Origin of the sequence: Bacillus sp. SD075 (assembly GCF_017355165.1) — a bacterium.
Lineage (GTDB): Bacteria > Bacillota > Bacilli > Bacillales > DSM-1321 > Peribacillus.
This window is the reverse complement of the sequence record NZ_JADILK010000005.1, coordinates 1-57,671: the sequence shown is the minus strand read 5'-3', so window position 1 is coordinate 57,671 and position 57,671 is coordinate 1. Positions and strand designations below refer to the sequence as shown.

Sequence of the window (57,671 nt, the reverse complement as noted above, 5' to 3'; positions counted from 1 at the left end):
TGGGCCACTGTTTCGGATGTTGCTCCAAAGGGTGCGGAAGGAAAGCTTGCAGGGCTACAAAACTTCGTGGGGAACCTCGCTGGCTGGATTGCTCCAGTCACAACAGGGATTTTAATAGCGAAGTTCAATAATTTCAATATAGCCCTGATCATACCTGTAGTCATTTGCCTTATTGCTGCTGTGGGGTATACCTTCGTTCTTAAAAATGAAAGGATTTCCATTAACACGGACATTGACGGGAGAACTAAAGTTTCAGGACTCTAATCTTTTTGTGTATATAATGAAGCGCTTTGCAAATTCAACGAAAAAGGGAGACATATTCATGCTGAAAACTAGTGGATTAGTCAATTTATCTGAACTGAAAATGTATGTGAACGGTGAATGGACTGCAGCACTTAACGGAGAAACTTTACCAGTAACAAATCCATCAACAGGGAAAGTGGTGGCAAGGATTCCAAATGGAGGACGCCAAGAAACGCATGCGGCCATTGCAGCTGCAGAGGAAGCGTTTAAAACCTGGTCAAAACTGACGGCACAGGAACGCAGTAAATATCTAAAGATATTGCATGATCTTATGCATGAATATAAAGATGAATTAGCAGAAATCATGAGTATGGAAATGGGCAAGCCCTTAACGGAAGCCCGGGGTGAAGTGGATTTTGCTGCAAGCTACCTGGAATGGTTTGCTGAAGAAGGACGCCGGATTTATGGGGAAACGATCCCTGCTTCTACTGCAAATAAAAGGCTATCGGTGATTCGCCAGCCGATTGGAGTGGTCGCTTCCATTACCCCTTGGAATTTCCCGTTGGCCATGATGACGCGGAAAGTAGGACCTGCCATGGCCGCTGGATGTACAGTCATTGTCAAGCCTGCAAAACAATCTCCTATTAGTGCGTTAGCGTTTGGTAAATTGGTGGAAATGGCGGGAGTGCCTGCTGGAGTGGTCAGTATCGTAACAGGGAGTGCAGGACCTATCTCGGATGAAATTTTTGAAAATCCAGTAGTAAGGAAAATTTCTTTTACAGGATCTACTGAAGTAGGCAAATTGCTGGTTACCAAGTCAGCCCCGCAGCTTAAGAGACTTTCCCTTGAGCTTGGAGGACACGCGCCGTTCATCGTCTTTGAGGATGCTGATTTGGAAGCCGCAGCAGCTGGTGCCGTTGCAAGCAAGTTCAGGAACACCGGACAAACGTGCGTATGCGCAAACCGAATTTACGCCCACCGTTCTGTCATCAATAAATTCTCTGCACTTTTTGTTGAAAAGGTACAAGCTCTAAAAGTCGGAAATAGCATCGATCCAACCGTTGAAGTCGGGCCTCTTGTAAGCAGTGATGGCCTTGAAAAGGTAGAGGAACATGTACAAGATGCCTTGGATAAAGGTGCCAGCCTTCTTTGTGGCGGACAAAGAGTTGAAGGGGAATTGGCTGATGGATTATTCTATGAACCGACCGTTCTGGGTGGAGTGAACAAGGATATGCTCATCACATACCAGGAAACATTTGGACCGGTCGCACCAATCATCCCGTTTGATACAGAAGAAGAGGTGATCGAGCTTGCCAACAATACAGAGTACGGGCTGGCCGCTTATTTTTACACACAGAATATAAGCAGGGGAGTCAGGGTATCCGAAGCTCTGGAGTTCGGCATCATCGGATACAACGACGCCATTCCCACCGTTGCCCAAGCCCCATTTGGCGGCATGAAAGAAAGCGGCATGGGGAGGGAAGGCGGCCATCAAGGCCTTGATGAATATTTAGAAGAAAAATATATATCGATGGGTTTTTAAAATAGGGCAAGAAAAGGCTTAAGGTGAAGTCGAATCCTTAAGCCTTTCCTTATTTACCTCATAAAAAGTCTTAATTCAACACCGCTCATCATTGATTAACAAACCTCAGTTACAGAACCTATGGCCAGGTTGCTTTACATCCTAAGACAAATAAAAAAATATTCATATTGATCTCCTACGGGTTCCGTGTGCGCAGTTCCATCTCCAATGTTTCCCACTCATTCAGTGCAATGATTTTTCAATACTTATGGTGGACTTACTGCAATCAAAACAAAAATAAAAGAAAGGTTGCGAACTTATTGAATGTATTGTTGTTTTTGCACATTTTTGGAGCAGTTATTTTTCTTGGGAATATTGTCACGGCAACATTTTGGAAAGTTAGAGCTGACATAAAAAGGGATCCTGATTTTATTCATAACACTGTAAAAAACGTTATGTTGGCTGATTTATTTCGTCTTTACACTGCCGGGATTAATACTAATCATTGTTTCCGGCATTCTAATGACTATTCAATCAGGCTATTCGATGGATACTTTCAATTGGCTTACTTTGTCATTATTCCTGTTTGTATTAACCGGTATTCTCTGGTTAGCGATACTTATACCCGTACAGCGAAGTATGATCCTTCACAGTGCCCGATCAATAGACGGCATCATTTCGAATGAGTATCGGAAAGTATCTCGTAATTAGGAAATTTTTGGAATAGTAGCTACTTTATTACCTGTTGTCATTTTGTATCTTATTGTTACAAAAGCATTTTAATTAACAGGAGGGGATGAATCAAATGGCTCCGTTTATTGTTCTAATTGTTACATTTCTGATGTTTAGTCTAATTGGTTTTTTTGAATTACCTTTGAATGATTGGCAGACATCATTGCGGCTCGCTATTGCTCTTATGTTTTTATTTACAGCAATGGCCCATTGGGGAAAGAGACGTCCAGATCTTATTAAAATGCTACCTCCTTCGTTGCCGAATCCCAATCTCATCGTAACTATTACAGGTATATTAGAGATTATTGGTGCTATAGGTATACTGATACCGATGACTTCTAGAATCGCTTGAATTGTTATGTTTCCAGCTAATATTCGTGCTACAAAGTTAAGTGTCAAGATTGGTGAAAGACTAACAACGTCCCTATTACCAAGAACAATCCTGCAATTTATATTTTTTACTGCCGTAATTTTAGCCGGATAATGAATTAGAAGTTTATTTTTTTAAATACATGTTCAATAACATATAGTATCTGATGACTAAGTTCTTAATGCTCTTCAACGATCTGGCCCGATTGCTGAACAAAATCCTAAGAAAATTAGTTCACATAAGAGATATTATGAGTAGTAAAAAAGGATGTAGCCCCTTACCGGAAGTTCTAGCATTAAAAAAGGTAATTCAGCTGAATTACCTTTTTTACGTTATAGAAAATCTTTAAAGAAATAATCTACATTAAAACGATGGTAGATTTTCAAAATACCTTTTCCATCTGTGTTTTCCACTCCCGGAGCTTATATTAGTACCTCTGTGGGGATTGTAGTTGGTGGCTTCCCTGAGTTTCTTTGTTCACTTTCCGAAAAGTCGAGCAAAGAAGCCCTTTTTTTGTTTATCCGGGTTTTCGTTGTCAGCTGCTATTAATTGTTTAGCTTCCTTTGCTGCCCTATTGGATTCATCCAGTTCTTTATCGCGTTCTATACTTCCTCTAATGCTAGATACTTCACCTTTTATTTATTGGATACCTGGGATAACAAACTCTTTATTAAAAGTTTCCTGATTATCAAGCTGTTCTTTCATTTGTTTATTTTCTTCCCTAAGTGCCGCCATTTCTTCACGAAGGGCTTTTAATTCTTCGGCGATCAATTCCCCGGATTTCTTTTCAGGTTCCGGCTTGAATGATTCTCCACCAGTAGCAAAGTAATGTTCTATTTGCTTTATACTCCAGTTTTGTTCGTTGAAGAGCTTGTATCTCTGTGAAGCGTTCTATTCCTTCACGCTTATAAATGTTATATCCGTTACCTTTGTCGCTCTTTTCGTGCGGACTTGCTAAGGATTTAGAAGAACGTGGAATAGCTAATGATATAGCTAAAATGACTGGCGTTTCACGTTCCACTATTTACGTTAAAGTGAAAGTGATGACTAACAAATAGCTAATCTTTTTTTCATGTAATTTAATAACTTAAATGATTAAGGAGGAGGGAAAGTATGACACAAAAATACATAGACCTTCAAAACAGAGGTTTGTTCCTACGCAGGAGAGCCATAAAGGGTCAACTAGAACTTCTTAAATAGGGCGGTACAATGAATATCACTTTACATAAAATATATTAAATTAGACATGATTATTTTTGTTAACAATGGATAGAGATTATTGTTACTATTGCTCAAAAGGTAATGAAGGCTAAACAGGTCCTTAAATAAAGATAAATTTTATAATTTAAACGGTAAAAATTGAATGGGTGGGATAAAGGTGAAAAGCATTTTACCATATTAGGATATTCACCCTACAGGAAAGGAAGAAAATCAGAGATGAATTACTCAGAATGGCTTACAAAAACTTATCCATCCCTCATGTTGTAAACTAGCTGTTTCTAAAAATGACCGTACATAACCATAATTTAATGATAAGAATATTTTCATTCTCTAATCCAACAGTTTCCTTAATACAACAGTTTTCCAATCATATTTCATGGTTTCAATTATGGACGTAAAGAAATGTAGGGGTTTAATTGAAAGACGTCTTAGAGAAGACATGAAAAGCGATTATCGCAGGAAATGTTAAGGGACCATTCCCGTTTTTTAATTAGAGAGTACTTAAATCAATCACAATCATTGAGACCTGAATAAGGTCTTTTTTTATTACAATTACTTTACTTTAAGGGTTATCCTAGTCTTTTGATAACCTCGTTGCCCCCCAAAAAATCTCGTCATACGGTTTGCTAGGGGAATTATAGAAGTGCAACTGTTATATAGTAGCACCTTACTTTACAAAGTTAATCTTGGACATCAATTAGGGGCTCTAATTCGAGATGATAGTTTACATTGATTTTCATATTACTCCATTTTTCAAACCATTTTTCTTCACTCATCGGTTTAGTGAAGGGCGTGAATGTTTTAGTTCCAATCTGTAATGGATCAACGTTCCACTCCTGATTCTTTTGTAAAAATGCCTTTGTTTTGGTTTCCAAATAGGATTCAATCTCGGTTTTCAAAACCGTTATTTCAGCTAGATCATTTAGATTCTTTGTACCACGATACTCATCTATCGTACCTGTAAGTTCTACATTGACGGTCAATGTTGATAAATCTTTATTTAATGCCATATTCATATTTGATCGTACTTGACCTAAAACAGTAGATAAGTTTGTCATTGGCAAATATTTTAAATAGTCGTCATGTCCTATAAGCTGGTAGATTTGATCTTCCATATGACTAACTGTTGAAATTAGCTTGTCATCTTGAAATATCGCTGTCCCCTCATAAGTGAAACTACCTTTCTCTGCCTTAAAAACTGGCAATATCGGGTCAGAGTAAACGGCATATAGTTTCTTCATAAATTGATGCAAGTTTACAATCGACATCTCGCCTTGATGTTTTTCCTCGTAGTGTTTTAACATACGATAAAGGAAATAATCTGGATTTTCCTGATTGTCTTGCAGTTCATTTTTTATATACTCTTCAAAGTTTCCTCTTACTATTACGAGATAGAGACGCTGAGATATGTTATTATTGGCGACATGACAAATTATCCGCTACAAATGTTGAATTCCACCAATAACAAAAATTAAAGGTTTAATCAAAGGGTTATTAAGCGAAATCAAATGAGGATATACTTTCTATAAAAGAAAATTGCAAAGCATCGGTACAACAAATAGTGAGCATTATAATTTGATGAAAAAAGGAACTTTATTGAGTTGTCAAGTTTGTAGGCGATCGGGAGGTATATCACATTTTCATAGTGTATGAAGCATTTTGACAGTGAACTTTTTATGAAATCAAGGTTAACGCTTGGACATCGTTGTCCAGCATCCATTTCCTACAGTTGTATAGTGTCCGATTTAAAATTTCGCATAAAGCATATAAATGACAGCCTACGCCAACCCTTTTGCCAAAAAAAGACCGCTGAAAATTCAGAAGAATTCCTTGCGGTCTTTTTATATCTTACTTTTTAGTTATCATTTCTTTACTCGAGATTTGCGTGTCGGCCATACATTTTATTGGTATCCAATCCCTTTTTATCCATGAACCTCAAAATGACACCATCGTAAAAAAGTAAGAGAGTTTGCTCAAATAGAGAGCCCATTGGTTGGATTGTTTGATAATCACCTTCTGACTGATCTTTAGGTGAACCAGGCAATTTTATTGCGATATCCGACAATTTTCCAATGGTGGATTCAGGGGAAATTGTTGCAGTCGCAATGGTTCCACCGATACTTTTTGCTTTCTCAGCCATGGAAACCAAACTTTTTGTTTCTCCTGAACCGGTTCCGATGATTAAAATGTCGTCTTTTTCGAAGGTAGGGGTGACCGTTTCACCAATTACATACGCATCTATCCCCATGTGCATCATTCGCATGGCAAAGGATTTACCCATAAGCCCGGATCTTCCTGCACCCGCTACAAAAACTTTCTTTGATCCAAGAATCCCATTAACCAGTTTTTCAGCTTCTTCGTCAGCTATTAAGTCTACTGAACGATTTAGCTCTTTTATGATTTCAGCTAAATATTGAGAAGTCTGCATGATGGATATTAGCCTTGTTTCACCAATTTTTGTATTTGGGCAGCTGTCCCTTTAATATCAGCTTGTCCAGTGATACCTCCACCAACAATGACAAGGTCAGGTTGTGCTTTAATGACTTCCGGAAGTGTATCTAATTTTATGCCGCCTGCTACAGCAGTTTTTGCATTTTTTACAACACGTTTAATGGTTTGAAGGTCCTCAAAAGAATTTTTTCCAACAGCTTGAAGATCGTAGCCAGTGTGCACACAGATGTAGTCAACGCCAAATGCATCCACTTCTTTAGCACGAGTTTCAAGATCTTTCACAGCGATCATATCAACAAGGATTTTTTTGCCTTGTTTTTTAGCTTCTTCAACAGCCCCTTTGATGGACATATCTTCAGCTGCACCAAGAATCGTGATGATATCAGCGCCAGCTTCAGATGCCTTCATCACTTCATAACCGGCTGCATCCATAATTTTCAGGTCAGCTAATACTTTTAAAGAAGGGAAAGCTTCTTTCATTTCTTTAACAGCCCTAAGCCCTTCATTAATAACCACAGGTGTACCGATTTCTACGATATCAACATATTCCTCCACTTGTTTAACCAATTCAATACCTTCTTGAATGTTTACTAAATCCAGTGCCAATTGTAATTCCATTTATCCTTCACTCCTAATTGGGTTTTAGTTTGTTGCACAGTAAGTATGTCCCTCTGGCACTCAATCATTGCACAGCAAGAAATTCATATCGACTGTACAATGTATCGTATACTAATTATAATATTTTTGTAAGTACGCACTTTAATTTTACATAGTGTTAAAAAGTATACTATGCGATTTAGGATTTATATTTGGAGGTGATTTGAATGACAAGGCTACAGAATAAAACATTCAATTGTGAGAAGGAATTGACCCTTTCTGTTATTGGGGGGAAATGGAAGATGCTTGTTTTATGGCACCTAGGCAAGCAGGGGACCAAGCGTTTTGGTGAACTGAAGGCTCTTATACCGGGCATCACTCAAAGAATGCTCGTTAACCAGCTTCGAGAGCTGGAAGAAGATCTTATTGTTCATCGCGAAGTCTATCCAATTGTACCTCCCAAAGTGGAATACTCTCTGACAGAACAAGGGGAAAGCCTGATGCCGATTCTTGATTCGATGTATAATTGGGGTAAAAATTATATGGAGAATGTCGTTGGAGGCCAAGTAAAAAGAAAAGAGGATATCAAGTAGAAAAACTATCCTCCCTTTCTTATTCAAAGATGTTTTCTCCTTTTTCTTTACCTTGATATGGTCACTCACGTATCAAATTAAGGTAGAGAAAAGCACAACATTTAATAATCAGTTATTAAAAGCCAAGGTTAGCGATTTTTGTATAGTCGCTGACCTTGGCTTTTTCACATGCACCCGGCATTGGTGCAAATCTCTAGCCATGGTGGTGTACGGTTTACTTAAGGAGTGTCTACTCAGAGAGGGAAACCTTTTCTTTTCTAGGAATAATATACAAAGACCCAGTAATTGGTATGCTTTATTACACTATGTAATTTTACTGATACTATTTAATTATAAAGTGTGTACTTACAGGGGTACCACCAGCAAAACGCGAATTTACAACGTTAAGGAAATACCATATTAAAAAGCCCAATTTCTCAGCATTAAATTGAGAAATTGGGCTTATTTCCATACTGTAGATAATGCCTCAATTGTCGAAGATCAATAAATTTGAACAAAAGTTTAGCTTCTGTATTGGATCTTCATTCAAAGAAAATAGTAGGGTATTCCTTTTTAAGTTCTAGGGCGAAAGAACTGGTCATAAAAGCTTTCGATAACGCTCACTCTTCACTAAAGCCATCGGAGGGCTCAGTTCTTCATACGAATCTTGGCTCACAATATACAAGCAGTGAGTTTACTTAACATACCCAGAATCAATCATATTAAGCGATCCTTTAGCCAGAAGGGTTGCCCGTACGATAAATATTGAATCTTTTCATGCGATATTAAAGAAGGAAGAAGTCAACCTTGTACAGTATCTAGACTACCAAATAGCTAAATTAGCGATATTCCAATTTATTGAAGGTTGGTATAACCGAAAAAGAATTCACAGCAGCTTAGGATATAAAACTCCACAAGCCATTGAAGATCGAATTAGGAATACAGCTTAAGATTTAACTTTTTAGTGTCCAAAATATTGACTCAAATCCATGGCTTTGATAAATTTTTAAGTATTTAATAATTATTTATCAGGGATTTCTTAAGAATCAACTTGTCTAGCTTTTCACTATATTCAAGTGTTTCCTGATGATTTAGGCCTTTCTTAACACCAGTTTCTATAAGTAATTTTCTTAGGATCTTTATATTTAATTCTAACTCTCTATACATTTTTATTTCGCACATTTTGAATACTCCTTTGTGGGTAACTAATTTCTATTTTAGGATTATATTACAATTATGTAATTATTAAAATGTTTTTTCTTAAACTTGCTAATAAGTAGGGAAATCGACATAAAATTATACTGCAATACGTCACAGTAGAAACAAAGAAAATCGTGATAATACGCAATCCAAAAGTGATAAAAAAGATGCCCTTGTCATCGCTGATATGGTGAAGAATGGCTACTATGCCTTCGTTCGTTCCACTTCAGAATCATTTGAAAAACTTCGTGTCCTTATGGCTAACCGAGATGTGATCGTTAAGCGTCTTGTTAGCTCCATCAACCAAATTAATCGCTGGGTGGATGTGGTCTATCCCAAGCTCCGGCAAGTGTTTAAAGATGTATCATGTAAAGGGGCAATCGCAACCCTACGCCTCTTTCCTACCCCAGCTGAATTATGTTCCTTACAGCCTCAAGATATCGTAAACGGGTGGAAATCATGTATGAAGCGACATTCCGGGCATAAAAAAGCCCGTACCCTCCTTCATTGGCCAAGCGTTCAATTGGTACGAAACAAGCCCTTGATGCGTATAAACTTCACTTGGGACAGTTATTAGAGGAATATGATCTCGCTTCATCCCAACTCGAAAGAGTGACGCAAGAAGTCACAAACGTTGAACAGATTCCATTCGTTAAGCAAATACTTGCCATTAAAGGAATCAGCGAGATTTCACTGGCGGGCATCATCAATAGCCCTTACTCATATAGGGTAGGGCAATTTTTTGTTTTAGGCTTTGTTGTTAGGAGGAGATTATGGAGAGTTCAAGGGTATCAAAGAATAAAATGTTGGAAGTTGCAGGATCAATGAAATAATTTATAGAACTCAACCAGCCGATAGATTGTCAACATTTTTCAATAAACACTTAAAATGTTTCATGTTATACTAAATTTGCGTATGTCAAATAACCTATCAAGGTTCTTTTTTTGGGAAAATTCGGTATATTTGTTATACTTTAAAACTAGGCTAGATCTTGGAAAGTTGATTTGCTTTTTAAAAGTGCATAAATCCAATGTAAGAATTTATTGGCACATACTATCACAGCTACTTTAAAGGTCTTTCCTTCCTCACGTTTCTTATCATAAAACTCTCGTAATCTCTTGTTACGAGGAATGATTTCATCTGTCGTTTTTTCTTTTTGCGACAATCACGAATGGCACATTTTACAGCCATATACAAGGCGTGTCATAGCCTACTAGAACCTCTTTTGGTAATCCGATTTAAAGTACCTTTGAATGTACCAGATTCAAAAACACTTGGATCGATTCCGGCAAATGCAACCAGTTTCTTAGGGTGATTAAACCGATCAATTTCCCCAATTTCAGAAATTATCGTGGCAGCGATTTTTTCTCCGATACCAGGGATCGATTGGATAATCTTACACTCTTCAATACCTTTTGCTAAAGCATCTATCTCATCTTCAAGCTTGGATAGATGCTTTTTGTATTCAAGAAGCATATTAATATACATATCCAGGCTTAAAATCAGACTATGATATAGGTTTTTCTGAAATGGGTTTTGAGCTGCGGCGGCCATCAATTTTTCTGCCTGACTGTCTGCCCATTTTTGCGAACGACTTTCAATATCTTTTACTGCGATTATATCAGCAAGGGTTTGTTTACATTGTTTTTTGCTTCTTCTACAGACCTTTAATGGACTCGTCTTCAGCTGTACCAAGAATAGTGATGATGTCAGCGCCTGCTGCAGATGCTTGGCTAACTTCATATTCAGCTGCATCCATGATTTTAAGATCAGCTAATACAGCTAAGTTAGGGAAGGCAGCTTTAACATCCTTTATTGCTTTAAGGTCTTCATTAATCATAACCGGCGTGCCGATTTCTACAACATCTATATGATTTTCAAATTCAATGGCTCCTGGAATATCTACAAGATCTAATGCAAATTGTTATTTTCATTTATTACTCGCTCCTTATATAATAGCATAATTGTGTCGTATAGCTTACTTTTGTACAGTGTTATTGTATCCAAATGATAGCTATTTACTAACGGTACGATCCTCAGTATACTGGGTATATTACTAAATTAAAAGTATGCACTATTTTATCATATAGTAATAAAAAGTATACTGTGGGACATAATAAGAGTTGGAGGTAAAATAAATGCCGAATCTTGGGGAAAAAGTGTTTAATTGTGAAAAAGAATTGACTCTTTCGATCATTGGTGGAAAATGGAAAATGTTGATATTGTGGCATCTAGGAAAAGAAGGAACCAAACGTTTTGGTGAACTAAAGGCCCTCATGCCTGGTATCACTCAAAGAATGCTTGTTAATCAATTGCGTGAACTTGAAGACCATTTGATTGTTCATCGTGAAGTCTATCCTGTCGTTCCGCCAAAAGTTGAATATTCACTCACTGAGTATGGAAGAAGTCTGATGCCTATTCTGGATGCTATGTATGACTGGGGTAAAGATTATATTGAGAATGTATTAGAAAAAGAAACAGAAAACAAATCGTCTATTCAGTAAAAAAGAGTTTCTCTAGGGGTCCGAAAAAGTGTAAAAAAGTTCATATACTAACAAACCACGGTTAGCTATCTTAATAAAGATGCTGTCCGTGGTTTTTTATATCTCTACGTATTTAAAAGGTTGAAAAAACACAACATTTAATAAAGGAATCAGTTACTTGGTATTGGATTCATGTTTATAGTGTTATTTTTAACACTATGTTATACCAATGTATCTATATGTTAATAAAGTGCGTACTTTCAAAAGTATAACTTACGTAATATACTGATTTTGCTCAAGTAATAGCGAGCTTAAAGAATACTACTACAAGCATGGTGAGATGAAGTGAAACTTCATTTAATAATTTATACATGTTGTTGTTTTTGACGAAAGGAGAGATCCGCATGGGAAAGTTCAAAACTAAGCAGCGAAAAGTTTGTGAAAGATGTCTAACCATCACAATAAATAATGAAACCTGTCCAAAATGTGGACATTCTCAATTAAGAGATATCATCATTACCGGACAAGCTGTGAGAAATAAACGAATCATACATCCAAAAGTAGGATAACGCAATAGCGAAAATTCTTGTTGTTAGTGTAGGGAAAACGAAGAAAATCAGACATTTTGCTATTTTGAAAATGTGGAGGAATGAAAAGTGGATTCTATGACGTTTGTCTTATTTGGGGCAACTGGGGATTTAGCTAAGCGAAAAATCTACCCTGCCTTGTTTAATTTATATTTGAATCAAAAATTACCAGATTCTTTTTTGATCATTGGTGTAGGAATAGACGAAATGTCTGATGTTGATTTCCAAAACCATGTAACAGACTCGCTATACACTTTTTCTAGACACTTGATAAATGATAAATCCGAAAAACAAGAGTTTGTACAGGCATTTCGTTATTGCCAGTTAGATTTCACGAATGCTGAAGGGTATAAGAAGTTAGTTGAAGTCGTTCAACAAAATGAAAAAGACCAGAGTATTGATGAGAATCGAATGTTTTATCTTTCTGTTGCTCCTGAATTCTTTGATGTAATTGCTTTAAACATAAAGAAGAGTGGCTTAGGTTCGACAAAGGGATGGAAACGATTGATTATCGAAAAGCCATTTGGGTATGACTTAAAATCTGCTGAAGATTTAAACGAAAAATTAAGCAAAGCTTTTGAAGAAGATGAAATTTTCCGGATTGACCATTATCTCGGAAAACCAATGGTTCAAAACCTTGAAGCCTTGGAATTTGCCAATCCTGTGCTGCAATCACTTTGGAACAATCGGTTTATTGCCAATGTGCAAATTACGGCTAGTGAAACGGTTGGTGTAGAAGAGAGGGCTGGTTATTATGACCAAGCAGGCGCTATTCGTGATATGGTTCAAAATCATATGCTACAGCTGTTGATGATGACAGCCATGCATCTCCCAAAACAGATTAGTGCAAAAGATATCCGTAATGAGAAAAGAAAAGTTATGGAATCTCTGCGACCATTACAGAAAAATACTGTAGGTATCCACGTCGTTCGTGGCCAATATGGATCAGGTGAAATAAACGGTACACCAGTAGTCAGATACTTAGAAGAACCTGGCGTTGATGCTTCTTCTAAAAACGATACATTCGTCGCTGCTCGTCTATGGATTGATAATTCCTTCTGGGACGGGGTCCCATTCTATATCCGGACAGGAAAAAGAATGACGGAAAAATTAACGCGAATTGTGATTGAATTCAAAAACCCATTAAAGAATTTGTATACCAATGAAATCCAAAATGCTGAACCCAATCTATTAGTTATTAATGTAAGTCCTAATGAAGGTGTTTCGTTGCAGTTAAATAGTAAAAACCCGATAAATGGAAAGTTAGAGCCTATTGTTGTTGATTTTTCAGCGAGTAAAAAAGACGTGCCCGAAGCCTATGAACTCTTAATATTTGATGCTCTGCGTGGAGATTCTACCTTCTTTGCTCATTGGAACGAAGTGAAATTATCTTGGAAATGGGTACAGCCTATTTTAGAGACATTTGAGGAAAATATTGTTCCACTTCATTCATATCAATCTGGCTCGATGGGACCAGAAGCTGCTCATCAATTATTGGAAGAGGATGGTTATAGATGGTGGTAAAAGAAAGATTATGATTATACTTTGAATCCATTCTGCTATAGATGAAAAACTCAAAAAATATAGAAATACTCAAGGAGGAATAATGATGAACGTTGGATTAATTGGATTAGGAAAAATGGGGCTAAACTTAGGAAAGAACCTGATTGACCATAAACATGATGTAGTAGCATTTGATCTAAATACAAATGCTGTTGAAGAAATAAAGAAATACGGGGCTGAAGGTACATCTAGCTTACAAGATCTTGTCCAATCAATAGACAAGCCACGAGTTTTTTGGATTATGGTTCCACACTCCGTTGTTGATTCCGTTATTAGTGAGATAACACCATTTCTGAGTGAGGGAGATATCGTGATTGAAGCTGGTAATTCTCACTATAAGGAATCCATTCGTCGATACAACCAGCTAAAGGAAGTGGGAGTGTACTTTATGGATGCCGGAACATCCGGGGGTATGGAAGGTGCTCGGAATGGAGCTTGTTATATGATTGGGGGAGAGCCTGAAGCATGGAGCATTGTCGAGCCCATTTTTCGAGATACAGCTGTAGAAAATGGGTATTTATATGCTGGAAAAGCAGGTAGTGGTCATTTCCTAAAAATGATTCACAATGGAATTGAATACGGAATGATGGCTGCGATTGGAGAAGGATTTGAAGTATTAGAAAAAAGTGAATTCGATTTTGATTATGAAAAGGTAGCAAAAGTTTGGAATAATGGTTCGGTTATTCGTTCTTGGCTCATGGATTTAACAGAACGCGCATTTTCTAAAGATGCAAAATTAGATGAAATTAAAGGCATTATGCATTCATCTGGTGAAGGGAAATGGACAGTTGAAACAGCCTTGGATTTTCAAGCTGCTACCCCTGTTATCGCTATGTCTTTATTAATGCGTTATCGTTCCTTAGACAATGATACCTTTACAGGTAAAGTGGTTGCTGCTTTGCGAAACGAATTTGGTGGACATGCTGTGGAAAAAAAATAAGAATATAAGCAAATATAAAGGAGAAATTTATATGACCATTTCATTTGACTTTTCGAACGCATTATCTTTCATGAAAGAGAGTGAAGTAAATCATTTAAGTGAATTTGTACGAGTTGCTCATGGTTATCTTCATGAAAAGAAAGGGCCCGGATCGAATTATCTTGGTTGGGTTGATTTACCGTTAAACTATGATAAAGATGAATTTGTGCGCATTAAAAAAGCTGCAAAGAGAATTCAAAATCAATCAGATGCTTTGATTGTCATCGGGATCGGTGGTTCTTATTTGGGTGCTAGATCAGCTATTGAAGCTTTGTCCCATAGCTTTAATAACCAAATGAACGATAAGACAAAAGTGTATTTTGCCGGTCACAATATCAGTTCTACTTATATATCTCATTTATTTGAACTATTAGAGGGGAAAGATATCTCTGTTAACGTCATTTCCAAATCAGGAACAACAACAGAGCCAGCCCTTGCTTTCCGTATTTTTCGTGACTATATGGAGAAAAAATACGGAAAAGAAGAGGCGAGAAAACGTATTTTTGCCACTACAGATCAGGAAAAAGGCGTATTAAGAAAGCTCGCGGACAAAGAAGGATATGAAACGTTTGTTATTCCGGATGATGTAGGTGGAAGGTATTCTGTGCTAACAGCAGTTGGTCTCTTACCAATTGCCGTAGCAGGACTTGATATTGATCATATGATGGAAGGGGCAGCAGCAGCAGCCCGTAAATACAACAATCCTGATTTATTGACAAATGAGAGCTATCAGTATGCTGCGGTCCGAAATGTACTCTACAATAAGGGAAAAGCAATTGAAGTGCTTGTTAACTATGAGCCCTCCCTTCACTACGTATCGGAATGGTGGAAGCAGCTGTTTGGGGAAAGTGAAGGAAAAGATCAAAAGGGGCTATTCCCTGCTTCCGTTGATTTTTCAACGGATTTGCATTCCATGGGGCAATATGTCCAAGAAGGTCGACGAAACCTTTTAGAAACGGTTTTACAGATTAAGAAACCTCGAATTGAAGTGACTATTCAAGAGGATCCAGAAAATATTGATGGATTAAACTTCCTGGCAGGTAAGACGATGGATGAAGTCAACAAAAGTGCATTTCAGGGTACCCTTATGGCCCATATAGATGGAGAAGTACCTAATCTCGTGATTGAACTGGATGAAATGAATGAATACACTTACGGTGAGATGATTTACTTTTTTGAGAAGGCATGTGGGATTAGTGGCCATCTATTAGGAGTTAACCCATTTGACCAGCCTGGTGTCGAAGCATACAAGAAGAATATGTTTGCATTACTTGACAAACCTGGTTTTGAAGCAGAAAAAGCTATTCTCATGGAGCGTTTATCAAAATAATTATATCTGATTGGTTTTGTATTAATAAAAAGATTGTTACCAAAAACCATATTTTTGTAACAACGTTTATGAGAAATACTGATACTTGATTTTACTAATTTTACAGGTTACCAAAAGTTTTACCAAATACTTTTACAAAATGATGTCTCTTGTACAATTAGGTTATAAAATTGTGCAGGAGGCTTCATTATGATAATCGGTTATACTCGAGTTACGACAGTTGACCAAAATTTAGATCGACAAATTATATTAATTTCTGAGTATGTCTGTAAAAAAAAGTTCAAGAGAAATTTACTGGGACTACAAAGGATAGAGATGGACTTAACTCATTGCTAAATGTTATACGGAAAGGTGATACGGTTGTAAGCAAAGTATTTCACGATTAGGGAGAAGAACATTTGATATTCTTTCTATTATTCAGCAATTCGAGGATACAGGTGTAAAGTTCGTTTCTATTAAAGAGAACCTGGATTCAAGAACATCAACAGGAAAAGCCAGGTTTCAATTGATGTGTGTCATTGCAGAATTAGAACGAAATTTAATTGTAGAGAGAATTAAAGAAGGATTAGAAGCTAGTAAGCAAAGAGGAAAGCCTAGGTAGACCAAAAGTTGATCAATGAAAAATTGAAATAGCCTTTAGGATGTATGACAGTAAAGAATACTCGGCAAAAGAAATTTCAAAAGGTACAGGACTTCCATAGGGTTCATTATATCGAGCAATTAACAAAAGAAAACTAAAGAAGTAAATTAATAACCTCTTATAAATTTAGGAATTATGTGATGGAATAGGCTAGGGCAGCTATTCTGTTACTATCCCAAATTATTGTGAAAGGAGTTGGCAATTTGGCATCCATATAACGTACAGCTTACCCAAGATTTAAAAACGTCCTACTTCAAAAGAACTTCGTGATATTTACTCCCATACACCTGAAGAAAATCAATTTGCGTATAAAGTTGCTAAGGGGCCTAGGGATTACACCAATCTATGTCTAGACGGGGAAACTGTTTGGATAGTGGACCGATAGAATCATTCTTTGGCCACCTTAAAGAAGAAGCATATATTAAGCCGTGTAAAACTTTAGATGAACTAAACGTGAAATAGCCAATTACATCACTTACTATAACCATAACATAACAGATATCAATGGAACCTAAAAAAGATGACCCCTGTACAATGATATGATCCCCTTTTAGTAGCCAGAAAAAAGAAAGCACACTAATCTGTCTATATATGGAGGGGATTTTTCTATGGGTAATATTAAAAGAACGTTTGATAAAGCGTTCAAAAAGCAGGCCGTTGATTTATACCTTAATGGGGATATGAGTTATATCAATCGGTCGCTGATAAATTAGAAATTGATAAAAAACAAGTCCGCCGCTGGGTTAGGTACTTTGAAGCTGAAGGCATACTGGGTTTGGAAGAGAAACGAGGGAAAGCGAAGGGGCTTGTAAGGGCAGACCAAGAAAAGCTCCGGAGGATCCAGAAGAAAAAATCACACGTTTAGAGGCGGAGAACGACATGCTAAAAAAACTCTTGAAGATGTAAAAGGGGGATGAAGGCAGTAACGACAAGGAAAAGGTATGAGGTAATTAGGGAAATGTCCAAGGAACACTATCCTATTCAGTTATTATGCGAAATTGCACATGTATCAAGAAGTGGATACTACAAATGGTTAAAACGTAAAATATCGACTTCTGAAAAGCAACTGGAAGATGAAGAGATTAAGAAAAAAATTATAGGATGCTACAATAAACTCAAAGGAATCTATGGGGATGGTATGGCTGGATAAAATCTACGGTTTAAACCTGAACCACAAGCGTGTCCAGCGTCTTTTATGCGGGAGTTAGGGTGAAAGTTCCTGATTCGGAAAAGGAAACCTTATTACGGGAAGAAAGAAGCATATGTCATTTCTAAAAACCTTCTTAATAGGGATTTTCATGCATCCAGACCTAATGAGAAATGGGTAACTGACATTACATATTTGATTTTTTTTATAGACAGAGACTTTTCCAATCTGCCATAAAAGACCTCTATAACAATGAAATCATTTCTTATCAAGTCAGCCGGAGAAACAACTTAAAACTTGTAATAGATAACAATAATAAAAGCAAAGAAAAAAACGGAATGTTAAAGGAATTCTTCTGCATAGCGACCAGGGGTACCAATACACTTCCCACCAATTTTGAAAAATATAAAATGCAATCCAGTATGTCAAGAAAGGGAAACTGCTGGGATAACGCTTGTATGGAGAATTTCTTCAGCCACTTTAAATCGGAGTGTTTCTATATGAACTCCTTCGGTACCTCTGAAGAGGTTCGAGGTGCTGTAAGTATGTATTATTCGATTCTATAACCATCATCGCTTCCAGAAAAAATTAAACAACCTGAGTCCATATCAATATAGAACTCAGGTTGCTTAATTAGTCTTTTTTATTTCTGTCTATTTGACAGGGGCACTCCACAATACAGAGATCATCTTCTTCAGGCTGCCTAATCCCTTTTTTTAAAATGTCCTTTACAAAGGGTACCCTTTACAACTAGGTTCCTCCTTCTTATCCAATATAGAAAAGAAGAGTCGATCGCTTCTCAAATTAAGGATTAGTTGACCATAATCCTGAAGTCTTTACTAGGACTCTTGGATGAAGCTTTAACCCGGCTACAAGCAGCTCTGCTAAATCCTCTGATTGCATAACATTTTCAGGATTTCCACTGATAAGATTGGATTCAATGGCCAAATCAGTTGCAACTGTACTTGGTGTTAAAGCCGTTACACGGATATTATGCTTTCTTACCTCTAGCATGAGTGATTCCGTTAGTCCTAAAACAGCAAATTTAGAAGCGCTGTAAGCACTTGTAACAGGTGCTCCTTTTTGGCCCGCAGTTGAGGAGATATTCACAATATCTCCTGATTTTCTTTCAATCATATCAGGTAAAACGGCTCTTGTTACATTATATACACCCATCAAGTTTACTCGGATGATCTTTTCCCATTCTTCAGGAGTTAAATCAAGAAAACCGCCAAATTTAGCTATTCCTGCATTGTTAATTAAAATATCAATAGAACCTAGGTCTGATTTGATGTGTTCAACAGCTTGATGAACTGCTTCAAGATCGGCTACATCTGCTGTTGCTGCTGAAACGTTCACATCATATTGCTCTAGTTCCGCGGTTACCTTTTCAAGATTTGACATCGTTAATCCAATCAATCCTAAATGAACTCCTTCTTTTGCTAAAGCAATCGCAGTAGCACGCCCGATTCCTCTGCCTGCCCCAGTAATTAAAGCGGTTTTTCCTTTTAATGAAATCATGCTATCATTCCTTTTTAAAAAATTTTAGAATAATTGTTAATAATAAGAAATTGATGTTTTAAAGACTAACCAAAAGACCGCAAAGTTTCTTTAGTATGTCTGCGGTCTTTTGGTTATTACATTCTTAGGACTATGTTTTATTCAAGATTGGCATGTCTGCCATACATCTTATTGGTATCTAATCCCTTTTTCTCCATGAATCTCAAGATGACGGCATCATAAAAAAGTAAAAGGGTCTGCTCAAATAGTGAGCCCATTGGTTGGATGGTTTTATAATCGCCCTCTGATTGGTCTTTGGGGGATCCAGGCAATTTAATGGTGAGATCTGCTAACTGTCCAATAGTGGAATCAGGGAATATCGTGACAGTTGCAATTTTACCACCAATGCTTTTTGCTTTTTCAGCCATGGAGACTAAGCTTTTCGTTTCCCCGGATCCGGATCCGATGATTAAGATATCCTCTTTTTCAAAGTTGGGAGTTACAGTTTCACCGATTACATAAGAATCAATTCCCATATGCATCATCCGCATGGCGAAGGATTTGGCCATGAATCCGGATCTGCCTGCACCGGCGACAAAAACCTTTTTCGATTCAAGTATCCCGTTGACGAGTTTTTCAGCTTCTTCATCTGAGATTAAGTCAGCTGAATGATTAAGCTCTTTTAAGATTTCTGCTAAATATTGAGTCGTCTGCATCTTAGGATTAACCTGCTGTAACCGTTTGTTCTTTAATCATTTGTTGCATTTTGGCAGCAGCAGCATTTTTATCAGCTTCTCCAGTAATCCCGCCGCCTACAATGACAAGGTCCGGATTTACTTTTATGACTTCTGGAAGTGTTTCTAATTTAATGCCGCCTGCGATGGCCGTTTTAGCATTTTTAACCACGCTTTTGATGGTTTGTAGATCTTCAAAAGAATTTTTTCCGACTGCTTGAAGATCGTAGCCCGTGTGAACACAAATATAATCCACCCCCATAGTATCCACTTCTATAGCACGTCCAGTAAGGTCTTTTACCGCAATCATATCGACAAGGATTTTTTTACCCTGTTTTTTCGCTTCTTCTACAGCACCTTTAATCGACATATCTTCAGCCGTTCCAAGAATAGTGATGATATCAGCACCTGCTTCGGAAGCTTTCATCACTTCATATCCAGCAGCATCCATAATTTTCAGGTCTGCTAATACTTTTAAGTTAGGGAATGCTTCTTTTACTGCCTTTACAGCATGGAGCCCTTCGTTGATCACAACCGGTGTTCCGATTTCTACGATATCAATATGCTCCTCTACTTCTTTTACCAATTCGATTGCTTCTGGAATGTTGACTAAATCTAATGCTAATTGTAATTCCAACTATGTTTCACTCCTCATAATTTTTTAAGTTTGTTGCACAGTAGTAATTATGCCCATTACTCACTTTCATTTCTCCTGGCAACCGTAACCACAGCTCTTGTTAACAATGGTACAGTGTTAGTATAATGTGTATATTAAAAGTGTGAAAGTACGCACTTTATTTTTACATAGTGTTAAAAAGTATACTATTAGTTACTCTATATAGAAGTGGAGGTGAAACAAATGTCACGTATGTAGGACAAAATGTTTAACTGTGAAAAAGAATTAATGCTTTATGTTATTGGCATCAAATGGAAAATGTTGATTTTGTGGCATTTAGGAAAAGAGGGAACGAAGCGATTTGGTGTGCTGAAGGCTCTTATGCCGGGCATTACTCAACGAATGCTTGTTAACCAAATACGCGAGCTAGAAGAAGACCTCATTGTTGAACGAATCTTGTTGTTCCGCCAAAAGTGGAATATTCATTGACCGAACAAGGAAAAAGCTTAATGCCAATACTCGATTCCATGTATGAATGGGGTAAAAACTATGTGGAGAATGTGATGGATACTCCTGCCAATAAAAGTGCGTTTATTAAATAGCAATCGTTCTAAAAAGAGGGGATTAAAAACCACAAGTAGACTTTTAATAAGTCAAGACTTGTGGTCTTTTTATTTGCAATGATCCAGTGCATAAAGGAAATAAAGGAATACAAGCTGGAAAAGGTAAATAATATTCCTGTGTTGTAAAGGATTTTAGCTGAACTGTTTTATAATAAGGAATCATGAATAATACATATTTTCAGGTGAGATGATGAAAAAATTTGTTGAGTATGTTTTTTTAACTTTGGGGGCGTCAATCGTGGCTATGGGATTAGAAACGATGTTAGCACCAAACGGGCTAGTAGATGGTGGTGTAACAGCGTTATCGATTATGGCCAATGCTTATGGGGAATCCCAACTTATGCTGTATTTTTGGGCTTGAATATTCCCATCTTAATTTTTACAGCTAAAGAAGTGGGTAAAACCTTTGCCTTTAGAACTCTATATGCTATACCGCTAACGGTTATTACCAATTCCACCAAAGTGGTCATGGAATTGAGTAAAAAAGAAAAAATAGAGGTTATTTCAACCGGGGGAAGATTGCTGTCAAAGTCTTTATCATTTGTTGGTCCGATAGCAGAGAAATCATTAAGGATGTATCATGTCAACAAAACGTTTTTGTCTTGCAAGGGGATTCACCTAGAAGAAGGGCTCAGTGATTCTAATGAGGGGCAGGCATTATTAAAAAAGAAGATGATCGAAAGGTCGGATGCAGTGATCCTGATGGTAGATTCCTCAAAGTTTGGAAAACTGGCTTTTTCGTTAATCGTACCTCCCAGTGAAGTGGATGAGGTCATTACGGATAGAGAAATAGATGAAGAATCAAGAAAATTGCTAGAAAAAAGAAATGTAAAAGTAACGATTGTAAAGTAAGATAGACTCATTAGCGACAGGTGTAACTTATAGAGGTTGGTATCTTACGCTACTCAACCTATTTTTTTGCCTTGTTTTCAAAAATGGCTTTTCAGTTTAGTAACATGCTCGCTGTTAGGGATAGGCAGTAGACGTAGGGGGATTTGAAAATGTGGACCGATTCACCAATTAGGGAGGGAAATGGTGATTTGTTTTAAGTTTCGCAGATAAAAATACTATTAGGGTAAAGGGCAAAGGGAGACGTTAAGAGGTAGCCTTTCCTTCAAGGGACTAGATAGTGAAATAATTTTATTGGAATTTGCATATAATCGAAGAAGAAAAAGAGTTAGTTGTTACTTGGAGATAGTTGTAATTGGAAAACCTTTTCGTTACCATATAATTAGAATCATATAATAGGAGGTTGTACATTGGCTTTACAAATCAAAGAAGTTACGAAAAAATTCGGGGAATTTACAGCTGTCAATCAGCTTGATTTGACTATCCCCGAAAAAGAAATGTTCGGTTTCTTAGGAGGGAACGGAGCGGGGAAAACGACTACGTTCCGAATGATACTCGGCCTGCTTGACCCCACTGAAGGGGAAGTGAAATGGGATGGTAAGAAAATCGATTATACGACCAGTTCATTGATTGGCTATCTTCCTGAGGAACGCGGACTATATCCAAAACTGAAGGTCCGCGATCAAATTGTGTATTTGGCTAGATTAAGAGGGATGAACAAACGGGATGCTTTGAAAGAGTTGGAGTATTGGCTAGACCGCTTTATGGTACCCGAGTATATCGATAAGCGGGTTGAAGAGCTTTCAAAGGGGAATCAGCAAAAAATCCAGCTGATCGCCTCCATGATCCATAAACCTGAATTACTTATCCTTGACGAACCCTTCAGCGGACTGGATCCAGTGAATGTGGAAATTCTGAAGAAAGCTGTCATTGACTTAAGGGACAGCGGCACGACGATCGTTTTCTCGAGCCATCGCATGGAGCATGTTGAGGAGATGTGTGAACATCTTTGCATCATGCATAAAGGTTCACCTGTTGTGGCTGGTAAACTAAAAGAAATTAAGCGTTCCTTTGGTAAAAAGAATGTGTCAATTAAAGCTGATTTTGACTTATCTTTTTTGGATAATTATTCAGGTGTAATAAAAGTTAAGAACACGATGGAGGGGAAAATTCTTCAAGTCACTGGTGAAGATGTGGCTGAGAACATGATTCGTGATCTTGTGCCAAGAGGTTTCGTCCGGAAGTTCGAATTGGAAGAACCATCACTGACGGATATTTTCATTGAAAAAGTAGGTGCCGTCTATGAATAACTTTTGGATTGTCCTTTCCCATACATATCTATCAAAATTAAAAACGAAATCCTTTATCATTTCTACAATCATTATGATGGCCCTGATTCTTGTCCTGTCCAATCTCTCGAATCTTATTGATAAATTCGACAGTGACGATCAGGAAAAGGTTGCCGTCATCGATCAGACTGAAGATAACTTAATTGATTCTTATAAAAATGCAGTAAAGGGCGTGAACGATGACCTATCGATCATTTCAGCCCAGGATGAAAAAGAAGCGGGGAAAATGGTCAGCGAAGAAGAAATCGTTGGATATCTGTTAATCGAAAAGGATGCCAGCCTCGGCTTCAAGGGAACGTATAAAGCGAATCAAATTTCAGATTCTGCAGTAAGTAATGATTTGCTTTTAGCGCTTACCCAACTGAAGGGTCAAATCACTGCAAAAGAATTGAACTTGACAGAGCAGCAAATCACTCAACTGAACATGCCGCCAAAATTTGATACGATTGCGCTTCAGAAAAATGCAAAAACGGAAGAGGATCTCAATCAAGCACGGGGTCTCGTGTATGTGCTCCTATTCGTCATTTACTTTGGTGTGTTGATGTATGCTACGATGATCGCAATGGAAGTGGCTACTGAAAAAACTTCACGTGTCATGGAAATCCTGATTTCAAGTGTCCCTCCAGTCACACAGATGTTTGCCAAAATAATGGGGGTAGCCCTGCTTAGTCTTACGCAAATGATTCTATTTTTTGGAGTGGGCTATTTCTCGATTAAGCAAAACTTGACAGGTATGGATGAAGGATTCTTTTCATTTTTCGGTTTCGGCAGCACCGATATCTCAACGATCATATATGCAATCATTTTCGCTTTGCTTGGTTATTTTCTGTACGCGACTCTTGCAGCATGTCTTGGGTCCGTTGTCAGCAAGATTGAAGACGTTCAGCAAATGATTTCACCGATGACCATGTTAGTTGTCATTGCCTTCATGATTGCGATGTTTGGACTGGGGAATCCGTCAGCGAGTTATATCACGATTACATCATTCATTCCATTTTTCACGCCTATGATCATGTTCTTGCGTGTAGGGATGCTTGAAGTTCCTTTCTGGGAAATCGCCATCAGCATTGCAGTTTTGATCTTAACCATTGTTTTTCTTGGAATAATCGGAGCAAAAATCTATCGTGGTGGAGTCTTGATGTACGGAAGCTCAAAATCACTGAAAAGCATCAAGAATGCCTTGCAATTATCAAAGAAAAATTAACATGAAACCTGGATCCTTCATTTCTCTTGGAGGAATTCAGGTTTTTTAATAAGGTGATAGCATTCAAATGAAAAATATTATGAAAAAGGAACGAAAAATAACATAGATATAAGGGGATATAAATTTATTCCATTTATAAAACCACGATTAGGGAGTGAACTATTATGAGCAATCTGGTAACGTTGACGATAGCTTCAGAAGCGTTTCTTTTGCTATCCTTCATCATTATTATTTTATCAACCAGGAATCCCAAAAAGAATGTTCTCTTTGTCATCCTATTCATCATTGGAGCTGCACCGCTATTATATTTAGCCATCGATCATGTAAAAAACGATTATATGGATGCAAATATAGGATTGGGTCTTGCCTTTATGTATACCTGGATATATAGCGCAGTTGCCTTTATCATTGCCATCATTCTTTTAGTGAAAAAGAAAAGGAAAAATAATATTTCAAAAGAACTGTGATAATCACATTTTGGAATCTTAATTAAATGAAAATACAAATGAGCGAGGTTCGGAATGATTTCAATCTCTTTTCACGATTTTACCGGGGGAATTGTTACCATAATTTTAAAACGAGACATATTTATAATTCATGATTTTTCCTGTTAGGTATGGGATGAAACCTCAATAGATTGAAGAAATCTGGGACACTCCTGCCGAATAACTGACTAGCAGGGACCCTACAGTTGCTTGCTTTGATGAGGCTTGGTAGACAGTCGGCGGAAAGGGAGCGGATTTCTGAATTCAACTGAATTTTTTTAGGAAAACAACTGCAGGACAACTGACTTTTATTCTAATTTGTCTACAGTTTCGCTGAGGATGCATGAGTATCCTCAGTGTTTTTTTGTTATTTTGGTTTAAGAAAACCATACTGGCTACTGGTATTCTTAGGCAAAGAGGATCTCGGCTAGCTAGTTTTGGATAGTCAACCACCAAATGTACGTTTCTTAGCTTAAGAATAGAAATAGTAATAAACAAATAGTAATAAACAAATAGTAATAAACAAATAGTAATAAATAATGAACATAAATCTTTTTCTTTTCATAGGGTAGGAGGGTATGGTATATTATTTTTTGAGGAGGGATGGGCAATGGATGAAATGAAGAATGGGCAAGATTCTATGAATGAAGAAGAATGTTGTACGACATCTCCCCATGGCCGAAAGAGTCATCACTCAGAAGCAGTAAAAAAAAATTTAACGACCCGATTAAATCGAATCGAAGGTCAAATTCGCGGTATTAAGGGTCTTATTGAAAAAGATACGTACTGTGATGATGTGATTACCCAAATAGCAGCTACACAAAGCGCGATGAATAGTGTGGCCAAGATTTTATTGGAAGGTCACCTAAGGAATTGTGTGGTCGAACGCCTGAATGATGGGGATACAGAGGTTATAGATGAAGTGCTTGTAACGATACAAAAATTAATGAAAAAATAAAGGAGTAGATGTTGAAGTGGAAACTGTAACATTGAATGTAAATGGAATGTCTTGTGGTCATTGTGTGAATGCAGTTGAAGGGAATGTAGGAAAACTTACAGGTGTTGAAAGCGTAAAGGTGCATTTGGATGCAGGAAAAGTGGATGTAGCGTTTGACAAGGAAAAAGTATCACTTGAGAAAATAAAAGAAACAATCGATGATCAAGGCTACGATGTCGAGTAAGTCATGAGAGTGCTGTTAAGCACTTCTTTTTTACAAAGAAATATACCCCATACTGGTATAGGGAGGCGGGATGAAGTGAGCAGCCAAATAAAAGAAACAAGTTTACAGATTTCTGGAATGACTTGCGCGGCCTGTGCAAACCGGATTGAAAAAGGGTTAAACAGAATGGAAGGCGTTGATGAAGCCACCGTTAATTTGGCACTTGAGAAATCGGTTATTAAATATGATTCGGAAAAACTAAGCAACCAGGACTTTGAAAAGAAAATTCAAGATCTTGGCTATGATGTAGTAAAAGAGAAAAAGGAATTTACGATTACTGGCATGACCTGTGCTGCCTGTGCTAACCGAATAGAAAAAGGGTTAAATAAGCTGGATGGGGTGAGCATGGCTAATGTCAATCTAGCGCTTGAAAATGCGACCGTCGAATATGATCCTTCCCAAGCTTCCCCAATTGACATCATTCAAAGGGTTGAGAAGCTGGGGTACGGGGCGATCATCAAGGAAGATAAAGTGGAATCCGTGAATTTCCGTCAAAAAGAAATACAAAAACAAAAGAATACATTCATCTTTTCGGTCATTTTATCTTTTCCATTGTTATGGGCGATGGTAAGCCATTTTAGTTTTACTTCGTTTATCTATATGCCTGATTTCCTCATGAATCCTTGGGTGCAGATGGCATTCGCAACCCCCGTTCAATTTTTGATTGGAAAGCAGTTCTATGTTGGAGCTTACAAAGCCTTGAGAAATAAAAGTGCCAATATGGATGTATTAGTCGCGATGGGAACATCCGCTGCCTATTTTTACAGTGTCTATCAGGCGATCATCTCGATGGGGTCCCATCACAATACGGCACAACTTTATTTCGAAACTAGTTCGATCCTTATCACCCTCATTCTTTTAGGGAAGCTGTTTGAAGCAAAAGCTAAAGGACGTTCTTCAGAAGCCATCAAAAAATTGATGGGGCTTCAGGCCAAAACGGCATTGGTTTTAAGAAATGGGGAAGAACGTGAAATACCACTTGAAGAAGTCATCGTGGGGGATACGATTTTGGTGAAGCCGGGTGAAAAGATCCCTGTCGATGGAGAAGTAGTCGAAGGGAACTCTGCCGTCGATGAGTCCATGTTAACGGGTGAGAGCATTCCGGTCGATAAAACAAGCGGGGATACTGTGATCGGTTCAACATTGAATAAGAATGGGTTTCTCAAAATGAAAGCGACTAAAATAGGAAGAGATACAGCTCTTTCCCAAATCATAAAAGTCGTCGAAGATGCTCAAGGTTCGAAAGCGCCGATTCAACGGCTTGCTGACCAAATTTCCGGTGTCTTCGTCCCCATTGTTGTCGGGATCGCCCTTTTAACTTTTCTTGTTTGGATGATATGGGTTAACCCTGGAGAATTCACCCCGGCTTTTGAAGCGATGATTGCAGTGCTGGTCATAGCCTGCCCATGTGCTTTAGGTCTGGCCACTCCCACATCGATCATGGCAGGATCAGGTCGGGCCGCTGAATTCGGTATTTTATTTAAAGGCGGGGAACACTTGGAAACCACACACCATATAGATACGGTCATTTTGGATAAAACGGGAACAGTGACAAATGGTGCCCCTGTGTTGACCGATGTCCTCATCGAGAACGGTATGGAAGAAGAACAGTTTTTATCTCTAATCGGCGCAGCTGAAAAACAATCTGAACACCCTCTTGCGCAATCAATCGTTCAAGGAATTCAAGCAAGACAGATATCACTTGCTGCGATTGAGGAATTTGAAGCGATTCCAGGATACGGTGTGAGAGCTGTAGTTGATCAAAAAGTGTTGTACGTCGGAACCCGTAAATTGATGAAGCAAAATAACGTGGATATTACTAAGGCGCTAACAGCAATGGAAACATTTGAAGAGCAAGGGAAGACAGCAATGCTCGCTAGCATTGAAGGTGAATATGCAGGACTCATTGCCGTTGCCGATACGATAAAAGATACCTCGCAAACGGCGATTGAAAGGTTGAAAGCAATGGATATCCAGGTCATCATGATAACCGGCGATAATCAAAGGACAGCAAATGCCATAGGCCATCAAGTGGGCATTGACCAAGTGATTGCAGAAGTCCTTCCTGAAGGGAAAGCGGAAGAAGTGAAAAAATTGCAGGCAGCCGGTAAAAGAGTGGCAATGGTCGGGGATGGGATAAATGATGCACCCGCGCTGGCACTAGCCGATATAGGAATGGCGATAGGAACCGGGACGGACGTAGCCATGGAAGCTGCCGATATCACTTTGATCCGAGGGGATTTGAACAGTATTGCAGATGCAATCCTCATGAGCAGGAAAACGATGAGGAATATCAAACAAAACCTATTCTGGGCTTTTGCCTATAATGTAATCGGTATACCAATTGCGGCAATCGGACTGCTTGCACCGTGGCTAGCGGGTGCGGCCATGGCCTTCAGTTCTGTATCAGTCGTATTAAATGCACTTCGCCTTCAACGGGTAAAGCTCTAAAGATCATATAACATCTATGGAAGTTACTGACTGAATATAACCATGCCACGAACGTTTGGATATACATTCGATAAATAAAAGCCGATGATTCCTTGGCAAGAGGACCATCGGCTTTCATCTGGAATGAAAGGTGCTTTAGTATATTTGCAGCAACATCTAATTGATGTTCCGTCAAGGTTGCCATACCGAGCTTATTTTAAACAGTAAAATACATAATCTGTAGGTACGCCCCGCCCGCCTTGTTGATGGAGCATCGCGGACACATTACCGCGATGATAGGTCCCATGATTCACTACATGATGGATAAGATCAGCAAGTACAAACTCACAAACCCCCATTTTGGGATGTTCGGTTACAATGGTCCGTTCAAGATCAGACTGAGAAGAAAGAAAATTGTCATACTCCTTTGCAAGTTTCTCATAGCGGAATTCAAGATCGTCTATTGCGACTCCGTCCACTTCTTTCCGCCGTTGTTCAACTATCTTAAATGTAACTTGAATTGTACTTCCCTTTATTATCTCCAACCACGTAATATCTGTTGCGTAAAGGTGAACAAGGACTTCCTTTATGGATGGAAAGACACTTTTTATCGTGTCGCCATAGATTCCATCCGGTAATTGTTTTAGGTTTTGGAACATTTGCTGATTAGCCCAAACGTGGTAATTATACATTTTCTTGGCACGGTTATTTTCCATTTTTTCACTCCTTCAATTGTTACATATCCTTTTCGACAAGATTTAAAGAATCCCTTTTTCAAAGCTGGTTCCCAATACTTATCTTGGTTTAGGATTTTATGTTCAGTCACTAATCCAGTAACCTTCTATTGATGAACACGTACAAAATTGTTGGCCAGTTTTAAGAGTCGTTACAAAGACTTCAAAAAAAAGAATGACTAATCATTCTTTTTTTCAGATAGGCAAGCCATTTTTACTGGCTTGCCTTCTTTCATGAATCCCGTCTATTTAGTTTATTAGGTCAAGCACTGACATGAAGTTTAGTAGAGACTAAATAAAAGAAGGAGAGCAGTAGACACTTTACTATTTTGGAAAAAGATAAATGATTTAATTCTGTTAGTTTACATGAATGACCTTACCTATTTTTGAGCTTGAGATCAACAACAAGAACATGATTTTGATTCGATAAAGTTTTTTAGAAGTATCTGATAATTTGTCCATGCAAATGCCTCGTTTTATACATACCATGATAAAAGATGCTATCCTACTACCACCAAAATTATGATTACCACTCTTAAAGGGGCTATCCCCTTCCAGAGTAAATGATTAATGTTTTTTCAAGCAGGCGATTCATGGACATGAAGTAATAATAAAGGCGATAAAAATAAAAATGGAAAAATGGATAGATAGATATGCGATCATTTGTCAATCAGGGATGGAAAACATATACAGAGATTAGAAGTAAGGTTAATAGAGCATGTCATTACGGAGTATATTACAGATTAAAAAACAAACCTATTAAATTCTTGATACTGTTAGCGAATTAATTTGTTAGAAAAATAGAACCGTTGTTAATTCCAATCAAGGATGGCATGCGGTTTTATCCTTCAATTGACAAGGGGAAATTTTGGGTATTCAAGAGTGTGAAAATTCACTTTACTTTAAAATATTGTTAATCATACTAATAACTCTTATGGAGGGGTGGAAAAAAATGAAAGCAGATGCCGTTTTTGAAGGTGGAGGGGTCAGGGGAATTGCTTTTATTGGAGCGATTCAAGCAATGGAAGAGGAAAAAGTCGAATGGGAAAGGCTTGCTGGGACATCAGCAGGAGCAGTTATAGCTGCTCTTTTGGCTAGTGGCTATAAAAGCCATGAAATTAGAGAACGGTATAGTGAAATCAATTACTCAAAGATTCGAGGCAGGACAATTCTGAATCGAATTCCCATTTTGGGCTTCTTTTTGGAACTTATGGTTCATCTTGGGATTTACAAAAACGATTATTTGGAGACATGGGTGGATTCTCTTCTTTCAGAAAAAGGGATTAAGACATTCGCGGATCTTCCAGAGGGGAAGTTGAAGATAATTGCTTCTGATGTTTCAAATGGCCAGATGCTTATTTTGCCAGATGATTTGGAACGCTATGGGATGTCTCCTGCTGATTTAAAAGTTTCAACTGCCGTAATGATGAGTGCCTCCTTACCATTTTTCTTCCGTCCGGTTATTTGGAAATCAAAAGACAGGAAAAAATCCTACATTTTAGATGGTGGTTTACTTAGTAACTTCCCAATATGGATATTCGATACAGAGAATCCACGTTTCCCAACATTCGGATTCCATTTTGTGAAAGATGAAGTTAACATGGATGCGGTTATACCAACGCCAATCCACCTTTTCAAAAATATATTTAAAACGATGCTTCAAGCCCATGATTTACGGCATATGAACGAAGAAACGATTGAACGCACGATTCAAATTCCTACTGGCGGCATCAACGCAACGGATTTTGAACTGAATGAAGATGAAATCTACTTTCTCTATAAATCAGGCTATACTTCTGCAAAAGAATTTTTGTCGAATTGGGATTTTGAACAATATAAGGTCAAACGCATGCAGAGAGTAAAAAAATAAGTAAGAGAAACATTACGCTATCGTTTCAAAAGGGTAAAAGAGGGGGGACATGGAGCTGTTATAACGGCTCTTTTTCTTATTGCATTAACGAATATAGTTTAATATGAGACATATTTGTTGTCCTGAACTTCCATGAACGCCTTTACCTTATTCAGGAGAGGTTCAATCGAACAAATCGTTTCCGCTATAAATTATGGTATTCAATGAACGGATCCTCAAGGAGAAGAGGTAGAAGTAATTCCATGTCACTGTGAGGATCGGACATGAGCAGCCCTTCATTCCATTTTAATAATACATTAATAAATATGGTTGGAGTAAAAGTGCGGAGGGATGGAATCCCGACAACAAATGAAAACAGTATTCCGGGTGCTTATAAGGAAGTAGTGGAAGCGCCGTTAACCATCACGGCTTCCAGCATGATTTAGTAATACCCATTGAAAAGTGGATCCAGAAGCACCAAGCGAACAATTAATGTGGCACTTCTCCAGTAAATTACAAGCTGTCTTACCAGAGACGTCCATGACCGTCCCACATGCATCAGGAACGCTTGCATTTCTTATAGAAAAATAATAAAAAAACTAAACCGCCGATTAACGCTGCCCGAGATTTTTTGAGAGACGATGATCTCTAAGCCCTTTCGGTAGCAAAACTAGAGATGGAAATGGATAGTGGGGTATAGTTTGTCCGATTTTCCTACTTAAAAAACGGTCCATCAATTTTCCCCACTTGGCATAAAATATTTACTAGGAATATAATCCTGAAAATAAGAATAAAGATTGACAATAACAAATCCCCATAATACGATACTTTACAGAATAAACAGAATCAACTTTTTATTTTTTGTCAGAAAACAAAAACTGAGTTTTATATTATAAAACAAAAACCTCCTTGTATATACATATTATTCAAGCGTGAACTCTGGCTTTTTCTTATTTTGGAAGCGCTGCCAATAATGGCGTTTTATATAACAAGGGGGGATAGGATATGGAAGCAAGAATGGAAACAAAGCAAGAAAAGCCATTAAATATTGGCCGGAAATTTCGCTGGACCGTCGTCATCTGGTTATTGATTGGGGGAATAATCAACTATCTTGATCGAGCCAACCTCTCCATTGCAGCTCCCGAAATGATGAAGGAACTAGGACTAAGCGTGACCGAAATCGGGTTGCTGGGAACCTTTTTTTCTTGGAGTTATGCATTAATGCAGCTTCCTTCCGGATGGCTGATCGATCGGTTCGGGACCAAAAAAGTGTATACAATCGCGCTTATATGGTGGAGTGGTGCGACCATTTTAACGGGAGCCGTTCATAAAATGGGTTCATTTATTGCTGCACGGATTTTGCTTGGGGTGGGGGAAGCACCGTGTTTTCCTACGATGGCTAAGATCACATCATATTGGTTCCCTAAAAAGGAACGAGGATTGGCAACAGGAATTTGGGACTCTTCTTCCAAATGGGGACCAGCCATTGCACCGCCACTTCTCGTTTTCATTATGGTGACTTTTGGATGGAGAGCGTTGTTTTATATAACGGGTGTGATCGGCATCATCTTCGCAATCGGTTTTGTTATTTTTTATAAAAATCCAGAAAAAAGCCAAAAACTTTCCAAGGAGGAATTTGAATACATTAAGTCGGAAGGTGGTGGAGTGGAGCAAGGCATTCAATCATCAAAAATAAAATGGGGTTCGTTATTTAAATATCGAAGCGTGTGGGGGATGATTCTGGGCTTCTTCTGTACCATTTGGATCTGGAATATTTTCCTTGTCTTCCTTCCCCTTTATTTGTTTGATGTTCATCATGTCTCACTTAAAGAAATGGGTATATATGCTGGTATTCCTTGGCTTGGAGGAATCTTTGGTAATATTTTCGGAGGATATCTTACTAAAAAATGGGTTGATAAGGGAATTACTACACCTATTAAAGCAAAGCGTGCCTTAATTAGCATATGTGCCATCTCGGCCGCTATTGTTGTATGTGCTGTTCCATTTGTCAAAGGGCTCGCTATAACCTTAATATTACTCACCCTTGCTCTTTGTTTTATTTCTGCCATTACAGGCAGTGCGTGGGCACTTGCCGGTGACATTGCCCCGCCGTCTATGGTTGCATCCGTAGGTTCAATTCAGAATTTTGGCGGTTATTTTGGTGGAGCCTTTTCCCCTGTTGTGGCAGGCATGATAGTGGATGCAACTGGCTCTTATTCTCTTGCCTTTATATCTGGCGGTTTAATCGCCGGATGCGCCGCAATCTGTTATTGGTTTATTGTTAAACAGCCTATTCAAGAATAGTGTAACCGAGGAGGATATTAATTGATGCCAAAAGTGTATATAGCAAGACCAGTACCAGCCGAGGTAGAGGCCTATATTTCGAAGTATTGCCAGTATGAAATATGGAACGGCCCTGAACCCATTACCAGAAGCCAGCTGTTAAAGCAAATTTCCGATGCGGAGGGACTGCTCATCACCGGAGAAAAAATAGATGATGAACTTCTGGATCATGCACCATGTTTAAAGGCTGTCAGTAATATCTCGGTAGGCTACAACAACTTTGATCTAGAGGCAATGAAAAAGAGAAGCATAATCGGCACGAATACACCTCATGTTCTCGATGAAACCGTGGCCGATTTAGCTTTAGCCTTAATGCTCTCAGCAGCCCGTCGTATACCGGAACTGGACAAGCTTGTAAAGGATGGCAAGTGGGGAAATAAAGGCGATGAACCCCTTTTCGGCGTTGATGTTCATGGAAAAACATTGGGCATCATCGGTATGGGGAGGATTGGGGAATCTATTGCAAGACGAGGCAAATTCGGTTTTAACATGGAAGTTTTGTATCATAATCGGCGAAGGAAATCCGAAGTCGAGGTATCGCTTAGTACAACCTATTCCTCTTTAGAGCACCTTTTACGGGAATCCGATTTCGTTCTTTTAATGGTCCCTTATACTTCGGAGACGAGGCATCTTATGGGGCGGGAGCAATTCGCAATGATGAAAAAATCCGCGATCTTTATCAATACTTCCCGCGGTCAGACGGTGGACGAAAAGGCACTCATTGAAGCACTGCGAAATAAGGAAATCCTTGCAGCTGGTTTGGATGTATTTGAACAGGAACCCGTATTGCCTAACAATCCGCTTTTAGCGATGCCAAACGTGGTTACCCTGCCGCATATAGGTTCAGCCACTCATCAAACACGATTTGATATGGCCATGCTTGCGGCGAAGAACCTCGTTGCAATGGTTACTGGAAGGGAGCTAAGCAATGTTGTCCCTGAATTGAAAGGACTGCAGTCATTAAAATAGTAAAAAATCATTAACACGGCAGAAATAATAGATTGTCCATGACAATTTAAATGAATCGTTGATATTTGAAAACTCACACCATTCATAAACTTAGATGAGATAGATTGTTTGTTATTAAATGGAGGATATAAAAGAAAAATTCGATAAAAAAGGCATCCATTCATTTTGGATGCTTTTTAAGAGGGAGAAAGAATGTGATCAAAATGATCCTAAATGATTTGTTCTACGGCACAATACCGACAAAAAATAAAACGTAGAAAACTAGAATTATACATTAGGTAAGAAGGAATGGTAATTTTCATTAGATTTATTATATAAAAATCAGTCCACGATCCCAAGAAAAGAATACGAGGTGATAAAGTACCAGAAATATGCTGCATGGACTGCACAGTGATTATTAAAAAAATTCCAAAATAACTCCGTGTGATAGTTCTTGCAGTTGTAATGATCCCATGAAGTGTAGTGGAAAAATAAAATCTGTTTTCATTCCTGATTTTAGACATATTCTAAACCATTTGGCTCTTTCCCAGTCCAAGTAAATTCAACAGTTTATCTAGTTCCTGGCTTTTATGTAATGTTTTTGGGGAAGTAAATCCATATATCAATCCCGTAGTTATTAATTCTTTCCTCAATACCTCAATTTTTTCATGTAATTCTTCCATACTCTCCAATGCAGAATCCCTCAAGTACTTTCATTTTTTGTTACGAGTCTATTATTACATAAATTAGGTTGTTTTCAAATAAGAGTGAGTATTTACTTATTAAATATTATTGAAGCATTCATTAGTCCGATTTTGAAAAAAAAGGATGATTTCCATACTTCCTTCGAATCTAAGGGTTACTTAAAACGATGAGATCCAAAAAGTAATGGGGATCTCATTTTATTCTACTATTTCGCAGTCCTCTTCAGGCTTACATAAACAGATTGGAATCAAAATTCTAATGTAAGTTTCCTTATTGTGAAAATAACCCATGGAATTTATTTGTAACGATTGAATGAATGATTCATTAAGAGAAACAGGACGAAAGACTGTCGGTAAATGTAAGACATTGTAGGTCTATGTAAACGAAAGAGTGAATGAATGCGCTTTTTGTGTTCGAAGGGAGCCATTAGACCTGCCTGAAAAATCCCGATTGGAAAGTTATTGATTTACACTTCTTTATACACCTTTAAAAATGCTCTTCTATACTTGAACCGGAATCAAATAATAGGAGGGAAAGAACAATGAATAATGAAAGAGCAATGGAGGATTTAATTAAGAATTGGAGCGAATTAGGAAAGAATATGGACCGCCGAAACTTTATCCAGGGAGCAAGTAAGCTTGCCGGACTTTCATTAGGTCTTGCCCTTGCTCAATCCATGGGCGGGATTGAAGTGAATGCTGCCCCGAAATTCAGTGATTATCCATTTACTCTCGGAGTAGCTTCAGGTGATCCACTCTCGGATAGTGTAGTTTTATGGACAAGGTTGGCACCTGATCCTTTGAATGGAGGAGGAATGCCAAAAGAATCCATTTCCGTTAAATGGGAAGTGGCAAAGGATGAGAATTTCAGAAAGATAGTCCAACAAGGCAAGGAAATAGCCAGACCTGAACTTGGCCACTCCGTTCACGTGGAAGTAAGCGGGTTAAAACCAGATAATGTCTATTTTTACCGCTTTAAAAGTGGTGGGGAAGTAAGTCAGACTGGGAAAACGAAAACACTTCCGCCAGTAGGTTCAAGTGTTCCGAGCTTATCATTCGCGTTTGTTTCCTGCCAGCAATTTGAGCATGGTTATTATACGGCCTATAAACATTTGGCAAAAGAAGATCTGGATATTGTCTTCCACCTTGGCGATTATATATATGAATATGGACCAAATGAATATGTTGCTTCTACAGGTAATGTCCGTGTACATAATGGTCCGGAGATCATCACGCTTGTTGATTATCGAAATAGATATGCACAATACCGTTCTGATACCCATTTAAAAGCGGCTCACGCAGCTTTCCCATGGGTCGTGACTTGGGATGATCATGAAGTTGAAAACAATTATGCAAATGTCATACCCGAAAAAGGGCAGTCGGTTGAAGCGTTCATCAAGAGAAGGGCAGCGGCTTATCAGGCTTACTATGAACATATGCCCCTTCGTAAATCGTCTTTGCCCAAGGGAGCGGATATGCGGTTATACCGAAACTTCACATATGGCAACCTGGCCTCTTTCTTTGTATTGGATTCACGTCAATATAGGGATGACCAGGCAAACGGCGATGTCAGTTCACCGCAAACGCCGGAGTCACTTGATCCGAAGCGGACATTATTAGGTCCAGAGCAGGAACAGTGGCTAACTGACAATCTTTCAAAATCAAAAACGAAGTGGAATGTATTGCCTCAGCAGATTTTCTTTTCACAACGGAATTATGGAACACCTATCGCTCCCAAATTCAGCATGGATTCCTGGGATGGATACCCGGCTGCACGCGATCGCTTGATTGATGTAATCAAAAGAAACAACCTGGAAAATCTGGTCGTGCTGACCGGTGATGTACATGCAAGCTGGGCCGCCAATTTAAAGTCGGATTTCGATGATCCAAATTCCAAGATTTTCGGTGTGGAGTTTGTAGGCACTTCCATCACATCCGGTGGAAATGGTGCGGATAAGCGTGCGGATACGGATAAAATACTAAGTCAGAATCCACATATAAAGTTCTTTAATGACTACCGGGGATATGTCCGATGTAAAGTAACAGCAGAACAATGGAAGGCGGACTACCGTGTAGTCCCATTCGTGACAGAACCAGGTGCGGATATCTCGACAAGAGCATCCTTTGTTTTTGATAAGGATCAAACAGGGCTGAGAAAGGTCGCATCAGCAGCGGTTACGGAAGGTGCACAAAAAACGAACGAAGTTGAGGAAGATCGGACACGTGCCCATAATCGCGCACATGAAAAACAAAGAATGAACAGTCGGGGGAAAGTCACTAATTGATAGGGAACGATTAGGATGTTTGACAAGGACTTTGTGAAGAAAAATGAAAAATCAAAGGAGTGAATAAGATTGCTTTCAAATATAGGGATACCCGGTCTGGTAATCGTCCTCGTGATTGCACTGATTATTTTTGGACCGTCCAAGCTGCCAGAAATGGGCCGTGCATTTGGCCGGACATTATCGGAATTCAAAAGTGCCACCAAAGGATTGGTGAATGATTCGGAAAAAGAGGATGAAAACGAGAATAAAGCTGCGTTAAGAGCTGTTAAAAAAGAGGGATGAATTAAATGTGTTATAGCGAGCGGATAGACTCGCCTGCTTCTTTTCATGAGAGAAGGTCGAGGGGAAGTGCTATTTGCAATATGGTAAGAAAATAACTAAAAAGGAGGAGTGAAAGTGGAGAGTAAGGATTTACATGTAATTGAGCATATGGAGGAACTCCGAAGCAGAATCATTCAGACACTGATAGGTTTTCTTGCTTTTTTCATAGTGGGTTTCATATTCATAAAGGATATTTATGAACTGCTCATTAAGGATTTGGAAGGAAAGCTTGCCGTGCTCGGTCCGAGTGAAATCCTTTGGGTATATATGATGATCGCTGCGGTTTGCGCATTAGCTGCAACGATTCCACGGGCAGCCTTTCAGTTATGGCGCTTTGTGGCTCCAGCGTTGAAACCGGAAGAGAGAAAAGTTACATTTCGGTTCATACCAGGGCTGTTCATTCAATTCATCACAGGTATCTCATTTGGATATTTTGTGTTGTTTCCAATAGTGCTGGGTTTCCTCACTTCCCTATCGGCCGGGCAGTTCGAGATGATGTTCACAGCGGAAAAGTATTTTCGGTTCATGATTAATTTGATCTTGCCTTTCGGGATTTTATTCGAAATGCCGCTTGTGGTCATGTTCCTGACCAGATTAGGAATCATCAATCCAAAAGTGTTGAAGAAGTCTCGTAAGATTTCTTATTTCGTCCTGGTCATCATCTCGATCCTGATCACGCCTCCAGATATCATTTCGGACATTTTGGTTATCGTCCCTCTGCTTATGCTTTATGAAGTGAGTGTTCAGTTGTCCAATATGGTTTATCGTAAAAGGCTTATGAAAGATGAGTCAGCATTATCAGTCACATGAAATGGCTCATCACAAACTATGGTAAGCGACATTTCCCAGGAAATATTTAGGGAGCACTAAAAAGTTGAGGGGCATGCCCCTCAACTTTTTTATTGCGGAATAATACTTGGTGGAAATAATTAAGTGAATTACCCTTTTTTTAACATGGCCTCTGACTTTATATTTGGAGTGGTTTTAAGTTTATTGTTACCAATCCACCAAACCGATATTGCACTCACTAAACCAGCAAAAACGACGTAAAAGCAAAGTAAAATGGGAGATCCATTATGATAACCTAATAATGCAGTGGCAATGATAGGGGTCAAACCACTTGCGAAAATTCCTGAAAATTGATAGACGAAAGACATTCCTGTGTATCTGACAGGAGCATCAAATAGCTCTGCAAATAAAGCAGCTTCAGGCCCATAAACGGACGAATAAAAGATTCCTAGAGGAATGATGAGTGCCAACCAGATTACAAGGGTGCTGCCATTACTATTCGACATTATCCAAAAAGCAGGAAGTGCAGAAAGTCCTGTTACAAGACTACCAATTAAATAGGTTCGGGTTCTCCCAAACCGGTCAGATACATGACCGAAGATGGGAATGAAAAAGCACATGACAAATGCTGCTGCGGACACACCGAGTAATGCCTCGGTACGTGATAAATCAAGGGAGTTTGTTAAATAGGTAATAGAAAATACACCCATAACATTAAAGAACACACCGTCTATATATCTTGCACCCATGCCAGCCAGGACATTACCCGTATTATTTTTCCACATGTCTTTTATGGGCATGTTAGATTCTGTGTTACTTTCCTTCACTTTTTTAAACTCAGGTGATTCTGAAACATTAAGCCGAATCCATAAACCAAGGAATATCAATATGGAGCTAAGTGCAAAAGCTGTTCGCCATCCCCATGACATGAACTGACTGTCAGATAAAGTAGAAGAAAGTACTCCCACAACCCCAGATGACAAAAGCAACCCTATTGATAGTCCAATTTGTGGCAAACTAGCATATAGCCCCCTTTTTTTTATCGGTGCATGTTCAAAAGTCATTAGTACAGCACCGCCCCATTCACCGCCTAGTCCAATCCCTTGCAATATTCTTAAGATAAGCAAGCAGATGGGGGCCCATATGCCAATTTGGTTATAAGTGGGTATAAGGGCGATTAATACAGTACTCCCGCCCATAATGCCTAAGCTGGTTATCAGCATGCTTTTCCGACCGATTTTGTCTCCGAAATGACCAAAAATTAATCCTCCCACCGGACGGGCTATAAACCCCACAGCGAATGTGGCATAGGCTAACAAAGTGGATACAATTGGATCATCAGCAGGAAAGTATAACTTATTGAATACAATTCCAGCGACTACACCGTAAAGGAAAAAGTCATACCACTCAATCGTTGAACCAATGAGACTGGCCCCCACCACGCGTGAGAGTGTTTTACCCTTTTTTATTTCCATCTCTCTTTTCCTCCCTAACATTGATAAATTCAAAAAATGGTTGGAAATATGAAGAAGAGTTCAATAAAGTATTCAATTACATTTCCATAAATAATAATCTGGGTGGAGGACAATTTAATCCATTTACCAGTACCTAATTACTCTAATTGTAAATTTGGCATTATTTCAAAATGTTTTTTTATAAAGTTTTTATAGTGAATGAATTTTATTTAGATCAGCTTATAGGCAATTCAATTATAGTGAAAACTTTCAGGTCGGGCGGATAGTATGCGCTTTCATTTTTCTATTTCTTTATTTTATTTCTGGTACAGTTTGTGAATTTCGGTTAGATAGTTTCTCAGCTAATAAGTAAAAGACATTCCTTATGTCCTGTTCAGTCGGAACTTTCCTATTGGTTGCTATTCCATTACCTGAAAGAGCATCAGAAACTAATGCTGGAATTTCGGAATTTAACTTTTGGGTGTCTATATATTTAAGTCCGTCATTCCAAATACCGAACTTTTCATTATATTCTTCTAGTAAAGAAATAGGAAATAAAGTAAGGTTTTCATTACTGAGAGAGGGAGAGGCCCCCAGTGCCAAAGCGATTTCAGCAAAATCTTCTTGGCAGGAATCTAGGCTGAATTCCATAACAAGGGGCATCAGCAATGCTACGCTTAGTCCATGTGGAATGTGGAACCTCGCTCCTAACGCTCTTCCTGTTGCATGGGCCAAATTTGTGGAGGCGTTTGAAAAAGCGATGCCTGCATAACAGCTTGCCAACATCATTTCTCTTCTAGAATCGATATCTGAACCATCCACAAAAACTTTTGGCAGTGATTTTTCGATTAGTTTTATAGCTTCAAGAGAGAATAATTTGGTCATGACGGTTGCCCTATTCGAAAGAAGGGCTTCAATAGCATGTGAAAGAGCATCAAGACCAGTATAGACCGTAAAATTGGAGGGGAGGCTTAAAGTTAATTCCGGATCTAAAATTGCCACATCTGGAACAAGGTCCGGATGACTAGGATTCATTTTTATATTCGTTTCAAAATCCGTGATAACCATAATTTTAGTAACTTCAGATCCGGTTCCAGAAGTTGTAGGAACTGCAAAAAGAGGGAGCCGATCTAGTTTTAGGTAATTAGGTATGCTATTCCATTCAGTATCCATTGATTTACCGAAAATTGATAATGCCTTTGCTAAATCAATGGCACTGCCTCCTCCTATGCCAAGTACACAATCTCCCTGAAAGTCATTGAAATGCGTTAATGCGTCTTCCACATGTTGGGTAGACGGTTCTCCTGAAAAATTTTTGAAAAATTTAAATTCTATGCCACTTTTCATTAAGATTATGCTTATCTTTTCATGGAGGTTTAAAGGAGGTCTAGCCAAGAAAGAGTCCATGAGAATGAAAATTTTTCTCCCTCCTTTTGATCTAATTAGGTTTCCTAAATAATGGATGGCCCCATTTTCAACTAAAATATTCCGAGGCAAATCAAGTATAGCCATTTTATCACCCTTTCTTAGTATTGTTAAAGATTTTCCTACTGAAATACTAATGCAAGAAACATGCCGAACTTGGAATGTTGGGAAAATTGCAAAAAAACAGTGCTCCCAAAAAAATTATGGTGTTGAATTGTCACCAACCTGGTAATAAAATGACTACAAAAGGAGGCGAAAAATAATGGGAATAAATGAACTTCTAGAAAAGGTACAACAATTAGAGGCCACGAATAAACAAATGCGGACAATCATTGACTTTTCCTCAGATGGACTTTATGTGGTGGATGAAGATGGAATCACCATAGAAGTTAATAAGGCTTATGAAGAAATGACAGGGATAAATCGTAATGAAGTTATTGGTAAAGATATTAGAGATTTAGTATTATTGGAGTATTTTGATGAATCAGCTGCGTATATGGCATTACAGTCTAAGAAAACTACCACTATCATGCAAAAAATCAATAAATGTAAATTTTTTGTAGCAACAGCTACTCCGGTCTTAGATAATTCAAGGAAAAAGGTAAAAATGATAGTTACGAGTGTAAGAGATATAACTTATTTGAATCATTTACAAAGTCAAACAAGAAAAATGGAACTTGATAAGGAAATTGACGCAAAACAAGGCATGAACCATCTGCAAATTATTTTTAAAAGTCAGCAAATGAAGAATTTAATAGAAAAGGCAAAAAAAATTGCTGCATTTCCAACATCTGTACTCATTACAGGTGACTCCGGGACAGGTAAAGAAGTGTTGGCTAATTACATTCATCAGTACAGCCCACAAAAAGAAGCCCCTTTTATTAAAGTGAATTGTGCAGCCATCCCATCTGAATTATTTGAGTCGGAATTATTTGGATTTGCTGATGGAGCGTTTACTGGAGCTAAAAAAGGGGGAAAGGCTGGCTTTTTTGAAAAAGCGAATATGGGTACCATCCTATTAGATGAAATTGGTGAACTTCCATTGTTAATGCAAGCTAAATTGCTCCGCGTTCTTCAAGATCAAGCCATTACCCGTATAGGTGATACAAGGCCAATTCCTCTTAACTTTCGATTAATTTGTTCGACCAATAAAGATCTAAGGGAACTTATTAATAAAAAGCAATTCAGAGAAGATTTATGGTATCGGATTAATGTGATCCATCTAGATATACCACCGTTATTAAAGCGGAAATCTGATATTTCACCCCTTATTGACTTTTACCTTAAACTGCTTTGTGAGCAGTTCGGTTTAATAAAAAAAATAATGCCTGAAACGATAAAGCTTATGGAATGGTACCAATGGCCAGGAAATGTCCGTGAGCTGAAAAATATAATAGAGTATTTGGTGGTATCAACATCAGTACCTTCCATATTCCCTAGAGACCTGCCTGAACATATTAGAGATAATTGGAAATTAGAAAGCGATAATGAAAATGAGGAATATCATTTATCCTCCACTGCTCATTTTAATTTGAAGAAAGCAATGAATCAATTTGAAACTCAGATAATAATTGAAGCCCTAAAATCCTCACCAAGCATTCGGAAGGCAGCTATTAAACTCGAAATTGACCATGCAAATCTAATTAGGAGAATGAAACGACTTGGGATTCAGTATTGAAGCAAATGAAATATATAAAAATATTGCACATAGAGGAAATGAATCCTAAATCTTTACCTCTGGTTATAGTTTATCCCTCCACGATAATCAGCGGGTAGTTATGAAAGAAACGTTGCTTCCTAGATAATAATGACTCTGCAAATTAGATTCCCCTTTAAACCCTCACAGTATTTTAAACCAACACTATCATAAGATAATTTCCAACATGAAAAAGGGAATTGGACATTCAAAAGGAAACATAAGAATGTGATTGTAAAAATATCGAAAGGTGAAGTTTCGAATCTGAATAAGAGATGATTGTGTATCTTATGGTTCAAGTATAAATATAAATTTAGGGGGGGAAAGCATATCAAAATATCGAGAGGGATGGTGAGAAGATCATGAAGGATATATTGAAGATTATCGCAGGAAACATTTCCATGACCTTTGCCTATGCTTATTTAATCGTTCCCAATGAAATTATCAATGGCGGTGTAACTAGCTCGGCATTATTATTGCATGCATTATCAGGTTATAACATTGCCATGCTAGCCAATTTCGTTACAGGATTACTATTAATCATTTGTTTAGTTTTTCTAGGGAAAGAGTACTTTTTTAAGTCGATCGTAAGTTCCCTTAGCTACATGGTTTTTTTTAATTTTTTTTATTCAATGAATATAAATTTTGATATTCACATCGTATTAGTGATTATCATTTCGTCAATTTTGATTGCGATAGGATATTATTTATGTATAACAGCAAATGCCTCCACTGTTGGCTTTGACGTGATTGCCTTAATTTTGCATCATAAAAATGAAAAAATAGATATTGCAGCGACAATCAGGATTATTAATCTTATCGTACTGATATTGGGTCTTCTTGTTTACGGTTATACATCGATTGTTAAGGGAATTGCGTTTACCTTGCTTTTTTCATACCTTTTAAAGAAAATGCTGGATAGGAAGGAGAAGGCCGCGAAGTCAGCTGTGGGAAGTGTGTTGGATACAACCTCCAAGGTTAAAGAAGTAAAATGAATGAAATTCAGACTTAATGGACACCGCTTTTTTATTTGGAAAATAGCATTTTGTTATCTAAATATTCTGATTTTTAAATTGACTTTGAAAAAACCAGAGTGTATTATACACATAGAAAGTGGTACTAACATCATGACGTAGTGATGTTATATCTGCTTTGAATTTCAAAATAGCATTAAGGAAGGAGGACAAGTGATACAGAATCTTAAGTTCATAGCGTCATCTCCTGTGTTGTTTTTAAAATGCCATGTTTCCAAGTTCCCATTATCTTTGTGAAAGTGTAAAGGACAGGCAATTGAAAAGCCTTATTTTTACATTAAAGTATCGATTATCTTAGTTGATTCCCCAAAATATTGAAAGTTGGTGGAGGGTATGAAACATCAACAGGAAGAACTGAAACCAGGTCTGAAACAAAGACATTTAACGATGATTTCTTTGAGTGGTGTCATAGGCGCTGGTTTATTCGTAGGAAGCGGTATCATTATTGGTCAAACGGGCCCCGGGGCGGTATTATCATATGTTTTGGCAGGCTTGATTGTTGTTTTAGTCATGAGGATGCTTGGGGAAATGGCCACAGTGAATCCCAATACTGGATCTTTTGCCGTTTATGCAAGGGAGGGGATTGGTGAATGGGCAGGTTTTACAACAGGTTGGTTATATTGGTTCTTTTGGGTTATCGTAATTGCTTTGGAAGCAACAGCGGGAGCTGCGATCATACACAGCTGGATTCCTTCCGTTCCCGTCTGGGTCATAAGTCTATCATTGATTATCCTATTGAAAATGACGAATATTTTTTCCGTAAAATCGTTTGGTGAGTTCGAATACTGGTTTTCAATCATTAAAATAATCAGTATCATACTATTTTTGTGCCTGGGTGTGGCAGTGATATTAGGGTTTATTCCAACGATAAAACCACCCGGCGCTTCCAATCTTTTGAATTTCGGCGGTTTTATTCCAAATGGGCTAAGTTCGGTGCTTGTTGGAGTCGCAATTGTTTTCCATGCATTTGTTGGCGTGGAAATTCCAGCTATTGCCGCGGGTGAGACCAGTGATCCGGTTAAGTCAGTTAGAAGTGCATTGAATAGTGTGGTTTGGCGAATCCTGATTTTCTATATCGGGTCCATCGCAATACTAGTGACGCTATTACCCTGGAATTCGGCTTCTTTGCTGAAAAGTCCATTTGTTGCCGTACTGGAAATGATGGGAATCCCTTTTGCTGCCCTGATCATGAATATAGTGATTCTCATTGCATTGCTTTCCTGTTTGAATTCGGGATTATATACCAGTTCGCGCATGTTATTTTCACTTGCACAAAAGGGTGACGCTCCAAAGTTATTTTCAAAAGTGAGCAAGAACGGTGTCCCTATATTTGCTGTAGTCGGCTCTACTTTATTTGCCTTTATCAGCACCATTTTCAGTTATGTTTCACCTGATAAAATCTTCTTCTTTTTAGTGAATTCCTCGGGTGGAGTCGGAATTCTTGTTTATCTGGCCATTGCAGTTTCCCATCTGCGATTAAGGAAGAGAATGGAGAAAGAGAATCCCGGAATTTTCAAGATTAAAATGTGGTTATTCCCGTATTTGACTTATGCAACGATAATTTCCATGATTTCCGTGTTAATATTAATGGCATTTATCGATTCGCAGCGTCCACAGTTTATCTTCACCATGCTATTTAGTTTGATCGTTATCTGTTCATTCTTTTTCATTAGGCGAAAAAAAGCGAAGTATTTAAAGAATGAATTAACTATTGTTTCTGGTTCCCCTAATTCTGAAAAGTTATAGCTTTGGCTCTATACCATTGATTTAATTTAAGGTAATGCTTCGTTTACTTCTATGGAATTCCTCAGACAAAATTCTTCAATCACTAATCAGCTAGAATATGATTTCCCATAGAAAAAGAGAGTTGTTCCAACAAGTGTTTGGTGACATCTTTCTTTTAAATTATGAAGGAGGGATTATGTTGAATGGATTCCATGTAATAACTAGTGGGGTTGTCCTTGGAGCCATGTTGATGTCAGGCTGCAACAATTCAGCTGAACGAGACGAGGCTCAACAAGAAAAAAGTACAGTCATGAATGAAAATCAGGATTCAAATACGGGTGGAACCCATAATGCAGAGGTTATTAAAAAAGGTGTCGGCGATGTGATGCAATCCATACAAGGATTGGAATCAGAAATAAGTACGGAGGTGGATTCAGAGAAAATTCAAGAAATGGGAAAAGAGATCAGTTCTATTTGGGATTCGATAGAAAAACAAGTGGAAGATGAATACCCCGATTGGTATGAAAGGATTGAGAAAAACCTATACCCATTAATTGGGGAGTCAGGGAATCCGGACAAGGATCTTGAAAAGATTAAACGACTCTCTGAAGCAACTGTAGAAGATTTACAGTTATTTTTGGAAGAAGTAAAATGAATTCTCTTTATACCCGGTTATCACCAGAAGGGGATTTATGGATTTTAACAGGCTTAGCTAGTTTGGTGATTTTGGAGGAGGAGGGGAACTTAGATTGGAACGTGCAAAAGAATTTAAAGAGGTTCAGGCTGTGATATTTGATTGGGCAGGGACGACGGTGGATTATGGTTGTTTTGCACCGGTCCAAGCTTTTGTCGAGATATTCAGGATAAGGGGGATAGATATTACCAGTAAGGAAGCAAGGGAACCTATGGGTTTATTGAAAATGGATCATATAAAGGAACTCCTGAAAATGAAACGAATCTCCAATTTATGGATTGCTAAATTCGGGAAAGAATCGGACGAAAGAGATCTAAAATCATTATATAAGGACTTTGAGGCTTTGCTTTTTAAGGTTCTTAAGGAGAACGCCAAGCCAATACCAGGCGTTATTGAATTAGTCGGCCGTTTAAGGCAGCAAGGAATAAAAATCGGTTCGACAACAGGATATACTCGTGAAATGATTGATGTTGTTAAAGAAGAGGCGGAAAAATGGGGCTATCATCCAGATTCCATCGTTGCGTCTACCGATGTGCCTACAGGAAGGCCTGCCCCTTGGATGTGCTTTAAGACGGCGATGAATCTCCAAGTGTATCCACTCAGCAAAATCGTTAAAGTCGGCGATACGATCAGTGACATCCAAGAGGGCGTATCTGCGGGAATGTGGACTGTTGCCGTTTTGAAAGGCGGTAGTGAAATCGGCCTATCAGAAGCAGAAATCAACGAAATGGACCCGTATGATCTGCAAAAACGGATGAAACATGCGGAAAACCGTTTTTTGAATGCAGGTGCCGATTTCGTAATTGATGAAATAGGCGATTTATTGGAGATCATCGATAGGATCAACTACAGATTGACAGAAAAAAAGGATATATTTATTGGTTAAAAGAGATTCATATACATGAGTTAGTGACTATGGTGATCAGGGATGTTAAATAAATTCAAAATATTCAATTTATTTATTGACTGTTACAGCAAATGATAGTATCATACATCTTATAACTGGTACGGACGTCGCAACGTCATTATCAGAAATAAATATAATTAAGGAGAATGTGCTATGGTCGAAACAAAAATATTAAGAGGAACGAAAGTTAAAATGACACCAAGTGAAGCCATCGTTGAGACATTAGTGGCCGAGGGGGTTAAACATATCTCGGGAATTCTGGGATCTGCTTTCATGGATATGCTTGATTTATTGCCAACTGCAGGCATTCGTTTCATTGGTGTCCGCCATGAACAAAGTGCAGCACATATGGAAGATGCCTATTGTCGCGTCTCTGGTGTAGCAGGAGTTGTCATCGGGCAAAACGGACCTGGAATGACGAATATGGTCACCTCTGTTGCAGCGGCCAATCAAGCTCATACTCCTATGGTGGTCATATCACCTTCAGCTGGTACACCAACAGTTGGATGGGATGGTTTTCAAGAATGTGACCAGGTTTCCATCTTCAAGGCCATCACGAAAGAAACGGTTAGAGTGACACACCCAGGCCGGGTCGCTGATTGCCTTAGGACAGCATTTCGAATTGCCTATGCCGAGAGGGGACCGGTTTTATTCGATATCCCCCGTGATTACTTCTATGGAGAAGTGGAGGATCAAATACTTCAACCGCATCAATATCGCGTAGATGAACGGGGCTGCGGATCCTCTGCATCCTTGGATAGAGCGGCAGAAATTTTAGCTAAGGCTGAGTATCCTGTCATTATTTCCGGTAGGGGAACGGTTGATTCAGATGGCATTGAAGAAATTAAAAATATTGCAGAATATTTAACAGCTCCGGTAGCTGTCTCCTATATGCATAATGATGCCTTTCCTGCTGATCACCCATTGTCAGTCGGCCCAATCGGTTACATGGGTTCAAAGGCAGCCATGAATACACTAAAGAAAGCGGACGTCATATTGGCGGTCGGTACAAGATTATCGGTTTTTGGAACGTTACCATGCTATGACATTGATTATTTCCCTAAAGATGCACAAATCATCCAAATAGATATTAACCCAAGGCAAATAGCGAGGACACACCCTGTGGAAGTTGGAATTATCGGAGATGCCCGTGAAGCGAGCCATGAAATCTTGAAACGGTTGAAGGCTAGTAAACCTAACATAAAACAAGAAAAAGAGCGGATGGTCGAAGTAACGAATGAAAAACAAAAATGGGAAGAAGAATTGGTGAAACTCGCAATGATCGATGGAACCCCGATCAATCCACGTCGAGCCCTTTTGGAATTGACTAAAGTGTTGCCTGAAAATGCCATCGTTACTACAGATATCGGTAATGTATCGTCAACTGCAAACGCTTACTTGAGATTCAACCAGAGCCGCAGGCATATCGCTGCGCTTACATTCGGAAATACGGGATTTGCTTACCCATCAGCACTTGGTGCCAAGTTAGCAGAACCGAACACGCCTGTTTTAGCCATTGTTGGAGATGGCGCGTGGGGCATGAGTTTACATGAAGTGAGTACGGCTGTTGAAGAAAACATACCTGTTATAGCATGTGTCTTCAATAATAATGCATGGTGTGCAGAGAAAAAGAATCAGGTCGATTTTTATAATAATCGTTTTGTAGGGGCGGACATCCAAAATCCTGATTTCGCAGAAGTTGCCCGATCAATGGGTGCTGTTGGTATTAGAGTGGAAAAACCTGAGGAGTTAGGCACTGTCATTGAAGAAGCAATACAATCAAATAAACCGACTGTCATTGATATACAAGTGGATGGAACACAATTAGCTCCTCCATTTAGAAAAGATGCATTAAAAATGCCTACTAGATTATTAGAAAAATATTCTCATTTAGATCATAAAAACTGGAACAAATAATGGTGTGAAAAGGTGATATGACAGGTACGATGACTTGGTGAACTATTTGGGTCATCGCACCATCACCAATTCTCTCTATAAAGGTCTGTAACAGCATGGGAACTTAACTTAATTGCGTTCAATGAATAAGAAGGGGGTTTCAATTGTGAAGATGGAAACTGAAACGAAAGACCTTGTTCAAATGGATAAAGACCATTTATGGCATGCGATGCATCGCTATAATGAGAAGGATGCTCCCATGATGGCTACAGCAGGAACCGGTTCATGGTTCACAGATACTAAAGGTGATAAATATTTAGATGGGGTTTCCGGATTATGGTGCTTGAACCTGGGTCACGGTCGTAAAGAGATTGCGCAGGCAGCCTATGAACAAATGATTAATTTATCTTATTTCCCTTTAACGTTAAGCCATAAGCCGGCAATTGAATTATCTGCAAAAATAAGTGAACATTTAAAGGGCTCTTATACAACTTTTTTTACGAACAGCGGCTCTGAGGCGAATGAGACAGCTTTTAAAATAGCCAGGCAATATCATTCTCAAAATGGGAATCAGGGTAAATACAAATTCATCTCAAGGTACAGAGCTTATCATGGCAATACTTTTGGCGCACTTAGCGCAACCGCGCAGGCTAATCGGAGAGTGAAATATGATCCGGCGGTTCCAGGTTTCCTTCATGTGCCACCGCCGTACAGTTATCGAAGTCCGTTTGGGGAAAACGTTGAAAATTCCGATTTACTTGCAGCTGAATATATCGATCAGGTCATTAACTTTGAAGGAGCTGAAACGGTAGCGGGTGTCATTCTTGAACCTTTCATCTCCGGTGGAGGGGTCCTTATTCCTTCGAAAGAATACTTAACGAGGGTTTCTGAAATATGTAAGAAGCATGATGTACTTTTAATTGTGGACGAAGTGGTTTCAGGTTTTGGAAGAACTGGAAAAATGTTTGGGTTCATGCACTCTGATGGGGTTCAACCCGATATTGTTACAATGGCAAAGGGTTTGACCAGTGGTTATCTTCCACTTGGAGCAACGGCTGTGAATTCCAGGATTTATGAGAAATTCAAAGAGAACGGAAATTTAAATCATTTCAGGCATGTGTCAACATATGGAGGCCACCCTGCATCTTGCGCAGTTGCGCTAAAGAACATTGAAATCTTAGAAAATGAAAAAATCGTTCAACGGGTATCTGAACTTAGTGACTCGACACTAAGTGAACTCTTTGAATTGACAGCCCTGGATAAAGTAGGGGAAGTTCGGGGAGTTGGTTTTTTATATGGCATTGAATTGGTGGAGGATAAAAAGACAAAAACGCCTGTTTCCGATGAATTCATGGGTAAAATTATAGGGGCTTGCAAGGAGAATGGTCTTATCATCGGGCGTAATGGTGATACAGTTCCTGGATATGGAAATGTATTGATCATTGCACCGCCTTTATCTTCGACCGTTGAAGATTTACGCTTTGTCATAGAAACGGTTAAATCCGTTTTATATGAATTATGCTAACCATAAAAGGTGATTGGCTTTAGGATGCTATATTTATAGACGAATTTGAAGATGGGCATGATATGTCTAACCGTTTTGACATCCATGTCCATTTTTTCATATTGGGATCTGACTGTGTGGGAAAACTGGAGAATCCGAAGTAGGAGGAAATATGCAATCACAACAAAGGTTATTGGTGGTTCTTGCTCATCCCGATGATGAATCATTCCTATGTGGCGGAACCATTGCCAAAATGTCTGAGCAAGGTGTTCATATAACTTTACTATGTGCGACAAAAGGCGAAATGGGCAGGCGCATGGGAAATCCCATTCTTACAACAAGGGAGGCATTGCCTGAACTAAGGGTGGAGGAGTTAAAAAGAGCTTGTGAAGAGTTGGGGATCAGAGACTTGCGATTTTTAAACGTAAGGGATAAAACGATTGAATTTGAAAGCTTCGATTTATTGGCGGAGGGAATCGTAAAGGTGATTCGTAAGGTTCAACCCAATGCACTAGTAACATTCCATGAGAAATATGGGGGGCATCCAGACCATTGTGCGATTGGCCGTGCTGCTGAATTTGCTTTTCTAAAATCAGGAGATCCCGATTTTTATCCAGATACAGTTTTTCCAGCTTTTAAGGTCCATAATCTGTACTTTGTCCTTTGGCCTTCTTTTTATGATGAATGGTTAAAGGAAAATGGGCAGAGCAGTATCACAAGAGTGAATATAGCAGGGACTTTACAGAAAAAGATCAGTGCCTTAAAGTCCCATCGCTCCCAGACTCTAGCTGTTCCTGCATTGTGGGGGAATAAAAATCTAAGCTTGCCTTTTTTAAAGGAATACGAGTATTTTATCAAAGGGAATTCACCTACTAATATAGAAGATACCGATTTTTTTCAAACGATTGAAAGGATGGGATGATACGTAATTTGTGCTTTAGTTTATCTGGAAAGGGGGAAGGAAAGTATGGAATTGGAAAAATATGATCCGCTTGAAGAAACCCCTCTGGTGCAGCAAAAACCGCTTCAAAAAAAGGTGCTTTTGTGGCTGAGCGGTATCGCTTTCACCTTTTTTATTGCCCTCTTAGGCTTGGGGCTGTCCAAGATTTCAGGATTCAATCGAATCGGTCCTCTTGCATGCTCGATCATCATTGCCGTGATTTATCGTCAAATTGCGGGATATCCAGAGAAGTTCCGGCCGGGAATTGAATTTTCCGCAAAAAAACTTTTGCGTTTTGCCATTATTTTATACGGGTTGAAATTAAATATCGATGTGATTTTCAATCAGGGACTGCCGCTGTTGGTACGTGACATAGGGACAGTGACATTTGCCATAGTCGTGATGGTCCTGATTGCCAAGTGGCTTAAGGCAGATGCTTCCATTTCCCTTCTTCTTGCTGTAGGAACCGGGATATGCGGTGCAGCAGCCATTGCGGCAATATCTCCAATCGTGAAAGCGAAGGAAGAGGATACTGCCATAGGCGTCGGGATCATTGCATTAATGGGAACACTTTTCTCCATTGTTTATACACTTTTACGTCCGATCCTTCCGCTATCTGCTTTAGATTATGGAATCTGGTCTGGGATCAGTCTGCATGAAATCGCCCATGTTGCATTGGCAGGAGCACCGGCTGGTGAAGATGCGCTAGCGATTGCACTACTCGCAAAATTGGGCCGTGTCTTTTTACTTATCCCTTTATGTTTCATTTTTATGTATTGGATGAAAAAACGCACATCCGGGAAAATGGGCAATGATGCCAAAATTGATTTTCCATGGTTCCTCGTTGGTTTTATAATCATGAGTCTAATAGGAAGTTATGTGTTTGGAACTTATCTTACGGTCTCGCCTCTCGTAATGGATGGGATATCCAAAGCGACTACATTTATTTTGACAATGGCCATGATCGGTCTTGGATTGAATGTAAGCCTGCAGGCACTGCGGACAAAAGCCATGCGTCCCCTTTTAGCCATGACCATTACCTCTTTGCTGCTTTCCATAATCTCGTACTTTATCGTTTAATAAATAAGCTTTCTATTGTCCCAGTATATGATGCCTGAAATGTGATGAAGAATGCATATGGATAAGCCCTGAATATATAGATCTATTCAGGTTTTTTTATTCATCCGAAGAAAAAGCTTTTTGGGAAAAGAAGGGGTGCGGAAGTGATGAAATCCTAATTTTAGGGGAAAATTGAACACTGGCATGTTTGAATATTATAACTATTTGGTTTACAATATAAGAACTGATACGAACATTACGATGTCTTTTTCTGTTTGGAGGAAATTTTATGGAGTTAGACTTTAAAAACCCAATCCCTTTACATGCTCAATTGAAAACCATATTGGAAAATCAGATTTTGGAAGGGTATTATAAAGACAAAATCCCGAGTGAAAGGGAACTTATGGATATGTATTCAGTCAGCAGGAGCACTGTACGGGAAGCTGTATCCATCCTGGTTCGTGAGGGAATATTGGAAAAGAGGCATGGGAAGGGAACGTTCGTTTCCCTTAAGCCTGTACAAGAATGGCTTAAGATGATAAGTTTTACGGAAACCACTAAAGGCATGGGGATTGAACTACTAGATCATGGCCGTGTAATGACACCTGAAAATATAGCTGATGCAAATGGGTTTGAGGATGAATCTTACCATATTAAAAGGCTTCGGTTACAGGGGGATGTCCCAATAGCCATTGAATTGCATTATTATTCTTTGGACCTAGGAAAAAAATTGACGAAATTCGATTTAAGTACAACCGTATTGTATGATGCACTCGAAGGTGATTTAAACATTGACTTTTGTGAAGCGGAACAAATCATAACCTGCGGCTTTCCAACAAAAGAAGATGCAGAACACTTAGGTATAGCCGAAACGATGTGCTTGCTGATTACAGAACGAATGATTTTTGATTCTGATGGTAACTTAGTGGAATATTATAAAGGGTTATTCCGATCGGATATGTACTCATTTGCCATGAAAATGTCTCGGAAAAATTGATTTTGCACATAAAATGACCTAGGTCTTTCTAAGAGAGCTGAGAGGCCTAGGTCATTTTCAAATCTACCAATATATACAAGGCTATGTTAATAACATAGGAACGTTTTAATTATAATCTATTGTTATGATCAAAATATATATCTTACTTGAAGATCTAGAATATCAAGGCTTGTCCACTGTTTTCAACCGTTTTGTTTGGAGGGATTGCCATCCTCCAATTTAGCAGAAATAAGCCCAAGTACAACTCCAAGCAGCGCACCTGCTCCCACTTCCACAGGCTGATGTCCTAGCAGTTCATTCAGCTCTTTATCACGCTCCACATACTCGAAGCTCGGAAACTCTCCAGAAAATTTCGCCATATTATTTTCAAGATCATTTACAAGCTTAGCAATTTCGCCTGTATGGCGCCGAATCCCCTGTGCATCATACATCACAATCACGCCAAAAATTGTCGCCAGCGATGTTTCCGTATGCAGCCATCCTTTATTCGCTGCCACATAGGATGCCAGTGCGGCCACACCAGCAGAGTGCGAACTGGGCATGCCACCTGTTGTGAAAGCCTGCTTCAAGTCCCACTTTCCCGTCAGCTTATTATGGGTTAAAATTTTCAGTCCTTGCGCAATGCCGATCGCCGACAGCGCCGTTAAAATTCCCCGATTCATCTTTTCCATGAGCAATCCCTCCACTCCAGACCAGTCCAACCCAATCCGGGAATTTATCTTCCCTATTTTTGATACCCCAAAAATAATTTTTATATGCAGTAATGCCATGATTATCAGCATTTATTAAAAAGTCTACCTGTGTTAATTTTTATGACCCTTTTTTCAGTGTCCGTGTTCGACCATTTCATAATAATATTTATAAGATGAGTCCCATAAAGAAAATATATAACGGAAGATTATTAACATGGTGTTAAGGGTGGCAATGGAATGAACAAGATCAAGGATATGCAATGCCTATTACCCGAACAGGTTTTGATGTGTTGATTGAGTAACATTGGTACATTGTTTCTGTTTACCACACATGTTGAAGTCGTGACGGATTTGGAATTGAAGATGTCTAAATAAAAAATGCTCTTGCCAGTTAAAATAATCATTTGCCAATTGGACCCGGATTTCGTTAAAAAGGACTTTTGCGATTTCACGGTCTTTTTACTGTTAAACCCTTGTCAATCCAGTGTTATTCTAATTTTCTTTTCAGCCTTTTTCAGCAAAATTTTATTTTAACTCGAACAGTGGAATGCTAGTTGATAGAGTGGATTTTTGCAGGAGATATTTTGGTTGTACAGAGATTGTGAGTTAAAATAAACATTTCCGATCAGTTGATAAAAAGTGATTAAGCATGGTATAAGTGTAAAAGAAGCAGGGACATTTTGCTTTTTAATTTTGGGATATGGGGTTGGCGTGGTACCCCATAATGAGAGGATTTGAATTTGAATATGATAGATAATTTTTGGCGTGATTTACCACGACCATTTTTTATACTGGCACCAATGGAAGATGTGACGGATGTTGTTTTTCGCCATGTAGTGAGTGAAGCAGCTAGACCCGATGTGTTTTTTACAGAGTTTGCAAACACGGAGAGTTATTGTCATCCCGAGGGGAAGCAAAGTGTGCGTGGGCGTTTGACTTTTACAGAGGATGAACAACCAATTGTAGCCCATATATGGGGGGATAAGCCTGAATACTTTCGGCAAATGAGCATTGGTATGGCGAAACTAGGTTATCGGGGTGTGGATATCAATATGGGCTGTCCTGTACCTAATGTGGCACAGAATGGGAAGGGAAGTGGCCTTATCCGTCGCCCAGAAGTTGCAGCAGATTTAATACAAGCAGCAAAAGCAGGAGGATTGCCGGTAAGTGTAAAGACAAGGCTTGGTTACACGGATGTAGACGAATGGCACGACTGGCTAACACACTTATTGAAACAAGACATTGTTAATCTTTCCATTCATCTGCGTACAAGAAAGGAAATGAGCAAAGTAGATGCTCATTGGGAACTAATCCCGGAGATTAAGAAACTTCGTGACCAGGTGGCACCAGATACGCTCTTGACGATCAATGGGGATATCCCTGACCGTCAAACTGGCTTAAAGCTCGCTCAACAATATGGTATTGATGGGGTTATGATTGGGCGTGGTATTTTTAATAATCCATTTGCCTTTGAAAAGGAGACGAAAGATCATAGCAGTAAGGAATTGCTTGATCTCCTAGGGTTACATCTGGATCTCCATGATAAATATTCAAAATTGGAGCTACGTCCGTTCAAGGCTCTTCATCGCTTTTTTAAGATATATGTCCGTGGGTTTCGAGGGGCAAGTGAATTAAGAAATCAATTAATGAACACAGAATCAACAGATGAAGCACGTGCTTTGCTCGAAAATTTTGGGTCAAAAGAATCTTGATGGAATGGGGGAACAGTAGAAGTTCCCCATTCAAGGTAAAGGCGAAGTAGGACGTTAAACTGGTGTGTCCCCAAAAAGTTAGAGTTTATACTAAACAGTTAATTGGCTGGTGTGACGACGGTATTGAACCGGACTCATTCCAGCCAATTTCTTTATATGTTTGTTAATACAAGTAAAAAAACACAGTTAAAATGGCAACAGATTGTATGGTTAAAAAACAACCAAGGGATCCCATCTGATAGAGGTTTTTATTTGTTATACTCATATTTAACACACTTATTCATTAACTAATTCTTTTATCATCAAAAGATGTGGACCGCCATCTTCCATAAAGACATCAGATGAAGTCTGATAGCCGAGTTTTTTATAAAAGCCCTCTGCCTGTGTTTGCCCATGTAATTTAACCCGGGAGATTACCTTTTCCTTTGCAATTTCTTCTAACGTTTTTATTATTATTTTTCCAAGACCAAATTTACGGAAAGGCTCCAAGATGCAAATTCTCTCCAATTTACCTAAACCATCAACAACTCTTAACCTTCCAGTTCCGACTGGTTTTTCATTATAATAGACTAATACGTGTTCAGATAAAGAATTAAGTGAATCAAATTCATCAAATTCACTTTCTAATTGGAAGCCTTGTTCATCTACAAATACTTCTTTTCTGATATGGAAGGCTATTTTTAAATCATTTTCTGTAGTTATTCTTTTTGAATCCAATGTTCTTCATCCCTTTTCTAGATTTATTTAAAAAGACAAGTCATAATAAATGTATATCCTTTTTTAGTATAAATGAAATTATTTTTGTTGTAAATACAACAAAAAAGTCAGGGGCTTTTGGAATGAAGGAAATACTCCGTGAAATTGGAATGATAGCAAGGGCACTGGACTCTATAAGTAATATCGAATTTAAAGAAATTGACCTTACAAAAGGGCAGTATTTGTATCTTGTTCGAATATGTGAAAATCCAGGAATCATTCAAGAAAAGTTGGCAGAAATGATAAAGGTTGACCGAACGACAGCGGCTCGTGCCATTAAAAAACTAGAAATACAAGGTTTTATCGAAAAGAAAAATGATGAGGAAAACAAAAAAATTAAAAAGTTATATGCTACTGATAAAGGTGAAAGGGTCTATCCCTTTTTGAAAAAAGAAGGAGAGTATACCGACAAGGTTGCATTATCTGGATTTTCTTTGGAGGAAACGGAAACAATGCTTCATCTTCTTCAAAGAGTCAGAAAAAACATTGAGGTGGATTGGGAATTTGTGAAAAGGGGAAATAAAAGGGAGTATTGATACATTTAAAAAAAAGAGGCCAAA

General features: G+C 38.6%; 52 protein-coding genes and 10 pseudogenes (1 of these 62 running past the window's edge). 46 read left to right on the top strand and 16 right to left on the bottom strand.

What is annotated here, in order from left to right:
- From IOC57_RS05895 to IOC57_RS05880, 5 genes and pseudogenes are all read left to right on the top strand, one after another.
- Positions 1–264 carry the final stretch of an MFS transporter gene (locus IOC57_RS05895; protein ID WP_207437834.1) on the top strand. Its footprint begins 1,032 nt before the window's first position, so 264 of the gene's 1,296 nt are visible here — the last part of the coding sequence; its start codon lies beyond the left edge, outside the window; the stop codon is at positions 262–264.
- A 58-nt stretch (positions 265–322) separates the two neighbouring features.
- On the top strand, positions 323–1,786 hold the full coding sequence (locus tag IOC57_RS05890) for an NAD-dependent succinate-semialdehyde dehydrogenase (protein WP_207437833.1): 1,464 nt from the start codon (positions 323–325) through the stop codon (positions 1,784–1,786).
- A gap of 230 nt (positions 1,787–2,016) precedes the next feature.
- Positions 2,017–2,199, top strand: a pseudogene (locus tag IOC57_RS26290) (hypothetical protein); the annotation flags it as partial.
- A gap of 88 nt (positions 2,200–2,287) precedes the next feature.
- Positions 2,288–2,476 (top strand): hypothetical protein, encoded by a 189-nt coding sequence (locus tag IOC57_RS26285; protein WP_309487673.1) that lies wholly within the window; start codon positions 2,288–2,290, stop codon positions 2,474–2,476.
- A gap of 94 nt (positions 2,477–2,570) precedes the next feature.
- Entirely contained in the window at positions 2,571–2,849 is a 279-nt protein-coding gene (locus tag IOC57_RS05880) for a hypothetical protein (RefSeq protein ID WP_286184557.1), read from the top strand.
- Between the two features lie 657 nt (positions 2,850–3,506).
- Here IOC57_RS05880 and IOC57_RS25720 read toward each other — a convergent pair.
- The 4 genes from IOC57_RS25720 to hxlA (IOC57_RS05865) form a co-directional block, all read right to left on the bottom strand.
- Complete coding sequence (locus IOC57_RS25720; protein WP_286184556.1) at positions 3,507–3,638, bottom strand: hypothetical protein; 132 nt, start codon at positions 3,636–3,638, stop codon at positions 3,507–3,509.
- Positions 3,639–4,768: 1,130 nt separating this feature from the next.
- Positions 4,769–5,497 (bottom strand): Ger(x)C family spore germination C-terminal domain-containing protein, encoded by a 729-nt coding sequence (locus tag IOC57_RS05875; protein WP_483862046.1) that lies wholly within the window; start codon positions 5,495–5,497, stop codon positions 4,769–4,771.
- 461 nt (positions 5,498–5,958) lie between these two features.
- Positions 5,959–6,516, bottom strand: coding sequence for a 6-phospho-3-hexuloisomerase (gene hxlB, locus IOC57_RS05870; protein ID WP_207437831.1), 558 nt, complete (start codon positions 6,514–6,516; stop codon positions 5,959–5,961).
- An 8-nt stretch (positions 6,517–6,524) separates the two neighbouring features.
- The gene (hxlA, locus tag IOC57_RS05865; RefSeq protein WP_056519751.1) at positions 6,525–7,157 is read right to left on the bottom strand and encodes a 3-hexulose-6-phosphate synthase; all 633 of its coding nucleotides are present in this window, start codon (positions 7,155–7,157) and stop codon (positions 6,525–6,527) included.
- Positions 7,158–7,363: 206 nt separating this feature from the next.
- On the opposite strand from hxlA (IOC57_RS05865), the gene IOC57_RS05860 reads away from it, so the two are divergent.
- Positions 7,364–7,729 carry a winged helix-turn-helix transcriptional regulator gene (locus IOC57_RS05860; RefSeq protein WP_207437830.1) on the top strand — a complete coding sequence of 122 codons (366 nt, stop codon included), beginning with the start codon at positions 7,364–7,366 and terminating at the stop codon, positions 7,727–7,729.
- Between the two features lie 501 nt (positions 7,730–8,230).
- A pseudogene (locus IOC57_RS25715) lies at positions 8,231–8,658 on the top strand (transposase); the annotation flags it as partial.
- A gap of 64 nt (positions 8,659–8,722) precedes the next feature.
- Here IOC57_RS25715 and IOC57_RS05850 read toward each other — a convergent pair.
- A complete protein-coding gene (locus IOC57_RS05850; RefSeq protein WP_286184581.1) occupies positions 8,723–8,875 on the bottom strand; it encodes an aspartyl-phosphate phosphatase Spo0E family protein in 153 nt (50 codons plus the stop codon).
- Between the two features lie 151 nt (positions 8,876–9,026).
- Between IOC57_RS05850 and IOC57_RS05845 the strand changes: the two are divergent.
- Positions 9,027–9,616 (top strand): annotated as a pseudogene (locus IOC57_RS05845) (IS110 family transposase); the annotation flags it as partial.
- A gap of 271 nt (positions 9,617–9,887) precedes the next feature.
- Here IOC57_RS05845 and IOC57_RS05840 read toward each other — a convergent pair.
- Positions 9,888–10,507 (bottom strand): annotated as a pseudogene (locus IOC57_RS05840) (IS110 family RNA-guided transposase); the annotation flags it as partial.
- Positions 10,490–10,808, bottom strand: a pseudogene (locus tag IOC57_RS26465) (orotidine 5'-phosphate decarboxylase / HUMPS family protein); the annotation flags it as partial. The pseudogenes IOC57_RS26465 and IOC57_RS05840, both read right to left, overlap by 18 nt.
- Positions 10,809–11,046: 238 nt before the next feature.
- On the opposite strand from IOC57_RS26465, the gene IOC57_RS05830 reads away from it, so the two are divergent.
- The 10 genes and pseudogenes from IOC57_RS05830 to IOC57_RS26455 all read left to right on the top strand — a co-directional run bounded on the left by IOC57_RS05830 (position 11,047) and on the right by IOC57_RS26455 (position 18,270).
- Positions 11,047–11,412: a winged helix-turn-helix transcriptional regulator gene (locus IOC57_RS05830; RefSeq protein ID WP_063597030.1), complete on the top strand. Its 366-nt coding sequence runs from the start codon at positions 11,047–11,049 to the stop codon at positions 11,410–11,412.
- Between the two features lie 635 nt (positions 11,413–12,047).
- The gene (gene zwf / locus IOC57_RS05825; protein ID WP_207437828.1) at positions 12,048–13,502 is read left to right on the top strand and encodes a glucose-6-phosphate dehydrogenase; all 1,455 of its coding nucleotides are present in this window, start codon (positions 12,048–12,050) and stop codon (positions 13,500–13,502) included.
- Positions 13,503–13,587: 85 nt separating this feature from the next.
- On the top strand, positions 13,588–14,481 hold the full coding sequence (gene gnd, locus IOC57_RS05820) for a phosphogluconate dehydrogenase (NAD(+)-dependent, decarboxylating) (protein WP_207437827.1): 894 nt from the start codon (positions 13,588–13,590) through the stop codon (positions 14,479–14,481).
- A 31-nt stretch (positions 14,482–14,512) separates the two neighbouring features.
- Positions 14,513–15,850: a glucose-6-phosphate isomerase gene (locus IOC57_RS05815; RefSeq protein WP_072273097.1), complete on the top strand. Its 1,338-nt coding sequence runs from the start codon at positions 14,513–14,515 to the stop codon at positions 15,848–15,850.
- Between the two features lie 189 nt (positions 15,851–16,039).
- Positions 16,040–16,551, top strand: a pseudogene (locus IOC57_RS05810) (recombinase family protein).
- A 272-nt stretch (positions 16,552–16,823) separates the two neighbouring features.
- Positions 16,824–17,028 (top strand): annotated as a pseudogene (locus tag IOC57_RS05805) (IS3 family transposase); the annotation flags it as partial.
- A 70-nt stretch (positions 17,029–17,098) separates the two neighbouring features.
- The gene (locus tag IOC57_RS26710) at positions 17,099–17,203 is read left to right on the top strand and encodes a transposase (RefSeq protein WP_309487672.1); all 105 of its coding nucleotides are present in this window, start codon (positions 17,099–17,101) and stop codon (positions 17,201–17,203) included.
- 2 nt (positions 17,204–17,205) lie between these two features.
- Positions 17,206–17,355 carry a hypothetical protein gene (locus IOC57_RS26460; RefSeq protein WP_396020778.1) on the top strand — a complete coding sequence of 50 codons (150 nt, stop codon included), beginning with the start codon at positions 17,206–17,208 and terminating at the stop codon, positions 17,353–17,355.
- Positions 17,356–17,403: 48 nt separating this feature from the next.
- Positions 17,404–17,640: a transposase gene (locus IOC57_RS05795; RefSeq protein WP_207437826.1), complete on the top strand. Its 237-nt coding sequence runs from the start codon at positions 17,404–17,406 to the stop codon at positions 17,638–17,640.
- Between the two features lie 546 nt (positions 17,641–18,186).
- Positions 18,187–18,270 carry an IS3 family transposase gene (locus IOC57_RS26455; RefSeq protein WP_207437948.1) on the top strand — a complete coding sequence of 28 codons (84 nt, stop codon included), beginning with the start codon at positions 18,187–18,189 and terminating at the stop codon, positions 18,268–18,270.
- Positions 18,271–18,441: 171 nt separating this feature from the next.
- Here IOC57_RS26455 and IOC57_RS05785 read toward each other — a convergent pair whose 3' ends face one another.
- The 3 genes from IOC57_RS05785 to hxlA (IOC57_RS05775) form a co-directional block, all read right to left on the bottom strand.
- Positions 18,442–19,158, bottom strand: coding sequence for a 3-ketoacyl-ACP reductase (locus IOC57_RS05785; RefSeq protein ID WP_207437825.1), 717 nt, complete (start codon positions 19,156–19,158; stop codon positions 18,442–18,444).
- A gap of 137 nt (positions 19,159–19,295) precedes the next feature.
- A complete protein-coding gene (hxlB, locus tag IOC57_RS05780) occupies positions 19,296–19,853 on the bottom strand; it encodes a 6-phospho-3-hexuloisomerase (protein ID WP_207437824.1) in 558 nt (185 codons plus the stop codon).
- A 7-nt stretch (positions 19,854–19,860) separates the two neighbouring features.
- Entirely contained in the window at positions 19,861–20,508 is a 648-nt protein-coding gene (gene hxlA, locus IOC57_RS05775) for a 3-hexulose-6-phosphate synthase (protein WP_207437823.1), read from the bottom strand.
- 243 nt (positions 20,509–20,751) lie between these two features.
- Between hxlA (IOC57_RS05775) and IOC57_RS05770 the strand changes: the two are divergent.
- The 9 genes and pseudogenes from IOC57_RS05770 (at position 20,752) to IOC57_RS05730 (ending at position 28,668) form a co-directional block, all read left to right on the top strand.
- Positions 20,752–21,089, top strand: a pseudogene (locus IOC57_RS05770) (winged helix-turn-helix transcriptional regulator).
- A gap of 211 nt (positions 21,090–21,300) precedes the next feature.
- Positions 21,301–21,557: pseudogene (locus tag IOC57_RS26275) on the top strand (YitT family protein); the annotation flags it as partial.
- Positions 21,540–21,962, top strand: a pseudogene (locus IOC57_RS26270) (DeoR/GlpR family DNA-binding transcription regulator); the annotation flags it as partial. The pseudogenes IOC57_RS26275 and IOC57_RS26270, both read left to right, overlap by 18 nt.
- 407 nt (positions 21,963–22,369) lie before the next feature.
- Positions 22,370–23,269 carry an ABC transporter ATP-binding protein gene (locus IOC57_RS05755; protein WP_207437822.1) on the top strand — a complete coding sequence of 300 codons (900 nt, stop codon included), beginning with the start codon at positions 22,370–22,372 and terminating at the stop codon, positions 23,267–23,269.
- Entirely contained in the window at positions 23,262–24,512 is a 1,251-nt protein-coding gene (locus IOC57_RS05750) for an ABC transporter permease (protein WP_207437821.1), read from the top strand. Before IOC57_RS05755 ends, IOC57_RS05750 begins: the two co-directional genes overlap by 8 nt.
- Positions 24,513–24,676: 164 nt before the next feature.
- Complete coding sequence (locus tag IOC57_RS05745) at positions 24,677–24,979, top strand: hypothetical protein (protein ID WP_207437820.1); 303 nt, start codon at positions 24,677–24,679, stop codon at positions 24,977–24,979.
- Positions 24,980–25,616: 637 nt separating this feature from the next.
- A complete protein-coding gene (locus IOC57_RS05740) occupies positions 25,617–25,955 on the top strand; it encodes a metal-sensitive transcriptional regulator (RefSeq protein ID WP_207437946.1) in 339 nt (112 codons plus the stop codon).
- A gap of 16 nt (positions 25,956–25,971) precedes the next feature.
- Complete coding sequence (copZ, locus tag IOC57_RS05735; RefSeq protein ID WP_207437819.1) at positions 25,972–26,178, top strand: copper chaperone CopZ; 207 nt, start codon at positions 25,972–25,974, stop codon at positions 26,176–26,178.
- A gap of 75 nt (positions 26,179–26,253) precedes the next feature.
- Positions 26,254–28,668, top strand: a complete 2,415-nt coding sequence (locus tag IOC57_RS05730; RefSeq protein ID WP_309487671.1) for a heavy metal translocating P-type ATPase — start codon at positions 26,254–26,256, stop codon at positions 28,666–28,668.
- Positions 28,669–28,859: 191 nt separating this feature from the next.
- Here IOC57_RS05730 and IOC57_RS05725 read toward each other — a convergent pair whose 3' ends face one another.
- Positions 28,860–29,363: a DinB family protein gene (locus tag IOC57_RS05725; protein WP_207437817.1), complete on the bottom strand. Its 504-nt coding sequence runs from the start codon at positions 29,361–29,363 to the stop codon at positions 28,860–28,862.
- A gap of 970 nt (positions 29,364–30,333) precedes the next feature.
- Between IOC57_RS05725 and IOC57_RS05720 the strand changes: the two genes are divergently transcribed.
- The 4 genes from IOC57_RS05720 to IOC57_RS05705 all read left to right on the top strand — a co-directional run bounded on the left by IOC57_RS05720 (position 30,334) and on the right by IOC57_RS05705 (position 34,542).
- Entirely contained in the window at positions 30,334–31,251 is a 918-nt protein-coding gene (locus IOC57_RS05720; RefSeq protein ID WP_207437816.1) for a patatin-like phospholipase family protein, read from the top strand.
- A gap of 263 nt (positions 31,252–31,514) precedes the next feature.
- On the top strand, positions 31,515–31,676 hold the full coding sequence (locus IOC57_RS05715; RefSeq protein WP_207437815.1) for a hypothetical protein: 162 nt from the start codon (positions 31,515–31,517) through the stop codon (positions 31,674–31,676).
- Positions 31,677–32,235: 559 nt separating this feature from the next.
- Entirely contained in the window at positions 32,236–33,534 is a 1,299-nt protein-coding gene (locus IOC57_RS05710; RefSeq protein ID WP_207437814.1) for an MFS transporter, read from the top strand.
- 21 nt (positions 33,535–33,555) lie between these two features.
- The gene (locus tag IOC57_RS05705) at positions 33,556–34,542 is read left to right on the top strand and encodes a 2-hydroxyacid dehydrogenase (protein WP_207437813.1); all 987 of its coding nucleotides are present in this window, start codon (positions 33,556–33,558) and stop codon (positions 34,540–34,542) included.
- A gap of 506 nt (positions 34,543–35,048) precedes the next feature.
- Here IOC57_RS05705 and IOC57_RS05700 read toward each other — a convergent pair.
- The gene (locus IOC57_RS05700; RefSeq protein ID WP_207437812.1) at positions 35,049–35,204 is read right to left on the bottom strand and encodes an aspartyl-phosphate phosphatase Spo0E family protein; all 156 of its coding nucleotides are present in this window, start codon (positions 35,202–35,204) and stop codon (positions 35,049–35,051) included.
- A gap of 563 nt (positions 35,205–35,767) precedes the next feature.
- On the opposite strand from IOC57_RS05700, the gene IOC57_RS05695 reads away from it, so the two are divergent.
- The 3 genes from IOC57_RS05695 (at position 35,768) to tatC (ending at position 38,641) form a co-directional block, all read left to right on the top strand.
- A complete protein-coding gene (locus tag IOC57_RS05695; RefSeq protein ID WP_207437811.1) occupies positions 35,768–37,510 on the top strand; it encodes an alkaline phosphatase D family protein in 1,743 nt (580 codons plus the stop codon).
- A 69-nt stretch (positions 37,511–37,579) separates the two neighbouring features.
- A complete protein-coding gene (locus IOC57_RS05690; RefSeq protein WP_207437810.1) occupies positions 37,580–37,792 on the top strand; it encodes a twin-arginine translocase TatA/TatE family subunit in 213 nt (70 codons plus the stop codon).
- 114 nt (positions 37,793–37,906) lie between these two features.
- Positions 37,907–38,641, top strand: coding sequence for a twin-arginine translocase subunit TatC (gene tatC, locus IOC57_RS05685; RefSeq protein WP_207437809.1), 735 nt, complete (start codon positions 37,907–37,909; stop codon positions 38,639–38,641).
- 128 nt (positions 38,642–38,769) lie between these two features.
- Here the strand turns inward: tatC and IOC57_RS05680 are convergent, their stop codons facing one another.
- Both IOC57_RS05680 and IOC57_RS05675 read right to left on the bottom strand, forming a co-directional pair.
- Positions 38,770–40,095 (bottom strand): MFS transporter, encoded by a 1,326-nt coding sequence (locus tag IOC57_RS05680; protein ID WP_207437808.1) that lies wholly within the window; start codon positions 40,093–40,095, stop codon positions 38,770–38,772.
- 291 nt (positions 40,096–40,386) lie between these two features.
- A complete protein-coding gene (locus IOC57_RS05675) occupies positions 40,387–41,586 on the bottom strand; it encodes an iron-containing alcohol dehydrogenase (protein ID WP_207437807.1) in 1,200 nt (399 codons plus the stop codon).
- A gap of 175 nt (positions 41,587–41,761) precedes the next feature.
- Between IOC57_RS05675 and IOC57_RS05670 the strand changes: the two genes are divergently transcribed.
- From IOC57_RS05670 to IOC57_RS05625, 10 genes are all read left to right on the top strand, one after another.
- Positions 41,762–43,177, top strand: coding sequence for a sigma-54 interaction domain-containing protein (locus IOC57_RS05670; protein WP_207437806.1), 1,416 nt, complete (start codon positions 41,762–41,764; stop codon positions 43,175–43,177).
- A gap of 380 nt (positions 43,178–43,557) precedes the next feature.
- Positions 43,558–44,190, top strand: coding sequence for a YitT family protein (locus tag IOC57_RS05665; RefSeq protein ID WP_207437805.1), 633 nt, complete (start codon positions 43,558–43,560; stop codon positions 44,188–44,190).
- A gap of 372 nt (positions 44,191–44,562) precedes the next feature.
- Positions 44,563–45,975, top strand: coding sequence for an amino acid permease (locus tag IOC57_RS05660; RefSeq protein ID WP_207437804.1), 1,413 nt, complete (start codon positions 44,563–44,565; stop codon positions 45,973–45,975).
- Between the two features lie 178 nt (positions 45,976–46,153).
- Positions 46,154–46,609, top strand: a complete 456-nt coding sequence (locus IOC57_RS05655) for a hypothetical protein (protein ID WP_207437803.1) — start codon at positions 46,154–46,156, stop codon at positions 46,607–46,609.
- Positions 46,610–46,703: 94 nt separating this feature from the next.
- Positions 46,704–47,534 (top strand): phosphonoacetaldehyde hydrolase, encoded by an 831-nt coding sequence (gene phnX / locus IOC57_RS05650; RefSeq protein ID WP_207437802.1) that lies wholly within the window; start codon positions 46,704–46,706, stop codon positions 47,532–47,534.
- Between the two features lie 174 nt (positions 47,535–47,708).
- Positions 47,709–49,472, top strand: coding sequence for a sulfoacetaldehyde acetyltransferase (gene xsc, locus IOC57_RS05645; RefSeq protein WP_207437801.1), 1,764 nt, complete (start codon positions 47,709–47,711; stop codon positions 49,470–49,472).
- 151 nt (positions 49,473–49,623) lie between these two features.
- Entirely contained in the window at positions 49,624–50,976 is a 1,353-nt protein-coding gene (locus IOC57_RS05640; RefSeq protein WP_207437945.1) for an aminotransferase, read from the top strand.
- A 151-nt stretch (positions 50,977–51,127) separates the two neighbouring features.
- Entirely contained in the window at positions 51,128–51,877 is a 750-nt protein-coding gene (locus tag IOC57_RS05635) for a PIG-L deacetylase family protein (RefSeq protein WP_207437800.1), read from the top strand.
- A 45-nt stretch (positions 51,878–51,922) separates the two neighbouring features.
- Entirely contained in the window at positions 51,923–52,975 is a 1,053-nt protein-coding gene (locus IOC57_RS05630) for a YeiH family protein (protein ID WP_207437799.1), read from the top strand.
- A 268-nt stretch (positions 52,976–53,243) separates the two neighbouring features.
- Entirely contained in the window at positions 53,244–53,951 is a 708-nt protein-coding gene (locus IOC57_RS05625) for a GntR family transcriptional regulator (protein ID WP_207437798.1), read from the top strand.
- 182 nt (positions 53,952–54,133) lie between these two features.
- Here IOC57_RS05625 and IOC57_RS05620 read toward each other — a convergent pair whose 3' ends face one another.
- Positions 54,134–54,622, bottom strand: coding sequence for a divergent PAP2 family protein (locus IOC57_RS05620; protein ID WP_207437944.1), 489 nt, complete (start codon positions 54,620–54,622; stop codon positions 54,134–54,136).
- Between the two features lie 767 nt (positions 54,623–55,389).
- Between IOC57_RS05620 and IOC57_RS05615 the strand changes: the two genes are divergently transcribed.
- Complete coding sequence (locus IOC57_RS05615; RefSeq protein ID WP_207437943.1) at positions 55,390–56,355, top strand: tRNA dihydrouridine synthase; 966 nt, start codon at positions 55,390–55,392, stop codon at positions 56,353–56,355.
- Between the two features lie 276 nt (positions 56,356–56,631).
- Here the strand turns inward: IOC57_RS05615 and IOC57_RS05610 are convergent, their stop codons facing one another.
- Entirely contained in the window at positions 56,632–57,072 is a 441-nt protein-coding gene (locus IOC57_RS05610) for a GNAT family N-acetyltransferase (RefSeq protein WP_207437797.1), read from the bottom strand.
- A 122-nt stretch (positions 57,073–57,194) separates the two neighbouring features.
- On the opposite strand from IOC57_RS05610, the gene IOC57_RS05605 reads away from it, so the two are divergent.
- Positions 57,195–57,647, top strand: a complete 453-nt coding sequence (locus IOC57_RS05605; protein ID WP_207437796.1) for a MarR family winged helix-turn-helix transcriptional regulator — start codon at positions 57,195–57,197, stop codon at positions 57,645–57,647.
- Positions 57,648–57,671 lie beyond the last annotated feature (24 nt).

What these genes read in the sequence shown, in the direction of transcription:
- IOC57_RS05700 (WP_207437812.1), bottom strand. Translation starts at nt 35,204, where the DNA reads ATGGAAGAATTACATGAAAAAATTGAGGTATTGAGGAAAGAATTAATA.
- IOC57_RS05640 (WP_207437945.1), top strand. Translation starts at nt 49,624, where the DNA reads ATGGAAACTGAAACGAAAGACCTTGTTCAAATGGATAAAGACCATTTA.
- IOC57_RS05740 (WP_207437946.1), top strand. Translation starts at nt 25,617, where the DNA reads ATGAAGAATGGGCAAGATTCTATGAATGAAGAAGAATGTTGTACGACA.
- IOC57_RS26710 (WP_309487672.1), top strand. Translation starts at nt 17,099, where the DNA reads ATGGGTAATATTAAAAGAACGTTTGATAAAGCGTTCAAAAAGCAGGCC.
- IOC57_RS05695 (WP_207437811.1), top strand. Translation starts at nt 35,768, where the DNA reads ATGAATAATGAAAGAGCAATGGAGGATTTAATTAAGAATTGGAGCGAA.
- IOC57_RS05665 (WP_207437805.1), top strand. Translation starts at nt 43,558, where the DNA reads ATGAAGGATATATTGAAGATTATCGCAGGAAACATTTCCATGACCTTT.
- IOC57_RS05660 (WP_207437804.1), top strand. Translation starts at nt 44,563, where the DNA reads ATGAAACATCAACAGGAAGAACTGAAACCAGGTCTGAAACAAAGACAT.
- gnd (WP_207437827.1), top strand. Translation starts at nt 13,588, where the DNA reads ATGAACGTTGGATTAATTGGATTAGGAAAAATGGGGCTAAACTTAGGA.
- IOC57_RS05625 (WP_207437798.1), top strand. Translation starts at nt 53,244, where the DNA reads ATGGAGTTAGACTTTAAAAACCCAATCCCTTTACATGCTCAATTGAAA.
- IOC57_RS05830 (WP_063597030.1), top strand. Translation starts at nt 11,047, where the DNA reads ATGCCGAATCTTGGGGAAAAAGTGTTTAATTGTGAAAAAGAATTGACT.
- IOC57_RS05615 (WP_207437943.1), top strand. Translation starts at nt 55,390, where the DNA reads ATGATAGATAATTTTTGGCGTGATTTACCACGACCATTTTTTATACTG.
- IOC57_RS05670 (WP_207437806.1), top strand. Translation starts at nt 41,762, where the DNA reads ATGGGAATAAATGAACTTCTAGAAAAGGTACAACAATTAGAGGCCACG.
- IOC57_RS05675 (WP_207437807.1), bottom strand. Translation starts at nt 41,586, where the DNA reads ATGGCTATACTTGATTTGCCTCGGAATATTTTAGTTGAAAATGGGGCC.
- IOC57_RS05785 (WP_207437825.1), bottom strand. Translation starts at nt 19,158, where the DNA reads ATGATTTCATTAAAAGGAAAAACCGCTTTAATTACTGGGGCAGGCAGA.
- IOC57_RS05750 (WP_207437821.1), top strand. Translation starts at nt 23,262, where the DNA reads ATGAATAACTTTTGGATTGTCCTTTCCCATACATATCTATCAAAATTA.
- hxlA (WP_056519751.1), bottom strand. Translation starts at nt 7,157, where the DNA reads ATGGAATTACAATTGGCACTGGATTTAGTAAACATTCAAGAAGGTATT.
- IOC57_RS05710 (WP_207437814.1), top strand. Translation starts at nt 32,236, where the DNA reads ATGGAAGCAAGAATGGAAACAAAGCAAGAAAAGCCATTAAATATTGGC.
- IOC57_RS05795 (WP_207437826.1), top strand. Translation starts at nt 17,404, where the DNA reads ATGAAGGCAGTAACGACAAGGAAAAGGTATGAGGTAATTAGGGAAATG.
- IOC57_RS05815 (WP_072273097.1), top strand. Translation starts at nt 14,513, where the DNA reads ATGACCATTTCATTTGACTTTTCGAACGCATTATCTTTCATGAAAGAG.
- xsc (WP_207437801.1), top strand. Translation starts at nt 47,709, where the DNA reads ATGGTCGAAACAAAAATATTAAGAGGAACGAAAGTTAAAATGACACCA.
- IOC57_RS05620 (WP_207437944.1), bottom strand. Translation starts at nt 54,622, where the DNA reads ATGGAAAAGATGAATCGGGGAATTTTAACGGCGCTGTCGGCGATCGGC.
- IOC57_RS26285 (WP_309487673.1), top strand. Translation starts at nt 2,288, where the DNA reads ATGACTATTCAATCAGGCTATTCGATGGATACTTTCAATTGGCTTACT.
- IOC57_RS05880 (WP_286184557.1), top strand. Translation starts at nt 2,571, where the DNA reads ATGGCTCCGTTTATTGTTCTAATTGTTACATTTCTGATGTTTAGTCTA.
- hxlB (WP_207437831.1), bottom strand. Translation starts at nt 6,516, where the DNA reads ATGCAGACTTCTCAATATTTAGCTGAAATCATAAAAGAGCTAAATCGT.
- IOC57_RS05635 (WP_207437800.1), top strand. Translation starts at nt 51,128, where the DNA reads ATGCAATCACAACAAAGGTTATTGGTGGTTCTTGCTCATCCCGATGAT.
- IOC57_RS05680 (WP_207437808.1), bottom strand. Translation starts at nt 40,095, where the DNA reads ATGGAAATAAAAAAGGGTAAAACACTCTCACGCGTGGTGGGGGCCAGT.
- IOC57_RS05850 (WP_286184581.1), bottom strand. Translation starts at nt 8,875, where the DNA reads ATGTATAGAGAGTTAGAATTAAATATAAAGATCCTAAGAAAATTACTT.
- IOC57_RS05890 (WP_207437833.1), top strand. Translation starts at nt 323, where the DNA reads ATGCTGAAAACTAGTGGATTAGTCAATTTATCTGAACTGAAAATGTAT.
- IOC57_RS05630 (WP_207437799.1), top strand. Translation starts at nt 51,923, where the DNA reads ATGGAATTGGAAAAATATGATCCGCTTGAAGAAACCCCTCTGGTGCAG.
- IOC57_RS05725 (WP_207437817.1), bottom strand. Translation starts at nt 29,363, where the DNA reads ATGGAAAATAACCGTGCCAAGAAAATGTATAATTACCACGTTTGGGCT.
- IOC57_RS05605 (WP_207437796.1), top strand. Translation starts at nt 57,195, where the DNA reads ATGAAGGAAATACTCCGTGAAATTGGAATGATAGCAAGGGCACTGGAC.
- IOC57_RS05860 (WP_207437830.1), top strand. Translation starts at nt 7,364, where the DNA reads ATGACAAGGCTACAGAATAAAACATTCAATTGTGAGAAGGAATTGACC.
- IOC57_RS05715 (WP_207437815.1), top strand. Translation starts at nt 31,515, where the DNA reads ATGAGCAGCCCTTCATTCCATTTTAATAATACATTAATAAATATGGTT.
- hxlB (WP_207437824.1), bottom strand. Translation starts at nt 19,853, where the DNA reads ATGCAGACGACTCAATATTTAGCAGAAATCTTAAAAGAGCTTAATCAT.
- IOC57_RS05720 (WP_207437816.1), top strand. Translation starts at nt 30,334, where the DNA reads ATGAAAGCAGATGCCGTTTTTGAAGGTGGAGGGGTCAGGGGAATTGCT.
- IOC57_RS05745 (WP_207437820.1), top strand. Translation starts at nt 24,677, where the DNA reads ATGAGCAATCTGGTAACGTTGACGATAGCTTCAGAAGCGTTTCTTTTG.